This window comes from uncultured Campylobacter sp., assembly GCF_938017775.1.
Classification (GTDB): Bacteria; Campylobacterota; Campylobacteria; order Campylobacterales; family Campylobacteraceae; genus Campylobacter_B.
Map to the genome: position 1 here is coordinate 57,672 of NZ_CALIIU010000009.1, position 57,671 is coordinate 115,342.

At 47.7% G+C, this 57,671-nt stretch carries 54 protein-coding genes (2 of these 54 cut by a window edge); 45 read left to right on the forward strand and 9 right to left on the reverse strand.

The genetic code is table 11. The features are described from left to right. From Q0537_RS01545 to Q0537_RS01565, 5 genes are all read left to right on the forward strand, one after another. On the forward strand, window positions 1–798 hold the 3' portion of the coding sequence (locus Q0537_RS01545) for a beta-ketoacyl-ACP synthase II (RefSeq protein ID WP_299224513.1). It extends 420 nt beyond the left edge of the window; the window shows 798 of its 1,218 coding nt (coding positions 421–1,218); the start codon falls outside the window, past its left edge; the stop codon is at window positions 796–798. After that, window positions 798–1,736, forward strand: a complete 939-nt coding sequence (gene accA, locus Q0537_RS01550; protein WP_291938084.1) for an acetyl-CoA carboxylase carboxyl transferase subunit alpha — start codon at window positions 798–800, stop codon at window positions 1,734–1,736. Before Q0537_RS01545 ends, accA begins: the two co-directional genes overlap by 1 nt. Before the next feature lie 59 nt (window positions 1,737–1,795). Continuing rightward, window positions 1,796–3,142 carry a transcription termination factor Rho gene (rho, locus tag Q0537_RS01555; RefSeq protein ID WP_299224515.1) on the forward strand — a complete coding sequence of 449 codons (1,347 nt, stop codon included), beginning with the start codon at window positions 1,796–1,798 and terminating at the stop codon, window positions 3,140–3,142. 201 nt (window positions 3,143–3,343) lie between these two features. Next, window positions 3,344–5,365: an acyltransferase family protein gene (locus Q0537_RS01560; RefSeq protein ID WP_299224518.1), complete on the forward strand. Its 2,022-nt coding sequence runs from the start codon at window positions 3,344–3,346 to the stop codon at window positions 5,363–5,365. Between the two features lie 355 nt (window positions 5,366–5,720). Then, window positions 5,721–6,092, forward strand: coding sequence for a hypothetical protein (locus Q0537_RS01565; RefSeq protein WP_298024997.1), 372 nt, complete (start codon window positions 5,721–5,723; stop codon window positions 6,090–6,092). A 489-nt stretch (window positions 6,093–6,581) separates the two neighbouring features. On the opposite strand, the gene Q0537_RS01570 is transcribed toward Q0537_RS01565, so the two are convergent. Then, the gene (locus tag Q0537_RS01570; RefSeq protein ID WP_299224520.1) at window positions 6,582–7,925 is read right to left on the reverse strand and encodes a sodium-dependent transporter; all 1,344 of its coding nucleotides are present in this window, start codon (window positions 7,923–7,925) and stop codon (window positions 6,582–6,584) included. Window positions 7,926–8,227: 302 nt separating this feature from the next. Continuing rightward, window positions 8,228–9,577 carry a sodium-dependent transporter gene (locus Q0537_RS01575; protein ID WP_299224522.1) on the reverse strand — a complete coding sequence of 450 codons (1,350 nt, stop codon included), beginning with the start codon at window positions 9,575–9,577 and terminating at the stop codon, window positions 8,228–8,230. 121 nt (window positions 9,578–9,698) lie between these two features. Here Q0537_RS01575 and Q0537_RS01580 point away from each other — a divergent pair, with 121 nt between their 5' ends. The 10 genes from Q0537_RS01580 (at window position 9,699) to Q0537_RS01625 (ending at window position 17,657) form a co-directional block, all read left to right on the forward strand. Then, window positions 9,699–10,325: a nitroreductase family protein gene (locus Q0537_RS01580; RefSeq protein WP_299224524.1), complete on the forward strand. Its 627-nt coding sequence runs from the start codon at window positions 9,699–9,701 to the stop codon at window positions 10,323–10,325. Between the two features lie 126 nt (window positions 10,326–10,451). Continuing rightward, window positions 10,452–11,090, forward strand: coding sequence for an FAD-dependent thymidylate synthase (thyX, locus tag Q0537_RS01585; protein ID WP_299224526.1), 639 nt, complete (start codon window positions 10,452–10,454; stop codon window positions 11,088–11,090). Window positions 11,091–11,123: 33 nt separating this feature from the next. Then, window positions 11,124–11,870 (forward strand): hypothetical protein, encoded by a 747-nt coding sequence (locus tag Q0537_RS01590; protein ID WP_299224528.1) that lies wholly within the window; start codon window positions 11,124–11,126, stop codon window positions 11,868–11,870. 219 nt (window positions 11,871–12,089) lie between these two features. After that, window positions 12,090–12,686, forward strand: coding sequence for a DJ-1/PfpI family protein (locus tag Q0537_RS01595; RefSeq protein WP_299224530.1), 597 nt, complete (start codon window positions 12,090–12,092; stop codon window positions 12,684–12,686). A gap of 387 nt (window positions 12,687–13,073) precedes the next feature. After that, window positions 13,074–13,379, forward strand: coding sequence for a hypothetical protein (locus tag Q0537_RS01600; protein ID WP_299224532.1), 306 nt, complete (start codon window positions 13,074–13,076; stop codon window positions 13,377–13,379). A 171-nt stretch (window positions 13,380–13,550) separates the two neighbouring features. Then, window positions 13,551–13,769 (forward strand): hypothetical protein, encoded by a 219-nt coding sequence (locus Q0537_RS01605; protein ID WP_299224534.1) that lies wholly within the window; start codon window positions 13,551–13,553, stop codon window positions 13,767–13,769. 137 nt (window positions 13,770–13,906) lie between these two features. Then, window positions 13,907–14,602 carry a uracil-DNA glycosylase gene (ung, locus tag Q0537_RS01610; RefSeq protein WP_299224537.1) on the forward strand — a complete coding sequence of 232 codons (696 nt, stop codon included), beginning with the start codon at window positions 13,907–13,909 and terminating at the stop codon, window positions 14,600–14,602. A 174-nt stretch (window positions 14,603–14,776) separates the two neighbouring features. Continuing rightward, window positions 14,777–15,583: a transporter substrate-binding domain-containing protein gene (locus tag Q0537_RS01615; protein WP_297895088.1), complete on the forward strand. Its 807-nt coding sequence runs from the start codon at window positions 14,777–14,779 to the stop codon at window positions 15,581–15,583. 443 nt (window positions 15,584–16,026) lie between these two features. Beyond that, window positions 16,027–16,833: a transporter substrate-binding domain-containing protein gene (locus Q0537_RS01620; protein WP_297882300.1), complete on the forward strand. Its 807-nt coding sequence runs from the start codon at window positions 16,027–16,029 to the stop codon at window positions 16,831–16,833. Window positions 16,834–16,850: 17 nt separating this feature from the next. After that, complete coding sequence (locus tag Q0537_RS01625; RefSeq protein ID WP_299224540.1) at window positions 16,851–17,657, forward strand: transporter substrate-binding domain-containing protein; 807 nt, start codon at window positions 16,851–16,853, stop codon at window positions 17,655–17,657. A gap of 235 nt (window positions 17,658–17,892) precedes the next feature. Here the strand turns inward: Q0537_RS01625 and Q0537_RS01630 are convergent, their stop codons facing one another. From Q0537_RS01630 to radA, 3 genes are all read right to left on the reverse strand, one after another. Next, window positions 17,893–18,636 carry a hypothetical protein gene (locus Q0537_RS01630; protein ID WP_297880876.1) on the reverse strand — a complete coding sequence of 248 codons (744 nt, stop codon included), beginning with the start codon at window positions 18,634–18,636 and terminating at the stop codon, window positions 17,893–17,895. 98 nt (window positions 18,637–18,734) lie between these two features. After that, the gene (locus tag Q0537_RS01635; protein WP_299224542.1) at window positions 18,735–18,899 is read right to left on the reverse strand and encodes a hypothetical protein; all 165 of its coding nucleotides are present in this window, start codon (window positions 18,897–18,899) and stop codon (window positions 18,735–18,737) included. A 487-nt stretch (window positions 18,900–19,386) separates the two neighbouring features. Further along, window positions 19,387–20,736, reverse strand: coding sequence for a DNA repair protein RadA (gene radA / locus Q0537_RS01640; protein ID WP_299224544.1), 1,350 nt, complete (start codon window positions 20,734–20,736; stop codon window positions 19,387–19,389). A 210-nt stretch (window positions 20,737–20,946) separates the two neighbouring features. Here radA and brnQ point away from each other — a divergent pair, with 210 nt between their 5' ends. The 3 genes from brnQ (at window position 20,947) to Q0537_RS01655 (ending at window position 24,726) form a co-directional block, all read left to right on the forward strand. Continuing rightward, window positions 20,947–22,278, forward strand: a complete 1,332-nt coding sequence (brnQ, locus tag Q0537_RS01645) for a branched-chain amino acid transport system II carrier protein (protein WP_299224546.1) — start codon at window positions 20,947–20,949, stop codon at window positions 22,276–22,278. A gap of 192 nt (window positions 22,279–22,470) precedes the next feature. Next, entirely contained in the window at window positions 22,471–24,249 is a 1,779-nt protein-coding gene (locus Q0537_RS01650; protein ID WP_299224548.1) for a hypothetical protein, read from the forward strand. 24 nt (window positions 24,250–24,273) lie between these two features. Further along, a complete protein-coding gene (locus Q0537_RS01655) occupies window positions 24,274–24,726 on the forward strand; it encodes a hypothetical protein (protein WP_299224550.1) in 453 nt (150 codons plus the stop codon). 215 nt (window positions 24,727–24,941) lie between these two features. On the opposite strand, the gene ftsY is transcribed toward Q0537_RS01655, so the two are convergent. Next, complete coding sequence (ftsY, locus tag Q0537_RS01660) at window positions 24,942–25,805, reverse strand: signal recognition particle-docking protein FtsY (protein WP_299224552.1); 864 nt, start codon at window positions 25,803–25,805, stop codon at window positions 24,942–24,944. Beyond that, the gene (locus tag Q0537_RS01665) at window positions 25,805–26,386 is read right to left on the reverse strand and encodes a TlpA disulfide reductase family protein (protein ID WP_299224554.1); all 582 of its coding nucleotides are present in this window, start codon (window positions 26,384–26,386) and stop codon (window positions 25,805–25,807) included. Before Q0537_RS01665 ends, ftsY begins: the two co-directional genes overlap by 1 nt. Window positions 26,387–26,466: 80 nt before the next feature. Between Q0537_RS01665 and Q0537_RS01670 the strand changes: the two genes are divergently transcribed. From Q0537_RS01670 to Q0537_RS01695, 6 genes are all read left to right on the forward strand, one after another. Beyond that, complete coding sequence (locus Q0537_RS01670) at window positions 26,467–27,084, forward strand: 5-formyltetrahydrofolate cyclo-ligase (RefSeq protein WP_299224556.1); 618 nt, start codon at window positions 26,467–26,469, stop codon at window positions 27,082–27,084. Then, a complete protein-coding gene (gene rny / locus Q0537_RS01675; RefSeq protein ID WP_299224558.1) occupies window positions 27,017–28,570 on the forward strand; it encodes a ribonuclease Y in 1,554 nt (517 codons plus the stop codon). Before Q0537_RS01670 ends, rny begins: the two co-directional genes overlap by 68 nt. Before the next feature lie 10 nt (window positions 28,571–28,580). Beyond that, entirely contained in the window at window positions 28,581–29,162 is a 582-nt protein-coding gene (locus tag Q0537_RS01680) for a lipid-binding SYLF domain-containing protein (RefSeq protein ID WP_291938039.1), read from the forward strand. A gap of 480 nt (window positions 29,163–29,642) precedes the next feature. Then, window positions 29,643–30,206 (forward strand): DedA family protein, encoded by a 564-nt coding sequence (locus Q0537_RS01685; RefSeq protein ID WP_299224560.1) that lies wholly within the window; start codon window positions 29,643–29,645, stop codon window positions 30,204–30,206. 2 nt (window positions 30,207–30,208) lie between these two features. Then, window positions 30,209–30,940, forward strand: a complete 732-nt coding sequence (locus Q0537_RS01690; protein ID WP_299224562.1) for a ribonuclease domain-containing protein — start codon at window positions 30,209–30,211, stop codon at window positions 30,938–30,940. After that, complete coding sequence (locus Q0537_RS01695; protein WP_299224564.1) at window positions 30,937–31,218, forward strand: barstar family protein; 282 nt, start codon at window positions 30,937–30,939, stop codon at window positions 31,216–31,218. The genes Q0537_RS01690 and Q0537_RS01695 overlap by 4 nt, the downstream gene beginning before the upstream one ends. A 113-nt stretch (window positions 31,219–31,331) precedes the next feature. Here the strand turns inward: Q0537_RS01695 and Q0537_RS01700 are convergent, their stop codons facing one another. Beyond that, a complete protein-coding gene (locus Q0537_RS01700) occupies window positions 31,332–31,781 on the reverse strand; it encodes a hypothetical protein (protein ID WP_299224566.1) in 450 nt (149 codons plus the stop codon). 378 nt (window positions 31,782–32,159) lie between these two features. Then, window positions 32,160–32,537 carry a hypothetical protein gene (locus tag Q0537_RS01705; protein ID WP_297905289.1) on the reverse strand — a complete coding sequence of 126 codons (378 nt, stop codon included), beginning with the start codon at window positions 32,535–32,537 and terminating at the stop codon, window positions 32,160–32,162. 137 nt (window positions 32,538–32,674) lie between these two features. Between Q0537_RS01705 and gap the strand changes: the two genes are divergently transcribed. The 21 genes from gap to Q0537_RS01810 all read left to right on the forward strand — a co-directional run. Next, a complete protein-coding gene (gene gap / locus Q0537_RS01710; RefSeq protein WP_299224568.1) occupies window positions 32,675–33,679 on the forward strand; it encodes a type I glyceraldehyde-3-phosphate dehydrogenase in 1,005 nt (334 codons plus the stop codon). A gap of 1 nt (window position 33,680) precedes the next feature. Continuing rightward, complete coding sequence (locus tag Q0537_RS01715) at window positions 33,681–34,892, forward strand: phosphoglycerate kinase (RefSeq protein WP_177386771.1); 1,212 nt, start codon at window positions 33,681–33,683, stop codon at window positions 34,890–34,892. Further along, on the forward strand, window positions 34,889–35,584 hold the full coding sequence (locus Q0537_RS01720; RefSeq protein ID WP_299224570.1) for a triose-phosphate isomerase: 696 nt from the start codon (window positions 34,889–34,891) through the stop codon (window positions 35,582–35,584). Before Q0537_RS01715 ends, Q0537_RS01720 begins: the two co-directional genes overlap by 4 nt. Window positions 35,585–35,891: 307 nt before the next feature. Continuing rightward, window positions 35,892–36,698: an enoyl-ACP reductase FabI gene (fabI, locus tag Q0537_RS01725; RefSeq protein ID WP_299224573.1), complete on the forward strand. Its 807-nt coding sequence runs from the start codon at window positions 35,892–35,894 to the stop codon at window positions 36,696–36,698. 44 nt (window positions 36,699–36,742) lie between these two features. Further along, the gene (locus Q0537_RS01730) at window positions 36,743–37,087 is read left to right on the forward strand and encodes a hypothetical protein (protein WP_299224575.1); all 345 of its coding nucleotides are present in this window, start codon (window positions 36,743–36,745) and stop codon (window positions 37,085–37,087) included. A gap of 256 nt (window positions 37,088–37,343) precedes the next feature. Continuing rightward, window positions 37,344–38,708 (forward strand): 3'-5' exonuclease, encoded by a 1,365-nt coding sequence (locus tag Q0537_RS01735; protein ID WP_299224577.1) that lies wholly within the window; start codon window positions 37,344–37,346, stop codon window positions 38,706–38,708. Further along, the gene (locus tag Q0537_RS01740; protein WP_299224578.1) at window positions 38,698–39,552 is read left to right on the forward strand and encodes a DNA ligase; all 855 of its coding nucleotides are present in this window, start codon (window positions 38,698–38,700) and stop codon (window positions 39,550–39,552) included. Before Q0537_RS01735 ends, Q0537_RS01740 begins: the two co-directional genes overlap by 11 nt. A 52-nt stretch (window positions 39,553–39,604) precedes the next feature. Beyond that, the gene (gene galE / locus Q0537_RS01745; protein WP_299224581.1) at window positions 39,605–40,594 is read left to right on the forward strand and encodes a UDP-glucose 4-epimerase GalE; all 990 of its coding nucleotides are present in this window, start codon (window positions 39,605–39,607) and stop codon (window positions 40,592–40,594) included. Between the two features lie 81 nt (window positions 40,595–40,675). Beyond that, the gene (locus Q0537_RS01750; protein ID WP_299224583.1) at window positions 40,676–42,214 is read left to right on the forward strand and encodes an oligosaccharide flippase family protein; all 1,539 of its coding nucleotides are present in this window, start codon (window positions 40,676–40,678) and stop codon (window positions 42,212–42,214) included. Then, complete coding sequence (locus tag Q0537_RS01755; RefSeq protein ID WP_299224585.1) at window positions 42,211–43,833, forward strand: Coenzyme F420 hydrogenase/dehydrogenase, beta subunit C-terminal domain; 1,623 nt, start codon at window positions 42,211–42,213, stop codon at window positions 43,831–43,833. The genes Q0537_RS01750 and Q0537_RS01755 overlap by 4 nt, the downstream gene beginning before the upstream one ends. Beyond that, window positions 43,830–44,891, forward strand: coding sequence for a polysaccharide pyruvyl transferase family protein (locus Q0537_RS01760; RefSeq protein WP_299224587.1), 1,062 nt, complete (start codon window positions 43,830–43,832; stop codon window positions 44,889–44,891). Before Q0537_RS01755 ends, Q0537_RS01760 begins: the two co-directional genes overlap by 4 nt. Window position 44,892: 1 nt before the next feature. Continuing rightward, window positions 44,893–45,972 (forward strand): glycosyltransferase family 4 protein, encoded by a 1,080-nt coding sequence (locus Q0537_RS01765; protein WP_299224589.1) that lies wholly within the window; start codon window positions 44,893–44,895, stop codon window positions 45,970–45,972. Continuing rightward, window positions 45,972–47,237, forward strand: a complete 1,266-nt coding sequence (locus tag Q0537_RS01770; RefSeq protein ID WP_299224591.1) for a glycosyltransferase family 2 protein — start codon at window positions 45,972–45,974, stop codon at window positions 47,235–47,237. The genes Q0537_RS01765 and Q0537_RS01770 overlap by 1 nt, the downstream gene beginning before the upstream one ends. Further along, the gene (locus tag Q0537_RS01775; protein WP_299224593.1) at window positions 47,234–48,277 is read left to right on the forward strand and encodes a glycosyltransferase; all 1,044 of its coding nucleotides are present in this window, start codon (window positions 47,234–47,236) and stop codon (window positions 48,275–48,277) included. The genes Q0537_RS01770 and Q0537_RS01775 overlap by 4 nt, the downstream gene beginning before the upstream one ends. 247 nt (window positions 48,278–48,524) lie before the next feature. Then, window positions 48,525–49,643 (forward strand): glycosyltransferase, encoded by a 1,119-nt coding sequence (locus Q0537_RS01780; RefSeq protein ID WP_299224595.1) that lies wholly within the window; start codon window positions 48,525–48,527, stop codon window positions 49,641–49,643. 2 nt (window positions 49,644–49,645) lie between these two features. After that, complete coding sequence (locus Q0537_RS01785; protein WP_366811121.1) at window positions 49,646–52,426, forward strand: STT3 domain-containing protein; 2,781 nt, start codon at window positions 49,646–49,648, stop codon at window positions 52,424–52,426. A 73-nt stretch (window positions 52,427–52,499) separates the two neighbouring features. Then, window positions 52,500–53,627 carry a glycosyltransferase family 4 protein gene (locus Q0537_RS01790; RefSeq protein WP_299224597.1) on the forward strand — a complete coding sequence of 376 codons (1,128 nt, stop codon included), beginning with the start codon at window positions 52,500–52,502 and terminating at the stop codon, window positions 53,625–53,627. Next, complete coding sequence (pglC, locus tag Q0537_RS01795; RefSeq protein WP_299224599.1) at window positions 53,620–54,225, forward strand: undecaprenyl phosphate N,N'-diacetylbacillosamine 1-phosphate transferase; 606 nt, start codon at window positions 53,620–53,622, stop codon at window positions 54,223–54,225. The genes Q0537_RS01790 and pglC overlap by 8 nt, the downstream gene beginning before the upstream one ends. Continuing rightward, window positions 54,212–54,811: a UDP-N-acetylbacillosamine N-acetyltransferase gene (gene pglD / locus Q0537_RS01800; protein ID WP_299224601.1), complete on the forward strand. Its 600-nt coding sequence runs from the start codon at window positions 54,212–54,214 to the stop codon at window positions 54,809–54,811. The genes pglC and pglD overlap by 14 nt, the downstream gene beginning before the upstream one ends. Before the next feature lie 116 nt (window positions 54,812–54,927). Further along, complete coding sequence (gene pglE / locus Q0537_RS01805; protein ID WP_299224603.1) at window positions 54,928–56,025, forward strand: UDP-N-acetylbacillosamine transaminase; 1,098 nt, start codon at window positions 54,928–54,930, stop codon at window positions 56,023–56,025. Beyond that, window positions 56,025–57,671 carry the 5' portion of a nucleoside-diphosphate sugar epimerase/dehydratase gene (locus Q0537_RS01810; RefSeq protein ID WP_299224605.1) on the forward strand. 159 nt of this gene lie beyond the right edge of the window, so only the first 1,647 of its 1,806 coding nucleotides appear in the window; the start codon lies at window positions 56,025–56,027; its stop codon lies beyond the right edge, outside the window. The genes pglE and Q0537_RS01810 overlap by 1 nt, the downstream gene beginning before the upstream one ends.

Consider the following 57,671-nt stretch of genomic DNA (forward strand, 5'->3'; position numbering starts at 1 on the left):
GGCGGCTTTGTTTCTATATATTATAAATTAAAAGGTCCGAATTTATCCAGCGTTACGGCTTGTGCGGCTTCCGCACATGCGATTATGGACGCTGCGAGAGTTATTATGATCGGCGAAGCGAAAAAGATGCTTGCAGTGGGAGCCGAGGCTGCGGTTTGTCCCGTAGGTATCGGCGGATTTGCCGCGATGAAGGCGCTTTGCGCTAGAAATGACGATCCCGCGCACGCTTCGCGTCCGTTTGATGCAGAGCGAAACGGCTTTGTTATGGGCGAAGGTGCGGCGGCTTTGGTTTTAGAAGAGCTAGAAGACGCAAAAGCGCGCGGCGCTAAAATTTACGGCGAGCTCGTAGGGTTCGGCGCTAGCGGCGATGCTTATCATATCACTTCGCCTAGCCTAGACGGACCGATCCGCGCTATGAAAAAGGCCTATGAGATGGCGGGGCGCCCGAAGATTGATTATATCAACGCTCACGGAACATCGACTGCGATAAACGATAAAAACGAAACTGCGGCGTTAAAAGAGCTTTTCGGCGAGGGCAAAGTGCCTGCGGTCAGCTCCACCAAGGGCCAGCTAGGACACTGCCTGGGCGCTGCCGGGGCGGTAGAGGCTGCGATCAGCCTTTTGGCGATGCAAAACGGCATCATACCGCCTACGATAAATCAAATTTCAAAAGATCCAGATTGCGATTTGGACTATGTGCCAAACGTCGCTAGAAAAGCCAAACTCGATTGCGTCATGAGCAATAATTTTGGATTCGGCGGCACGAACGCATCGCTTATTTTCAAAAGAGTAGATTAATGGCTAGCTATCTGGACTTCGAAAAGTCTATAAAGCAGATCGACGAGGATATCACCGCTGCAAAAATTCGCGGCGATGAGGATGCGGTCGAAATCTTAAATAAGAACCTCGAAAAAGAAATTTCCAAAGTTTATAAAAATTTAAACGAATATCAAAGGCTTCAGCTTGCGCGCCACCCGGATCGCCCTTACGCGATCGATTATATTCGTGCGCTTTTGCAGGACGCCAGGGAGCTTCACGGCGACCGCGCCTTTAGAGACGATCCGTCGATCGTGTGCTATCTGGGCATTATGGGCAACCGCAAAATTGCCGTGATCGCAGAGCAGAAGGGCCGCGGCACCAAAAACAAGCTGAAGCGAAATTTCGGCATGCCCCATCCGGAGGGCTATCGCAAGGCTCTGCGCGTAGCGAAACTTGCCGAGAAATTTAACCTTCCGATTCTATTTTTGATCGACACTCCAGGCGCATATCCTGGACTTGGCGCCGAGGAGCGCGGCCAAAGCGAGGCTATCGCGCGAAATTTATATGAGCTCAGCGATCTTAAAACCCCTACGATCGCCGTCGTTATCGGCGAGGGCGGCAGCGGTGGAGCTTTAGCGATCGGCGTGGCCGATCGTTTGGCGATGCTTCAAAACTCAATTTTTTCGGTTATCTCTCCCGAGGGCTGTGCTGCGATTTTGTGGAACGATCCAAGCAAGAGCGAGGCGGCTACGAAGGCACTAAAAATCACCGCCGAGGAGCTAAAAGAGCTGGGCTTGATCGACGACGTGATAAAAGAGCCTAAAACGGGCGCCCACAGGGATAAGGACGGCGCGATAAAAGCGCTTGGAAACTACGTCTTAACCGAGCTGCACAAGCTAGACGATCTTAGTATAGACGAGCTCATCAGCAGAAGACAACAAAAAATTTTAAGGTTCGGTGCTTATAAAGAGAACTAAATTTTAAATTTCGCGACTTTTAAAACTAAATTTAATAACTTCACACTCTAAGAGGACAAATGGAAAATACAAATCAAAATTCCACCCAGACCGCCGTTTCAAATTCTAATCAAAACGGCAGAAAAACTTACGCTAAAACGCACGTTCCCGTCGAGGGCTACCAGATCGAGGAGCTCCGCTCGATGGATCTTGAAAATCTCATCGCCATAGCAGACGAGCTAGGCGTCGAAAACCCGCGCGAATTCCGCCGCCAAGCGCTCGTTTTTGAAATTTTACGTATGCAGACGAAGCAGGGCGGCTTCATACTTTTTACGGGGATTTTGGAGGTTACCGCCGAGGGTTACGGCTTTTTGCGCGGCATAGATTCAAATTTAAGCGACAGCGCCAATGATGCCTACGTGAGCCTAAGCCAGATCCGCAAATTCGCCCTGCGCGTCGGCGACATTGTCACGGGCCAGGTGCGCGAGCCGAAGGATCAGGAGAAGTACTATGCGCTTTTAAAGATCGAGGCGATCAATTACAAATCGATTCAAGAGGCTAGAGAGCGCCCGTTATTTGACAATCTCACGCCGCTTTTTCCGACAGAAAAGCTCAAGCTCGAATACGATCCAATGCGCCTTACCGGTCGCGTGCTTGATCTTTTCACCCCGATCGGAAAGGGGCAGCGCGGACTAATCACGGCGCCTCCGCGTAGCGGTAAAACGGAGCTTATGAAGGAGCTTGCCAACGGCATTACGCGCAACCACCCCGAGGTCGAGCTTTTGGTGCTGCTAGTCGACGAGCGTCCCGAGGAGGTGACCGATATGGAGCGTAGCGTACGCGGGGAGGTGTTTAGCTCAACCTTCGATCAGCCTGCATTTAACCACGTCCGCGTCGCCGAGCTCGTCATCGAAAAAGCAAAACGCGCCGTCGAAAACGGCAAGGACGTCGTCATCCTGCTCGATAGCATCACCCGCCTTGCGCGCGCTTACAACACCGTCACGCCTAGCAGCGGCAAAGTCCTAAGCGGCGGCGTGGACGCAAACGCCCTGCACAAGCCGAAGCGCTTCTTCGGTGCGGCGCGAAATATCGAAAACGGCGGCTCGCTTACCATCGTCGCTACCGCGCTCATCGAGACCGGCTCGCGAATGGACGACGTGATCTTCGAGGAGTTCAAAGGCACGGGCAACAGCGAGATCATCCTCGATCGCAATATCTCGGATCGCAGAATTTACCCCGCGATCAACATTACCAAATCGGGCACGCGCAAAGAGGAGCTTTTGCAAGGTAGCGAAAATCTACAAAAGATCTGGGCGCTGCGCTCGGCAATTTCTACAATGGACGATATCGAGGCGCTGAAATTTTTATACGCCAAGATGCTAAAAACCAAAGACAACACCGAGCTGCTATCTATAATGAACGGCTAAATTTTATTAAATTGATTCGTTATGAAATTTAATGCTTTATTATTCTTGCGTTAGGTTTTATGTAAACGACTTAGATTTTGATAAGAGATAGTCAAGGATTTTGGTTGTGGAGGAGGAATAGGTCAGCTCATTTTTTTGAGTACAACATACTCTCTATGAGCTTAAATCTATAAAAATTAAACAATATAAGTGAGTAATTCTATGAGTAATGATTTACAGCATCCAAAGTATAGACCAGATATAGACGGTTTAAGAGGAATAGCCGTTTTATCTGTTGTGGCTTTTCATGCTTTTCCAAATAAAATAAGTGGCGGTTTTATAGGTGTAGATATATTTTTTGTAATATCTGGATTTTTAATTTCTACGATTATTTTTAATAATTTAGAAAAAGGAACATTTAGTTTCTATGAATTTTATGCTAGACGTATTAAAAGAATTTATCCGGCACTTTTCGTCGTATTATTCGCATGTCTTATTTTCGGATGGTTTGCTTTATTGCCGGAGGAGTATAAGCAGCTTGGTAAGCATACGGCCGGCGGAGCAGGGTTTATTGCAAATTTCATATTATGGAGCGAAGCCGGATATTTCGATAACTCTGCTGAAACTAAACCGCTACTACACCTATGGAGCCTTGGCATAGAAGAACAATTCTATATAATTTGGCCTTTTTTATTATGGTTTTTATGGAAGAAAAAATTTAATTTGCTAACTATATCGGTTATTATTCTGTTAATTTCTTTTATTTTAAATCTAAAAGGTATAAAACAAGATTTAGTAGCTACATTTTATTCGCCGCAGACGCGTTTCTGGGAACTTTTGTCTGGTGCTGTTTTGGCATGGTTAAATATACATAAAAATAATACTATTAAAAATTTTAAATTAAGGATAGATCATTACTTTTCAAAAATTATATATAGAGAAGGCATTCCAAATGATGGCAGATCTTTGTCTAATGTATGTGCCTTTATAGGTATTTCCATACTTATATATGGATTTTTGCATATATCTAAGACTATGCCATTTCCGGGTAAATGGGCAATAATACCTATTCTAGGTTCTATTTTTATTATTATCGCAGGTTCTAATGGGGGGGGGGCTTATATCAGCCAAAAGATATTATCAAATAAAATTTTAGTTTGGTTTGGGCTTATTAGCTTTCCGTTATATTTATGGCATTGGCCGTTATTATCGTTTGCTAGAATTTTAGAAAGCGAAACTCCTAATAGAACCATAAGAATATCTTGTGTTTTCTTATCCGTTGTTTTGGCTTGGATTTTATATAAATTTATAGAAAGACCATTGCGCTTTAAAAATAATTTTAAATTTAAAATTCCTATATTATTCGCCATGATTGTCTTAATTGGGATTTCGGGGTATATTATTTATCTAAGAAACGGTAAAAATGTAAACTCAATTCCGATTACCCAGCCTGACTCTACTGAATTTTTACATGATAGCGCTCAGAATTGTAAAAAGTATTTTCCTGATTGGTCGAAGATAACCGATCACGAATGTATGATGCAAAAACCTTTTGGGAATAAGATTGCGATCATAGGCGATTCTCATGCCAATCATTTATATTTAGGTATTGCAGAGAAAACTAAAGACGGCGTTGCTTTATTTCCTGCAAGTTGTGCTGCACCATTTATAAATATTTCTAGTGGCACTAGTGATATTGATCCCAATATAGTTAGAGTTAGAAAAAACGCTTATCAACTTATAAATTCAGCATATAATTTTATATTTCAAGATCCAAATATCAAAACCGTAATATTAGGGCATAATCCTGATTGTTCCTATATAGATGCAAAAGATATGGAGAATTTACAAGAAAAAGATGTCGATAAAATATTGGAAGATGGCATTAGAAGAACGCTAGATTTATTATTAAAAAGTAAAAAAGAGGTTTTAATTTTATTAGATTCACCGCACTTGCCTTATGACCCTTCAAAGTGTGTCATAAGATCTATTAGAGCTATAGGTAGAAATAAGTGCGTTTTCCCAAAAGAATATTCGGGAGGCCAAAAAAAGTATAATAGTATAATAAAAAGGATTATAAAAGATTATCCATCAGTTAAAGTCTATGACCTTTTTGAACCATTTTGCGATGAAGATAGTTGCTATATCTCTAAAGATAATGTAATATTATATAATGATAGAGATCATTTAAGTTATGGAGGTTCTAGATTTGTCACTCCATTTATATTGAATAGATTGGAATAATAAAATTATAATACTATACCCTATATTGCTATCTATTTTAGCGCTTTTGAAGCGACCGATAGTATTTATTGCTATGTTTTTAAATTGCGAGTAAAATGCGGTATTCATTTTACATGGAGTTCAATCACGGCGTCGTAGTCCTGCCTATTTTGTCCGTAGCCTCATTTGGGCGATGTGCGCACTTCAGCTGCGACAAGATTAAAATTATGAATCCCACATCTAAGCTTGCTATTTACGTTTAAATTTTACTAGCCATGTTTTAAAATTTTAAAATAGCAGTTTAATCCATATTTTAAGGAGATTTAAATTGGGACGGCGTTATAATTTATCTATATTTTAATTAAAAGGAAAAACGATGAAATATCTGGTTTCAAAAAGCCTTTTTACTTTAGCCATGTCTTTTGCAGCCGCTTCCATCTTAGGTGGTTGTGGTTTTATAAAAAAGCCGATGACTAGTGAGGCGACACTCTTAGATCGCGCTGAAATGGCAACTGGTATAGATAAATCAAATCTAACGGTTGTGCCTGATTCGGTAAAAAGTGAGATCGACTCCGTGCACTATAAGGTCAGAAGCAAAAACGGTGATTTGTATCGTTGCTATTTTTCATCCGTTATAGTAGTTGATTCTGACGTGCTTTGCACGAAAATCGTCGGAGCAGCGGGTAGTACGGGAAGCGGCAAAGGCGGTAACTGCAACGCATTGCTTAAAAAAGCGGGCAAGTGCTAGCGTGCTAGGAACGGCTTAAACCGCGCGGCTTTAAAACGGAGTTCATTCGGTCTGAACGTGCGCTGCTAGCTGTTTAGGCCGCACCCGCAAAATTTTCATCGCTCCTGCAAAGCAAGCCCGCTGCTTCTACGGCACATTTTGGCGCTCGTTATGCTAGCGGGTAGTAAAATTTTAATGCTTTTAGGCTTTGCCGAGAGGATTGCGAAATTTTAACGCGTAAATTTTAAATCTAGAGCCGCGTTTGGACTCTTTTCGTTACGAAACGTGGCGTAAAATTTTACGCTTTAATTTTACTGCGCAAGATTTACCGCATGAAATTTCATTACGCAAAGTCCTTTGCTTCGGCGCTTCGCGGATCGCAGCACGCGATCTGGCCGAGTTTAGACGTCGCAAATTGTCTCGCGATCCCCACGCGCCGCTTCGCCGCGTAAATCTGCCGCGCGATTTATCGCGTGAAATTTCGCTCGCTCCTATCTATTCCGTTCGCTTTTATTTTCCGCCGAAAAACAGTAGATTTGCCATTATGATCACGATCGCGACGGGCGCTACGAAGCGCAGCGAAAAGTACCAAATTTTAAATCCAAGCTCGCCCATATCAGCGCCGAAAAGCCCGCGCAGGCGCTGCACGTCCATCACGAAGCCCACGAAGATCGCCGAGGTTAGCGCGCCGAGGGGCAGCATGACGTTTGAGCTTACGAAGTCCAAGCAGTCAAAAAAGCTCGCGTCGAAAAGCTTAAGCTTGCTCGCATAATCCGCATGCATCGATAGTAGCGAGCATGCGCCTAGCACCGCTATGACGCACCCCGATATGCAGACTGCGCGCAGGCGCGAAATTTTAAACCTGCCGATGAGATAGAAGACGAAGGGCTCGATCATCGAAACCGCGCTCGTGATCCCCGCGAAAAAGAGCGAGACGAAAAACGCGACTTCAAGCACCTGCCCCGCTAGCCCCATTTTTGCAAACATCGTAGTGAGCGAGACGAACACGAGCCCCGCACCCTGCGCGGGATCGGCGCGAAATTCGAAGATGAAGGTAAATACGATGAGCCCCATCATCAGCCCGATCGCGATGTTGATAAATACGATGTTTACCGAGCTTCGCACGAGCCGCACCCCTTCGCTAAGCGATGCTGCGTATGCCGCGATACAGCCCACGCCCACGCACAGGGTAAAGAGCGCGAGCCCGAGCGCGGAGAGGACGGAGTTAACAGTGATTTTGCTGAAGTCGGGATAGAAAAGAAATTTCGCCGCTGCGCCGAAGCCCTGCATCGTGCACGCATACGCAAGCATCGCGAGCAGCAGCACGAAAAGCAGCGGCATCATCACGACGTTTAGCCGCTCGATACCGCTTTTGATGCCGCGCGCGACGACGGAGAGCGTCAGCACGAGCGCAAGCGCGTAAAAGCCGAGGCTCGTGGCTAGCGAATGCGAGATGAGATCGTCAAAGACGGCGCCCGCTTCCTCGGCAGTTGCGGGCAGCGGAGAAAAGCCCAAAAATATGTAGCGGATCACCCAGCCGAGGATGACGAGGTAAAAGGACAGCACCAGCATGCCGCCCGCGATGAAAACGCCTCCCGCGCGCCATTTGCGTCCGCCGCGCGGCGCCAGCGTCTCGTATGCGCTCGGCAGATCCCGCCCGCTTAGCCTGCCTAGCGCCATCTCGGCTAAAAATATGCTAAAGCCCACTCCCAGCGTGAGCGCGAGATACAAAAGCACGAAGGCGCTGCCGCCGTTTTGACCCACGAGGGTGGGGAATTTCCATGCGTTGCCAAGCCCCACCGCGCCGCCTGCGACGGCAAGTATGAAGCCGATTTTGCTAAATTTATCGTTCATTTTCTCTCCGATGATTTTTAAATTTTAAAGCCGCGGAATTTTAAAATTTCGCAGCGTGATCAGACGCGGCTGCGCTACGGCGTCTTTGCCGCGCGCACCGATCGCCATGCAGGTTGCCGCGGTCGCGCCGAAGGCTGATTGTCGCTACATACTTTGACCTTCCTCTATCTAAACATAAAATTTTAAACTATCGCTGCAAGGCTAACGGATCGCCGCAAGTTCGCTATGAAATTTGGCGCGTTGCTTTTGGACTGCTTTAGCGCCAAATTTTAAATCCATGTTATCCACCTGCTTTACAAAATTTAAAAATTTAAAATTTTTAGCTGATTGAGCGCTATCACTACGATCGCGACTGGCGCCACGAAGCGCAGCAGCACAAAATACCACAGCTTAAAGCCCATTCGTCCCATATATGGGCGCAGTAGAATTTCGACGGCTCGTTTTTTGATCACGAATCCTACGAAAATCGCCACAATTATGCCGCTAAGAGGCATTAAGATATTCGAGGTTAGGTAATCAAGCACGTCAAAAAAGCTCTTGCCACCTAGGCTAAAATACTCGCTCGTACCCCCGTAATAACCCAAAATGCAGCATATCCCTAAAACATACGTCACGGCAAAAACTAAAAGCGAAGCGCGCTTGCGGCTTAGCTTGCGGGAGTTTACGAGATAATAAATCGCAGGCTCCAGCATCGAAATTGCAGAAGTAATCGCCGCAAATAATAGCGAGGTGAAAAATAAAAAGGCTAGGATGTTTCCGATCGCACCGAGCTTTGAAAAAAGCACTACCAGCGAGACAAACACTAGCCCAGGACCTTGCGCTTTGGGATCGCCGCCGAATTCAAAGATGAAGGTAAAGACGATAAGTCCCATCATCACGCCGATTAGGACATTAATGCAGACGATATTTATGCTTGAGGTTAGGATATTGGTGCGCGTAGGCAGGCTCGCGGCATAGGTCATAATCGTAGTAACGCCAAGCGAAAGCGTAAAAAATGCAAGTCCTAGCGCCGAAAGAACGCTATCTTTATTAAGCTTGGAAAAATCTGGCACTAGCAAGAATTTTGCGCTACGTCCGAATCCATCGAAACTCGCGGCGTAAATTAGCATCAAAACCAGCAAAATAAATAGCGCGGGCATCATCCAGACATTAAGTCGCTCGATGCCGCTTTTGACACCTTTAGATACGATGAAAAAGCAAAACGCCGACGCTATGGTAAAGCACACCGCCACGCTTAAAAAGTCGCTACCTAAAAGTGCGTTAAACGCTGCGCCGCTTTCATCTATACTTTTTGGCAGATAAAAAGCGCTTGAGACCACGTATTTTAGGATCCAACCCATTACGACGCTGTAAAAAGCATAGATCAAAAGCGCACTAATCATAAAAAATCCCGTGTATTTCCATGCGCCTTTGTATGAGGGTGCGAGCTTTTCAAATGCGCGCACTGGATCACTTTCGCTTAGCCTGCCGATGACGATCTCGGCTAAAAAAATCACGAAGCTAACCAAAAGCGTCAGCAAAAGATATAGCAAGATAAATGCGCTGCCGCCGTTGGTGCCTACTAAAGTGGGGAATTTCCACGCATTACCGAGCCCTACGGCGCTGCCCGCGACCGCGAGAATGAAGCCGATTTTGCTAAATTTATCATTCATATTATGCCTTGTAGCGGAATTTAAAAGGGCAATATTAGCAAAATCTAGCTTAACTCGCCAAGCTAGCCGAGTGGAATTTAGGCAAACCCGCTATAATGCCGCGAATTTTAAAGGAGATAAAATGAAATCGATAAAAGAAGCGATGCTCTCTCGCCACAGCTGCCGTAAATTTTGCAGCGACAAGCTAAATAGCGAGCTCGTGCGCGAGATACTTGATCTTGCGCGCTTAAGTCCCAGCTCATGCGGATTAGAGCCTTGGAGGATGATGATAATCTCGGATCCTTGCGAGCTAAAAGAGCTTTCTGTAGCCTGCAACAGCCAGCCACAAGTAGCCGAGTGCTCGCACGCCGTGATTTTAATCGCGCGTAACGATCTGCGCGTGGGCGAGGAGTATTTAGAGCGCACCGTTCGCCGTCGCGCAAACACTCCGCAAAAATATGAAGCTGCGATGAATTATTTCCGCGCGAAATTTGCGGACTTAGACGACGAAGCGCTGATGAACTACGCGACCAAGCAGCTTTATATCTTAGCGGCAAATATCGCTAATATTGCCGAGGGCTTTGACGTGCGCTCGTGTATAATGACCGGCTTTGACGCCGCGGCTTTGGAAAAATTTTGCGCTTTAGAGACAAAATTTCGTCCTGCAATCGTCGTGGCTTTGGGACGTGGTGAGCCTAGCAAATACCCGCACACGCGCTACGAGCTGGATGAAATTTTAATCTCTCGCGGCGGCAGCGAAAAAAGATAAAATGAAGCATTTCTGCTTGCAAAGCTTAGGCGCGAGCTTTGTTTATTAAAAGCGTCGTTTTGCGAAATTTTATCGGTTTAAAAGTGCGATAGCGTTAAAATGCGTTTAAAATTTCAAAGGATAAACATGCAAGTCAAACTTCTAAATTTCACTCCGCTTTGGGTCTGCTCAAATGCGATACGCACCTGCTGGCAGAGCTTTGCGCGCGGTGATTGCGGCGGCGCCAAAGACCTAGCGCTAATCGACCGCGTCGGCAACCAGCTCAAGCACTCAAGCACGCTCGAACACCTCTACTACAATTTCTATATCAGCGGCATCTCTCGCGCGCTGCTTCAGGAGCTGGCGCGCCACCGCCTAGCAAGCCTTAGCGTAAAATCCACTCGCTACACTCTCAAAGAATTGCGCGGCGAGAATAGCTTCGCGCAAGGGGATTTCGAAAACGCCGCGCGATACATCGTGCTTACGGGCAATGAAGCGGTCGATAACGCAAGTATCGCGGCTCTTGAAAATCTGCGCGTAATCTTACAAAGCCCAATCAGCCTTGATATCGCAAAATACTGCCTGCCCGAGTGCTACAAGAGCGAGCTTAGCTGGAGCATAAACGCGCGCAGCTTGCAAAATTTCCTCGCTCTGCGCTCTAGCAAAGCAGCGCTTTGGGAGATCCGCGAGCTTGCAGATAAAATTTATCACGCGCTGCCGCAGGAGCATAAATTTATATTCCAAAGCTGCATGGCGAGCGAGGAGAAGATGTCTGGCGAGGAGTAGAGCGGAGTAAAATTCTGATATAAGAGGGCTGCGATGATAAAACTTACGCAGATGAGAGCGGCTTTTGAAAAGGAGGAGCCGGACGCGCTTTATCTTAGCTACCTGGGATGGGTACAAACCCTGATTCCGTTTTGGAGGCAGGCCGCTGCGAGGATCGCGGAGCTAAGCGGCGCGGCGGATGAAAAAAGAGACAAGCATCTACGCTCAATCGACAATTCTTTGCAGCTTTTGCAAGCTTGGCGGTTTAAAAAGATAAAATACGTGCAAGCAAGAAGAAAAGAGATCGATAGCGCCATAAGTTTTATTCGAAACGGCGCCTTAACGCAGCAGGCTTGCAGATATGCCTTTGCGCCCGTTTGTAGAAATTTAGCGAGCATTTTGCGCAGCTTTTTATATGTTTCAACTTTTGGCTATTCGGACGAGCAGCTTCCGACCGTATTTGCTCAAAAAATTTACGGCATTGCGCTGTGTCATACTTTATTTCCCTTTGATACGGGCGATTTTGTGTATTATCTGCCGCGCGAAAAATCCATCCACACCGACGACCCCGCCGATTTGGATAACTGGCATTTGATGATGGAGATAGCGGGCGGCGATTTAGGGATTTCTGCGTCGATTGAGCGGCTAAACGAACGCGCGTATGAAATTTGGACGAATTACAAAACGCCGTTTGAATGGAAATACGACGAGGGGATTTGGAATTTAGAATTTGAGAATGTTTCAAAAAGGCTGCATTATGCAGGCTTGCGGGCTTTTTCTAATTTGAATAAAGCGGAATAAAAGGCGCGCAAAATTTTAACTGTTTCTGAAATTTTATTCGTAGGCGGTAAAATTTCTGCTGCCCGACAGAATGAAATTTTAAAATTTTAGCCGAGCGGGCATTCGGTCGCTAAATTTAAACGGGCGTTTTAAACAGACGCTCGTTGCGGCTGCAGCGCTGAAAATTTTAACGGCGGCAAACCGAAAGCTTGGGCGAGCGATAAATTTAAAGGACGGATTATGAAAAATCTAGCGCTTGTGATGTTTAGCGGACAGACGCATCTCGATTTTGTGGGATTTTACGATTGTATGTTAAGGCTCAAAGCCGTCCGCCCGCAGCTTGAGATGAGGTTTTGCTCGCGCGAGCGGCAGGTTTCGGACAGCGGCGGCCTTACGATCGATGCGGGCGAGATCACGACGGATCTAGGCGGCTTTGATGCGGTTTTTGTGCCCGGCGGTATGGCGACGCGCCGCCTTAAAGATGATGCGGGCTTCATCTCGTGGCTCGCAACCGCGCGCGATGCGAAGTATAAGTTTAGCGTTTGCACCGGTTCGCTGCTTCTGGGCGCGGCGGGGTTTTTGCGCGGTAGGCGCGCGACTACGCATCCGTTTTGCTACGATCTGCTGGCGCCTTACTGCGCGGACGTGGTGCATGAGCAGCTCGTGCACGATAGCCTGCCCGCAGGAGGCGAGATCATCACTGCTGGCGGCGTGAGTAGCTCCATCGAGCTTGGACTTTGCGTGATCGAGAAATTCGCAGGCGGCTCTGCGCAAGAGGCTGCCGCTGCTGCGATGGATTATCCGTATTACGGCCTTAAAAGCAAGCTCGTGCGATGAAATTTTAAAGACCCGCTAAGATCGGCGGTGCGGTTTATAAATACCGCAGTAAATTTTAAAATAGAGAGGAGGTAAATCTTAATGCAAGCAGTAAAGATATTAAAAACATTGTGGAAAGTCATCAAGATTGTCATACTCGCAGCATTGATATTACCGTTTGCGGCATTGATATTGTTTGTTTTATTTATAGCTTTTCTATTTTCACCCCTTAATACGGGGTTTTCGTATATAGAAAATCAAGATTTGATTAAATTTAAATCTTTAACAAATGCGAATGGAGAAACTTTATTAATTTATCGTAAAAAAAGACCTTCCTTATCATGCAGCGAAAAAATACAGACTTGCATCTGTTACACGCATTTTATAAAGGCGGATAAGCCTTTTATTTTGACGCAACAAAAAATGCTGCAAGAGGGTTACGAGTTTGTTTCCAAGTCCGATTGCATAGCTGAAACTACAAATTTGCACGAATTTAAACTATCGTGGGCGATGCCGTCATATCATTATGCAGGTGATAAGGAATATCTGATCTATGGCTCGATCGAAAATTTAAACCTAACGGCGCTAATTAACGATAAAAGGCGAATATGGCACAAAAAAGAGCACAAATGGGGACAGCCGGACGATTATGACCACGAGGTTATTTTTTATCCGAAACTTAATATAGTTCAAATAAATAAAATGGGGTATTAATAGCGTGCGCTAAATTTACTTACAGCCGATTGATATTGTCGTTGAAAAATAAATTTAAAAGCTTTGGGATAAAATTTAAAAATTTAGACTTTGGTCTTGCGGACATTTATCAAAGTAGATAAAATAACGATATAGTGGGTTTTACATAAAATAGGAGATCACAAAGACAGAATGAAACCGGCTCAAATTTTATCGCTGCTTTCGCATATATCTTTTGTAGCGGCGATCATTTATAGGTTGAAATTTAGAGATAATAACCCGTGGGAGTTCGCAATCGCGCTTTTTGCCTACGCGATTTTGTTTGCTTTTTGCCGCGAGAGCCTGCTTAACGACAATAAAAAGACGATCGCCATGCTGCTATTTATGGCGCTTTTGATCGTGATCGTGTAGTGGCGCCTATAAATCGGCGGGATCGGTTGGCGGCGCGGGAGATCCGCCTTTGATTGCAGCGGCGCGTGCGAGCGAGACTATTTTTAAAATTTATTGTAAAATTAGAACGTTAATTTATTAAAATTTAAAGGGTCGGTATGCAGATAAATTTAGACGACGTGAAGATCGAGAGCGGCTGGAAAGAGGCGCTTAGAGAGGAATTTTTAAGCGAGTATTTTGCGAAGATCAAAGAAAATCTGCTCGCCGCAAAGGCGCGCGAGATCGTCTATCCGCCGGGAAATTTGATCTTTAATGCCTTCAATCTAACTCCGTTTGAGCGGGTGCGCGCGGTGATTTTGGGACAGGATCCCTACCACGGCGCGCATCAGGCGATGGGGCTTAGCTTTTCGGTGCCACGCGGCGTGCGAATTCCGCCCAGCCTCGTAAATATCTATAAAGAGATTAAAAGCGATCTGGGTATCAGCGAGCCTGAAAGCGGCGATCTGAGCTACTGGGCGAAGCAGGGCGTGCTGCTTCTTAATGCGAGCCTTAGCGTGGGCGCGAACCGCGCGAACTCGCACAGCGGCTTTGGCTGGCAAATTTTTACCGACGCCGTGATTAAAATTTTAAGCGCGAGGCGGCAAAATTTGGTCTTTATGCTGTGGGGAAATTTCGCCAAAGCAAAATCGGCCCTGATTAATGCGCAGAGGCATCTCATTTTAACCGCCGCGCATCCCAGTCCGCTTGCAGGAGGGGCGTTTTTTGGCTGCAGGCATTTTAGCAGATGCAACGAATATCTGCGCGCGCACGGCATGGGAGAGATCGATTGGGATCTAAATCACGGCGCAAATTAAATGTATTTTAAATGAAATTTGCGTAAAATGCGCCGCAAAATTTCAAAGGTAAAGAAATTTTAAAAAATGTCGAAAGGAGAAGTGAGCGAATAATATACGACCGGCTTAAGAGGGCTTGCCGAAGCGACGCAGATGCGTGGCTAGGCTATAATCATTGTAAATTAGAGGAACCATATGAAAAAGATAATTTTGGGAATTTTATTGCTATTTACAAGTAGTGTAGTGGCAAATACCCTATCAGAGATTAGGCAATCGGGCAGTGTGCGCGTAGGCGTATTTGAGGCGCAACCGCCTTTTAGTAAATTTGAAGACGGCAAATTTCAAGGATTTGAGGTGACCCTAGCCGAGGCGCTATCAAAAGATATATTCGGTGGCAAGGCGGGCAAGGTGGAATTCGTACCCGTAAAGGCTAGTGAGCGTTTAAAAGTGTTGGAAGAGAATAAAGTAGATATGGTGCTTGCGACCTTTACGATCACAAATGAGCGTAAGCAGGTGGTCGATTTTACGACGCCGTATTTCGCAGTAAATATCGGCGTGCTAACCCGTAAGGGCGATAAGATCAAAACGATGTCTGATTTACACGGTAAGCCGATCATCGCAGAAAGCGGTACGACTAGCGAGGCATATTTTAAAAAAGAGGGTTTTGAAATCATAAATTGTGCTACCGCACACGAATGCTATAAAATTCTAAAAGAGGGTAAGGGTGCGGGCTTTGCACACGATAATTTATTAGTTCTTGCTTATGCAGTCGTAGATAGCGATACTGAAGTAAATATTAAGAATTTAGGCGTTTCGGATTTCTTGGGTATCGCGGTTTCTAAGGGCAATAAGGATCTGCTCGAGTTCTTAAACGGCGAGTTAATTAAGCTTAGCAAAGACGGCTTTATGAAAAAGACCTATGATGAGGCGATCGAGCCGTATTACAAGGGCACTGCGGAGAAAAAATATTTCTTGCTGGATGACCTTTATAGCTTATTTTAGGCGGGCATAGCGATACAGCTCGCCTGTGTTTGTTTTCGTAAGCATAGCTGTGTGCTCTCGCTAGGTAAAATTTAAAAGGCTCGCATAGCCTTGCTATTTTGTCCGACTTTGCGAGCTTGGGTTTGGATTGCAAATTCCACTAACGCACCGTTGCAGAATTTATAAAATTCCATAGAATTTCGCAGCGGCGTGCTATTTTTTTTACGCGGCGCTAATAGACGCACAGAATTTTATAGCGAAGCGCTAAAATTTAATGAAAGCAGGCGGAGCTTGATGCAAGGCAGCAAAATTTAAAAAGCCTCTATCATTATGCTTAGAAATTTTAGTTGCGAAATTTTATCGCTAAGCTCGTAATTTAGGGAATAATTTCAGTTTTGGTAAAATGAAATTTTAAGAAAATTTACATTACAATTACGAAAAATTTAAAATTCAAGGAGGAAATTATGAAAAAGTCATTTTTTCTTATTCTATTGTCGGCGATCTTTGTTTTTGCGAATTCCTTAAGCGAGATCAAGCAAAGTAAGGTTATCAGAGTGGGCGTTTATGAAAACGAGCCGCCTTTTAGCAAGTCGAGCGAGAAAGGCTTTGAAGGTTTCGAAGTCGAGCTTGCCAACGCGCTAGCTGGTAAAATTTTCGGCAACAGCGGCGGTCGTATCGAGCTCATACCGGTAACGAACGAAGTGCGCTTTCCGATGCTGCAAAACAATCAGGCAGATATGATAATCGCGGCTGCAAGTATCACTGAAGAGCGTAAGGGAAGCGTGGATTTCTCGATGCCGTATTTTACGGTGAATTTGGGAATTTTAACGAAAAAAGACTCAAATATTCACAAAATAGGCGATTTGATGGGTAAAAAGATCGGCGTCATCCGCAAGACCACCGGCGAGGCGTATATCAAAAAGGACGGCGGTTATAATGTTTCTTATTGCAACGATTCGGTCGATTGCTACAGGAGATTAAAAAGTGGCGAGATTGACGGATATTGTAACAACAACCTTTTTGTAATGGTCTATCCGATCGTAGATCCTGCGGTCGAGGTCAATATAAAAAATTTAGGCGAGAACGTATTCTTGGGCGTCGCAGTACAAAAGGGCAACGCAGAGCTGCTAGAAGCGATCAATAAAGGCTTGATTGCGCTTAGCAAAGAGGGCTTTTTCAAAAAGGCTTACGAGGACACTTTCGAATCCTTCTATAAAGGCACCGTCGATAAAAAATATTTCCTACTCGACGATCTTTACAGCTTTTTTTAATAAAAAAGGAATTTGAAATGAAAAAATCACTGTTTTTAATTCTTTTATCTTGCATCTTTGCGCTTGCGAATTCTTTAAGTCAAATAAAGCAGAGTAAAGTCATTCGTATCGCCGTTTATGAAAATGAACCTCCGTTTAGTAGGGTCACGGATAACGGCTTTGAGGGCTTTGACGTGGAGCTTGCTAATGCAATCGGAGGCAAAATTTTAGGCGATACCGGCGGCAGGATCGAGCTCGTACCGGTATCGGCGCAAGCGCGCTTTCCGTCCATTCAAAATAATCAGGCAGATATGCTTATCGCGGCTGCAAGCGTTACTGAGGAGAGAAAGAAAAATTATGAGTTTTCGATGCCCTATCTTTCGGTAAATTCCGGAGTTTTAACCAGAAAAAGCGACAATATCCAAAAAATGAGCGATCTGCGAGGTAAGAAAGTAGGCGTCATCCGCGGCTCGACGGGCGAAGCGTTTATGCAAAAGGACGGCGGCTACAATCTAGTGTATTGCAAAAATTCCTCCGATTGCTACAAACGGTTAAAGAGCGGCGAAATCGATGGCGCGTGCGACGATAATCTATTTGTGATGGTCTATCCGGTCGCAGATCCTAGCGTCGAGGTTAATATCAAAAGTCTTGGCAAGAACGTATTTTTAGGCATCGCGATGCAAAAAGGCAACGCAGATCTCGCAGAAGCCGTCAATCAAGCGCTTATCTCGCTTAGTAAAGAGGGCTTTTTCAAAAAGGCGTATAACGATACTTTTGAGCCTTTCTACAAAGGCACCGTCGATAAAAAATACTTCCTTTTAGACGACATATACAGCTTCTTTTAAAATTTTAAATTTTGATTGCGGGGTCGGAATTTGAAGCTTTGCGGCTTTAAATTCTAACCCGCGCATAATCGGCGTGTCATTAAAATTCCATCTCAAAATTTTGTCCTAAAATCTCATTTCAAATTTTATTAGTCCCGCCGCCGCGCCTAAGCCAGCGTGCACACGGCGGTCGCAATCTTTAGTATTTGCGAGCATTTAAGGCGCGCGAAATTAGATTGAATTAAACTTTAAATTTTTACTTCGAGCCCTTGGAATTTTTTAAATCCTCTACGCGCTCCTGCTGAGCCTGCACGAACGCGCCGTATCTGATAAAAAGATAATCTTTGATCTCAAAAATCATCAACGTAAAAATCGAAGGCAGCGTGAAAAATCTAATCGTCATAAACACCAGATCAAGCGCGTTTAGCTCGTCGCTGCCCGCGCGATACCCTCCCGCGCCCGCGGTTAAAATTCCGTGAAGCGTCTCGTAGTTGTAAAGGATGAAAATCGTCACGAAAAGTGTGGAGAGCTTCGATACGATCTTATTCATGATCTGCGCCACGTCCTCATCGGCGATCACCGACATCGCAAACCACACGATGGTGAAAAACAGCGGAAAGACGATGTTGAAATTTAGCGAGTTATCAAGCTTTTGTGCACCCGTAACCGCGATGATCGCAAACACCGCCGCAAAGGGGATCACAAATAGCGCGAAGGTCATCGCTGATTTTATCGCCTTAAAAAAGCCATACGCAAGCAGAGGCGAGCCCAAAGCAAGCAAAAAGATCGTCAGTGCGTAGTTGGCTTTGGCAAAATCGTATAGGTTAAACAGCGCAAATACCGATGCTGCGGCAAGTAGCGGCACGCTGAGCTTAAAGAGCGCCCCATATTTGGCGTAAGCGCGCGATACGACGGCATCGAGCCTGCTAAATTTAATGTTTAAGCTTTGCGCTCTGATGAAAAACAAAATGACGAATTTGACGATTACGTTTGGGCTCATACGCACCTTTCCGTTTAAATTTATGAAATTTTATCCGCGCTAAATTTGCGAAATTTTATCTGCAGAACCTGTCCGTAGAATTAGGCTTTGCCGACGGCTTATGCGGTCTGCGTTAAAATTTCATCGCGCTCTCGCTGCGTTGCTATCTTGCCACCTCTCGGGCTCTGTCTTTTGGCTATGTGAGGCGGACCTGCGCGCTTTGGCTTGCATAGCGTCTTGCTAGCAAGCCTTTTCGGGTTGCGACGTGCTACGGCGGCGCCCATTCGGCTCGGCGCGCGATACTTTGCTTGCGGTATCCGCGTCGCGTCCGCGCATGAGAGCTTGGCGCCGCTAAAATTTTACCGGCTCTTAGCTCTATGCGATACGTTCTGTGCGCCGCGATAGAATTTTGTGCGACGCAAAGAGCTGTCGCGCTTGGCTTTGCGCCGCAATGCGGCAAAATTTTAAAATTTGCGCCGCAAAGCGCCTATCTTGCTTACTAGGATGCGGCGCGAATGATTAAATTTTAACCGCACCGTTGCCGAGCCGTTTTAAATCTCAAATGAAATTTTGAGCCGCTACGATACGTGAAATTCCAAAAATCGCGCCTTAGCGATCAAGCTCATTTGCGCTTGCTTGTGAGCCATGCAAAAAGTAGCGCACTTGCGCCCCTCGCCGCGCCCATGCAAAAGCAACGCGCCCCTTGCCGCTCAAAGTCCATTTTTGCCCATTCTAGCCCTCTGTTAAACCGAAACTAAGAAGTGCGCGCCCTCACATCCAATCTAAAATTTGCGTGATCTCCGTAGCGTGAAAAATTTTAAGTCCCTGCGCATTTTGCGGCTTCATCGGGACGATCGCGTTTTTAAATTTCTGCATCGCGGCTTCTTTCAGGCGCGCATCGAGGTTGAAGATCTCTCTGATCTCGCCGTTTAGGCTCACCTCGCCGATGAAGACGCTCTCTTTGCTGATCGGGCGGTTTTTGAAGCTGCTTACGATCGCCGCGATGACGGCTAGATCGCACGCCGTTTCGGTGATCTTTACGCCGCCGCTTACGTTTACGAAGACGTCGTATCCACCAAGCCCGATCTCAAGCTTGCGATCAAGCAGCGCCAGAAGCATATCGAGGCGGTTTTTATCAAAGCCTGTGGCGCTGCGCTTCGGGTAGCCGCTCTCGCACACGAGCGCTTGGATCTCCACGACGAGCGCGCGCGTACCCTCCATCGTGATCGTGATCGCCGAGCCGCTTACCGCCTTGCCGCGGGTGAAAAATTTACTCGCGACATCCTTGGCGCTGACGAGCCCATGCGGCCCCATCTCGAAAATCCCAACCTCGCTCGTAGCCCCAAAGCGGTTTTTAAAACCGCGCAAAATTCTAAGCTGCTTGCTCGCATCGCCCTCGAAATACAGCACCACGTCCACCATATGCTCTAGTATGCGCGGGCCCGCGATCGAGCCTTCTTTGGTGATGTGGCCGATGATGAAGATCGAAATACCGCACGCTTTGGCAAGTCGCATCAGCTCAAACGTGATCTCGCGCACCTGCGTGATAGAGCCCGGCGCAGAGGGGGCTTTGTCGCTAAAAAGCGTCTGGATGCTATCGATGACGATAAACTTATAATCCCTACGCTCCACCTCTTCAAGCACGGCGCTCAGATTGATCTCGGTGAGCAAAAACAGCTGCTCGCTTATCGCGCCAAGCCGCTGCGCGCGCATTTTGATCTGGCTGGCGCTCTCTTCGCCGCTTACGTAAAGCACGGCGCGGCCGCCGCTTGCTAAATTTGCCGCGATCTTAAGCAGCAGCGTGGATTTTCCGATACCGGGGCTGCCGCCGATTAGCACGAGCGAGCCCTCCACGACGCCGCCTCCGAGGACTAAATTTAGCTCGCTATCTTTGGTGTCAATGCGCGAAATTTGCTCAATTTCTATCTCGCTGATCGCTTTGGCGCTTGCGGATGAGGCGCGGGCAAGCTCGCCCTCGATCTCTTTTAGCGCTTTGATCTGGGCGGGCTTGAGCTCGACGAAGCTATCGAATGCACCGCAGCCGGGGCATCTGCCGAGCCATCTGCTTTGCTGATTGCCGCAGTGCTGACACTCAAAAATCATGGTTTTAATTTTCGCCATTTTTATCCTCGCTCATTTTGTCTAAATTTAGCCTTGAATTTCGCGAAATTATACTTAAAATTTTTAAAATTTTAACCGCCCCGCGCGCTGCGTGTCCGCCAAAAAATCGTAAAAAAGCTAATTTTTAGCTAAATTTCGGCTAAATTTAAATATGTTTTAAACATTTGTAACTACAATATAAGTTTCAAATCCAGCAAGGAAGGTTTTAAGATGAAGGGCAAGCTTAGTAGAAGCCAGTTTTTGACGATATCGCTTACGCTATTTGCGATGTTTTTCGGTGCGGGAAATTTTATTTTTCCGCCGGGTCTTGGCAGGGAGTCGGGGCAGAATTTTTATATCGCGATAATGTTTTTTTGCGCTACGGCGGTGCTTCTGCCGGTGCTCGGCGTCGCAGGCATTGCGCGCGCAAAGGGGCTTCAGAGCCTGGTGCGCCGCATAGATCCGGTGTTTGCGATCGTTTTTACCGCGCTTTTATATCTTACGATCGGGCCGCTTTTTGCGATACCGCGCGCGGCGAATATGCCTTTTGACATCGCGATTAAGCCTTTTATTGCGGAAGAGCGCCTTCAAATTTGGCTATTTGTTTATTCTGCGGCATATTTTGCGCTAAACTATTACATCTGTATGAACCCTTCAAAGCTCGTCGATCTACTAGGAAAATACCTTACGCCGATACTTTTGGCGCTTATTTTGTTACTTTTCGGCGCGGGATTTTTGTTTCCTATCGGAAGCTTCGTAGCTCCTAGCGGAGAGTATGTCGATCATGCCGCAGCAAAGGGCTTCGTAGAGGGCTATCAGACGATGGATGCGCTTGCATCGTTGGCATTTGGAATCATCGTAATTAACGCTATTAAAGCAACCGGCGTTAGCGACGAGAAGCACCTCGTCACCTCTACCATAAAAGCGGGAATGATGTCGGGCGTCATACTGATGACGATATATTTCATGCTGGGCTATCTGGGTGCGACCTCCGCAGAACTTTTCAAAGATGCGCCGAATATCAACGGAGCGGAGCTTCTTTCGCGAGTAAGCGATCATTATTTCGGAAGAATTGGCGTCGTGATCCTAGGCAGTGCGTTTTTCCTAGCCTGCATCACCACGACGCTGGGCCTTATAAGCTCGGCTAGCGAATACTTCGAGGAGCTTACGAAAGGCAAGATCAAATATAAAACCTGGGCGATCGCTTGGTGCGTGATCGGCTTTGGAGTCGCAAATTTCGGCCTTACGACCATCATCAAAGGCTCCATCCCCGTGCTCGTCGCCATCTATCCGATCTCGATCATGCTGATAATCCTCTCGCTGATTAATCCGTGGATTGATTCGAGCAAGTTGATTTACCGCGCCTGCGTCTATGTTTGCGTCGTCGAGGGCGTCATAAACGGACTTGATATTTTGGGGATTTCGGTGCCGCTTGTGACGTCGTTTGTGAAGATGATGCCGTTTTACGACTCGATGCTCGGCTGGATCGTGCCTAGCACCTTGACCTTCGCCGTGACCTACGTGCTGCATCTGATCTTTGAAAAAAGAGACGATAGTTTTTAAATTTAAGAGCTATTTTAAAATTTAGCCGGGCTCTACGGGGCTCGGCGTACTTCTAAATTTTAATTCGTCGCCGAATTTAATCTCTCATATTTTTCCATAGAATTTCGACATACAAAATAAACCGCCTTCAAAATTTAACCTAAATTTACGCTAAAATTATCAAAATAAAATTTCAAAAGTAAGGATGGCAAGATGGGTAAGCGGGACGAAGCGCTAGGCTTGGTGCGAGATTTTGAACGCGACGGCTTTAGTATGCCTAATTTATACGAGCGGTTTTGGCGGCTACAAGGTGATGCGGCGGCGTATTTTGCGCTAGCAGACGGCCTGCTGCGCGGGCGGGGGGACGGCCGCACGCTGCTAAAGGACGCTCTGGGCTATGTAGGCAAGGAGGATTTTAAAGCTCTGATCGCCACTGCGGTTGAAATTTTGCGCGAAGAAGCAGCAGGGTGGCGCAAAACGAAGCAGGACGAAAGCGCGGCACAGATGGGAGAGAATGCGCGCTCGGCGCGGGCGGACGAAAGCACAGGCAAAAGTGTACGGCAACGCGGCAGAGATGAAAAGAGCGCGCGCTGGAAAAACGCCGAAGAGGTCATCGTCATGGCAAGTCTCGAGTTCGCGCCGTTTTTGCACCAGTATCTGGGCGAGCTTTTTAAATTGCAGCCGAACGAGAGCACGTATTACGCGGAGTATCCGTGGCGCGGGCTTAGTTACGAGAGCTCGCAAATCTGGCGTGAGAAGCTTGCGGATCCGCAGACGAGCGAAGATGAGCGGCAAAAAATTTTTAGCTGCCTGCTGCAAACCCGCGAGCCGCGAAACGTAAAATTTGCCTGCGAGTTCGCGCTTGCAGAGGATTTTTTCGATCGCCCGTGCGATTTGCTCGAATATATAGGCTACTGGCTGGAGGCCGTGGGATTTACTTTTGAGCGATCTAAATTTGACGCAGACGGTGCGGCTCAAATGGCAGCAAATGAAATTGTAAAAATGGATGCGGACGAATGCGGCGGCGCCAAACAAACCCAACCTAGCGAGCGCGATCTATCGCAGATGTCAAACGAGCCGGGCGGCGCTACTTCAGCGTTGCTGCAAGCGGATGAGTGCGATCTATCGCGCAAAAATTTAGATGAAGCGCGCGATGCGGCAAGTGCCGTTAAATTTAACGCTGGCGAGTTAAAATCGGCAGCGAGCCAAAATTTTAAAGCGTGCGCAGCTGAACACGATTCTAAATTTAACTCAAATGAGCCAGCCGCCGATAAATCACAAAAAGCGCCGAACGATGAAATTTGCTTTGGCGGTGAGAAATTCAGGCTCAAAAGATACTGCGGCCAGCGCGCGTATCACATAATCTTTCCGCGCGGCTATTTCGGCGCGCCCTACGCGCCGCATCTGGCGAAGCACCATCCGACCTGGCGGTTTGAGGGCGGCGAGACAGGATATAAGCTCGGCGGGGTTTTGGACGAGGCGAACGGCGATGCGCAAAATCCGCTATTTCATCTTATCACGCTTGATCCGCTGCCCCGTGACTTGCCCGTGCGCTCGCTGCCGCGCCTAGTCCTCGCCGCGCACATCAGAGAGATAAATGAAGGCGAGATAGTCTTTTACGAGCACGACGCGCAGGGTATGCCGCGACGTATCGGCGAAAGGACGCAGGTCGAATACGTGCAGGACGAGCCGATAAAGAAGTGCGAGGTCGCGCTGGCGCCTACGCCCGCGCGCTGGACGGCTCAGGACTGGGGGATGTCAAACAGCAGGCAAAACCTCGCGCGCATCGGCGGCGAGTCATCATGGATACAGGGCGCCTTGGTGCCGACGTGCCCGATATGCGGCGAAAAGATGGAGTTTTTGATGCAGCTTGACAGCGAGCTTCCAAGCTGCGAGCAAGGCGGCGAGGTATATTTCGGCAGCGGCGGGATTTTATATGTGTTTTGGTGCGAGCGGACGCGGGTGAGCGCGTTTTTTATGCAGTGCACGTGAGTAAATTTTAAGAAAGACGCGCAAATGGACAGACGGATGATCACGGCGAAAATAAAAAGAAGGAGCAATGTTTGGCATTTTGACGATTATTTTAAGTCGCTTCGCGAGAATGAAAACGAAATAGCAAAGCCTATCAGGCAGTTCGTCTCGGATCCGAAAAGGTATCTGTTCAGTACGAAAGAAACCCTTCACGACGCCGTTTTGACTGAATTTAAATTCGCTATTTTAAAAAACGAAGATAGACTAGCGATGAAATTTTTATCGCCCTACCGAGATAGAAATTTTAAATTTGTTTTCAAAAACGTCCTAGCCGTCCACTTCAAAACGGATGATAAGAGCTTTAAAAATAACGATCTGATAGTTCATCAATTTTCGCTAAAGCGGGAAGGCGTTTGCGAGTATGATTTTATCTTTGCGAGCGGGCAGAGGATAGCCGTGAAATTTAAGCGGCTTGAAATCATTGAAGAATTCTTGTAAGCACGCCGCGTTGCGGGCGGAGGGATTTTACGTATTTTGGTGCGAGCGGACGCGGGTGAGCGGGTTTTTTATGCAGTGCACGTGAGTAAAAATTTTGTAAAATTATAAAACGAAAATCGTAAAATTCTAAGATAATCGAGCGGCAAAATTTGCCGAGCATTTCGGCGCGTAAAATTTAAGCTTGTTCGGCGAGAATATGTAAATTTGCGCAGAGCCTAAGCGTAAATTCCCTCCACAAGCGTTTCTACGAACTCATCCGAGTTAAATTCCGCCAAATCCTCCATCCGCTCGCCCACGCCGACGAAAAGTATCGGCAGCCGTAGCTCGCGCGCTATGGCGAAAAGTGCGCCGCCTTTGGGCGTGCCGTCGAGCTTCGTGATGATGATGCCGTCGAGCCTTACGATCTCGTTGAACGCCCTGGCTTGCGCGACGCTGTGATTGCCCTGAGTGGCGTCGAGCACGATGATCTTGCGGTGCGGTGCGCCGCTTTTTGCGCGGTCGCATATTCGCACGATCTTTTCTAGCTCCGCGGCTAAATTTTTCTGGTTTTGCAGGCGCCCTGCGGTGTCGATCAGGACGCGATCGATGTTTTTGGCACTTGCCGAACTAACGGTGTCAAACGCCACGGCTGCGGGATCGTGCCCTTGCGCGGTCGCCACGATCGGTAGATTTAGGATCTGCGCCCATTTGCGCAGCTGCTCGACCGCGCCCGCGCGAAAGGTATCGCATGCGCCTAAAATTACACTTTGGCCGCTATTTTTATATAAATTTGCAAGCTTTGCGGTTGTTGTAGTTTTGCCCGCGCCGTTTACGCCGATGATGAGCTCTACGAAGGGCTTCTCATCTGCAGCTTTAGCGATCTCGTAATCGAAATAGCTCTTCAAAACGCCCTTGAGATCATCTTTGGCGACTAGCTTTTTTGCGGGAAGTTTTTCTAAAATTTCTTCCACGAGCTCGTAGCCTACGTCGGATTCAAGCAGCATCTCTTCTAGGATTTCTTTTGAAATTTTATCTTCGCTTTTCGCGCCTCGCATCGCGTCTATGGTCTTGCTAAGCCCTTTTTTAAAAAATTCGAACATCAGAAAATTTTCTCCAATTCGGTCATTAAAATTTCTTCCGGCATCAGCCCGAAATATTGCGCGCTAAACTCGCCCTTTTCGTCGTATATCGTCATATACGGCACTTCGTTTATGCCGCCTAGCGCCTTTGTAAAAAAGTCCGTTCCTTCGCCGTAAGCGATCGCGTAATTTACTTCGTGCGCGCTTGCGTAGGCCTTAGCGTCGTCTAGGCTCGCATCACCGATCATCACGCCGATGATATCAAGCTTGCCGGAGTAGGCTTGTTTGGCGGCATTTAGTGCGCTTACCTGCACGGCGCAGGCGTCGCACCACGGCGTAAAAAACGCAAATAGCGTCACGGTGGAGTTGTTATCGATATGAAAGCCTTGCTTTGTCTTTTGCATATTTAAAATTTTTCCGTTACTTAGCTGAAGTGTAAAAGGAGCGGTATAATCGACCTGGATTACGGCTTCGGTTTCGGACTGCGGCTGCGTGGTATTGGCTTCGGTCGGGGTATCGCTTGATTTTTTATCCTCATCATCGCTGCAACCTGCAAGAAAGAAAAAAGCCGTAAAAAGCGCTAGAAAAAAACGAAATTTCATAATAAACCTTAAAATTTAATCGCAAGATTATACAAAAACTAGCTAAAATAAGCGTTAAAATTTTATAAAAGGCTTAAGCTATGCAAAAGAATGAATTTAGAGCAATTTGCAAATCGCGTCTAAAATCTCATACCGCGCGTGCGGCTAGATGCGAGCATTACGTGCTTTTAAGGCGCATAGAGGGACTGGTAAAATTTTTAAAAGCGCGCAAAATTTTGATATTTTTGCCGATGAGCTACGAGCCGAACGTTTTGATTTTAAGAAAAAAGCTATCAAAAAGCTGCGAATTTTACGTTCCGTTTATGGTGGATATTAGCTTAAAAATGGTAAGATTGCGCCAGCCTTTTAAAATTTCGCGCTTTGGGTTGCGGCAGACGCTTCCGCAAAACGGGTATTTTAAAAAGGTCGATCTAGCCGTGGTTCCAGCTATCGGAGTGGATGGCGCAATGGCTAGAATAGGACATGGGAAAGGATTTTACGATATGTTTTTTTCAGGTCTGAAGCTTAAGCCCGCAATCGCGTTCGTGAGTATAAAAGACTGCTTTTGCAGCGAAATTTTATCGCTTGATCACGACGTAAAGGGCGATTTTTACATAACTCCGAGCCAAAATTACCTAAAAAGAGGAAAGTATGATAGAGATTTTAATCGCCTTGTGCGCTCTTGCGGTGGGCGCTGGCATAGGATACTTAGTAGCTAGAAAGATCAATAACGCCAATTACGATTTCTTCGTCGAACAAGCCAAAGCTAAAGCTAAAGCGATAGAATTTGAAGCCGAGGGCATCTTGCGAAATTCTAAAATTTCGGTGCAGGAAGCTGAGTTTGAAGCGAAGAAAAAATACGAAGATAAAGCAAGCAAACTGCAGAAAGAATTTAACGTTAAATTTGACGAGCTCGGTAAAAAGGAGCACGCGCTTCTAACCGAGCAAGAGATTTTAAAAGACAGCAAAAAAGAGCTCGAAAGTGCCAAAAAAGAGGCGAAATTCCTTTACGAAGAGGGCTCAAATTTAAAGAAAAGCTATGAAGAGAAGCTAGCCGAAGCGCTTAAGGTTTTGGAGCGCGTGGCGGGCTTTACGCAGGATGAAGCGCGCGCGCAGGTGCTTAAAAAGGTCGAGGAGCAAAGCCGCACCGACATCGCTCACATCGTGCGAAAATATGAAGAGGAAGCCAAAAAAGAGGCGCGAAAAAAGGCGAATTATATTTTGGCGCAGGCTACGTCGCGCTTCGCGGGCGAGTTTGCCGCTGAGCGACTTATCAACGTCGTAAATATCAAAAATGACGAGCTTAAAGGCCGCATCATCGGCAAAGAGGGGCGCAACATAAAGGCGCTTGAGATGACTCTTGGCGTGGACATCATCATCGACGATACCCCAAATGCGATCATCGTAAGCTCGCACAATCTCTACCGCCGCGCCATCGCCGTTCGCGTCATCGAAACTCTTATCGAGGACGGCAGAATTCAACCTGCTCGTATCGAGGACATCTACAAAAAAGTAAGTGATGAATTTGAAGCTAACATCGCCGAAGAGGGCGAAAATATCGTAATGGATCTAGGCCTTAGTAAAATTCACCCCGAAATTTTAAAACTCATCGGTAAGCTTAAATTTCGCGCTAGCTACGGACAGAACGCCCTTGCGCACAGCCTTGAGGTCGCGCATCTTGCGGGCATCATCGCCGCAGAAACGGGCGGAGATCAAAAGCTAGCCAAGCGAGCGGGCCTACTTCACGACATCGGCAAGGCGCTAACTCACGAATATGAGGGCTCGCACGTAGATCTGGGCGCCGAGGTTTGCCGCCGCTACAAAGAGCATCCAGTAGTGATAAACGCTATCTACGCCCACCACGGCCACGAGGAGGCCACCAGCGTAGAAAGCGCCGCAGTCTGTGCCGCAGACGCGCTAAGTGCCGCGCGCCCGGGCGCCAGACGAGAGGTGCTAGAAAGCTATCTAAAGCGCGTTAGCGACATCGAAGCGATCGCGATGAGTAAAACTGGCGTCAAACAGGCCTATGCGATCAACGCAGGTCGCGAGATCCGCGTCATCGCAAACGCCAAGCTTATGAACGACGACGAGGCGGTTTTGGTCGCCAAAGAGATCGCTTCGGAGATCCAAGATAAGGTTCAATTCCCAGGCGAGATCAAAGTTAACGTCATACGCGAGCTTCGCGCGGTCGAGATAGCCAAATAAGGAGTATGAAATGAAAAAATTTATAATCGCTTTATTTTTGCTTTTTAGCGCGGCATTTGCCGAGGATGAGCTCATCATTGATAGCGCCAGCGCTTATTCGTCGGTGATGCGCACGAATGCGCAATACAAATACCTAGCGCAGCAAGCCCGCGCGATAGTGATATTTCCGAGCGTTAAGAAGCTAGGCTTCATCATAGGCGGAATGTATGGCGAGGGGATCATCATCTATAATAATGACGGCGCGCACAGCGTTAGCGGCGCTGAGATCAGCAGCGCCAGCGTAGGACTTCAGATCGGCTATGAGGATAATTATCTAGTTATTTTCGTAATGCATGACGATGTAATCCAAAAAATGCGAAATTCCCAAATCACGCTCTCAGGCGATGCGACGGCAGTTGCAGGTAACTACAGCGCCGATTCTGGCTCTTTAGACGTGCTAAATCAAGATATGTACGTCTTTACGAATAAAGGCGGGCTGTTTGCGGGCGTGAGCCTAGGCGGCTCGGTGCTGGAGACCAAAAATGACCGCGCTTTTGATCCAAATACCGAGGGCTATGCGCTTTTGATGCGAGTAATTGGCGCAGATGAGTAAAATTTAGCTAAAGATGCCAAGGCGCATAGCTTAGCGAAAAATTTTGCTTTATGGGCGTTTTATTAGCAGCTTGGAATTTTGCTCGCGTGATTTCTGCAGAATAATAGACTTAGGTGCGTAATTTTATTGCAATTCGCGGGGTGGGAGGCATTTGAGGATATCGCGTAAATCCTGTGTAATTCGCAAGTTACTTTGAATTCTAAAGAAGTCGAAATTTTGTCGTTAAATTTATAGTCGCAAAATTTTACCGTTAAATTTTGCGGAAATTTTGCTTGATGTCTAGAAATTTTATTTTAGAATTTTGCTTAATATTTTGCGGCAAAATTTTATATTTCGTGACAGCCGCGCAGAATTTTAAATTTAATGTCGCAGCAAAATCAAGTGGCGTCGTGGGATGTTGGAGTGAAGTTTTCGCGCCGAATTTTAAAGCTGCTTTAGTCAAAATTTATAGAATTTTATACGATCTAATGAAAGGATTTGATGGAATCGATGTTTGCAAACCTCCATACGTGGGGGTATCTGATACTGTTTTTATATTCGCTGGGTGGAGGATTTTTGGCGCTTGCGGCAGCGGGCGTGCTAAGCTCGGCCGGCGAGCTCAATATCGTCTTATGCATCGTAATCGCCTGCATATCGAACTTCATAGGCGATTCGGGGCTGTTTTTAGTAAGCCGTTACAATAAAAAAGAGATCATGCCCTATCTGCGCAAACAGCGCCGCAATCTTGCTCTGGCGCAAATTTTATTTCGCAAATACGGCGACCGCATAATTTTAATCAAAAAATTCATCTACGGCCTCAAAACTCTTGTGCCGATCGCGATCGGCATCACAAAATATTCGTTTTTGAAATTTAGCGTCATCAACGCCGTAAGCTCGCTCATTTGGGCGCTCGTGGTGGGGTTACTGAGCTACTACGCGGGTGATTTCGTGCGCGAGCTCTATGTGCATATCAAGGACGCGCCGTGGATCGCTCCGCTGGTTCTAGGCGCGATAGTAGCGGCGATCGTGCTCTATTTTCGCTTCGCCACGCGTAAAAGAGGCTAGCGGTGGCAAAAAAGCTGATCCCGCTCGCAATTTTCGCAGCGCTTCTTTTGGCGCTAAATTTTATCTCCAATTCGCGCGGCTCCGCGGCTAAAGATGAGCGGGTTTTTACCTCCAAAACCCTAGATGTCGCCTCTCGTAAAAGCGGCGCGCAAGATATCAAAAGCGGCACCGATCGCAAAATTTCAAGCTCACAAAATCCTGCAAGCAGCGCCGGCGCAAAAGATGAGAGCGGTGCAAGAAGCGCAGACGGCGGAGCAGACCTAGGAGATTTAAAATCTCATCCGCGAGAAAACGAGCCCGCCGCCGCAAATCCTAAAGATGAGGCGGACGTCCACAGGCGACGCAGCGCAGATTATGAAGCTTCAAACTCGCAAAATCCCGCCGCAAATTCTAAAAATCAGCTCGCGGATGAGCCCTGCGTAAGCAGGGAGTGCGTGAGCGCTCATATCCGCCGTACGGGCACTTTGCCGCAAAATTTTATCACGAAAAAGCAGGCCGATGAGCTTGGCTGGCAGGGCGGTGATCTGTGGCGATACGCGCGCGGCAAGAGCATAGGTGGCGATCGTTTCGGCAATTTCGAGCGCAGATTGCCTGATAAAAAGGGGCGGATTTGGCGCGAATGCGACATCGAGTATCGCGGCGGCCCGCGCGGCGCGAAGCGGCTGATATTTTCAAACGACGGGCTGATCTTCTACACCGCCGATCATTACGAAAGTTTCGAGCGCGTGCAATGAGTTTAAATTTTAAAACATGCCGCGCCGCAAAGATCATCATCGACGGCGCAAAGATTAGGCGCAAAGATCAAATTTTCGCGCTGTTTGCCGCAGCGCTAAATTTCGAGCCCGAATACGTTGCAAATTTAGACGCGCTCTATGACGCGCTGGGCGAGCGGGGTGGACAGGTCTTCGTCGTCATTAAAAGGGGCGGAATTTTAAAACTAAGGCTGGGCAAATTTTATGATATTTTGCTGGATGTTTTGCGCAGCGGCGAGGCGAAAATTTTAATCTTATGAGCTTGCGAGGCAGCCATTCCGCTTTAAAGCTAAATTTTGCCAAGGAAAAGGTAAGTTTGTTTCGGCGCAGTTTCGAGCGTGCCGTTAAAATTTCCTAAATTTAGATCTAAATTTTAGAGCTTATTAAAAGAGGCGATTTTAGAAATTTCGCTTACAAAGCTCACGCGGTCAAATTTAAACTCAAGCCCATATCGCCAATCTTTGCGGCGCGGGTTCGTAAAGTCGCTAAATCTGATCGTATCTGCTTCAAATTTAGCCTTAAGCGCGAGGTACCAGCAGCCCCAGATCCCGCACGGACAGCCTAGTAGCACGACGCTTCGCTCGTCGCTAGCCGCAAGCTGTCCGTTAGGCAAGAGCGCATCCAAAAAGAGCTTTTTAAAATCAATTAGGCTCAAATAGGCGTAGTCTCCCGCGACGCTAGCTTGCCCGTCCTTTGCGGCAAAGCTTTGCTCGCGCCGCCTAATTAGCTCGAGCAGAGGCTCACCTTTTATCGCAACGACGACTTCGGTAAAGCTCTGGCCGTCCACCTCGTAATCGTTTATGTAAAATTTAATGCTATCCATGCAGTAATCTCGCTAAATTATATGTTTGCGCCGTATTTGCACCGACCTATTAAAATTTCGGCGCAGTTTAGCGAATTTGAAGTGAAATTCGGTTTAAAACTAAAAATTCGTAGGTAGAGCGCAAATTAAATGGAGATTTTTAAAATTTGAGGATTTCGGGCTTGCGGAGCTTATTTTTTAACGCACGCGAGCTCAAATTTACAAAAAAAGCTCAATTTGCGTGGACGAAAGAAGCGAAAATAAAAGGTTAAATATTATTGCAGATCAAAGAGATCGAAACGAGGGTTAAATTTTGCTATGGATAAAGAAGTCGAAATTAGAAATGAGGGGTTAAATTTAATTCGCTTTTTAGGGCGCTTAAATTTAACCCCGCCGCGGCTACATCATTTCGCCGCTTTTGTGCTCGTGCTCGGTGTAGGTTACCGGAATATCCTTCTTGCCTTTTCCCGGTGTATACACTCCCTCTCCGCGTTTGAAAAGAAGCTCGATACCTTCGTCGTTCGTAAGCATTATGCCGCTTGCGGAAGCCGCGCGTTTAAGATTATGCTTCTTACCCTTTTCATCGGTTAACACGCCTGTTGCGAACATATCGTTCGAGCTAAGGCTGATGCGCTTATCTCCGGTCTCTCCTAGCAGAAATACGATCGTGTGCGCTACAGACTCTTGCTTTTGCTGCGGAGCCGTATCGGCCTTAGGTTGGTTGCATCCGCTTAAAATCGCGATTGCCGCTAATGACGAGAATACAATTCGTCTCATTTTTTCTCCTTTAAAAAAAGTTCGCGAATTATATAGCCAAAAAGTAAATCCTAGATTTCGCGACTTTTTATTTAATCAAAGATTAACCCAAATTTAGTAAAATTCCAGCTGAAAACATCCCAAATAAGGAGAACCTTATGGCAGTAAAAATCGCAATTAACGGCTTTGGAAGGATCGGTAGGTGCGCGGCTAGAATTGCGCTAAGCAGGGACGATGTAGAGCTTGTGGCGATCAACGATACCGCTAAGCGCGAGCTTACGAGATACCTGCTTCAATACGACACGGTTCACGGCGAATTTCATAAAAAAGTAGAAATTCTAAGCGACGAATGCATAGCCGTAGACGGCAAAAAGATCCGCGTCTATTCCACCAGAGAGCCTGCGGAGCTTGATTTTGCGGGCGATGGTGCAGAAGCTGTGCTTGAATGTACTGGTGCGTTTTTAACGAGCGAAAAATGCAAGCCGTTCATAGATAACGGTATCGGCGTAGTCGTAATGAGCGCACCTGCCAAGGACGATACGCCTACTTTCGTAATCGGCGTTAATGAGGGCGCTTATGCAGGACAGCGCGTCATCTCAAATGCTAGCTGCACCACTAACGGTCTAGCTCCGATTGCAAAAATTCTAGACGATGAGCTTGGTATCGAAAAGGGTCTGATGACGACAATTCATGCTTATACGCATGGACAGAGTCTAGTCGATGTAAAAGCCAAGGACTTTCGCCGTTCACGCGCTGCGGCTCTTAATATCGCTCCGACCACGACGGGTGCGGCAAAAGCGATTAGTAAGGTACTTCCGCAGCTAAGCGGTAAGATGCACGGACAATCGGTGCGCGTGCCAGTGGCTAACGTTTCGATGGTTGATCTAACGGTGCTAACGCGTAAACAAACGAGTGCTGAGGAGCTAAATGAAATTTTCCGCCGCTATGCTGCTAAAGAGATGAAAGGAATTTTGCTCGTAGACGACGATAGCCGTGTCAGCAGCGATTTTTGTACTTCAGAATACTCCAGTATCGTAGCTAGCGACTGCACGCAGGTAATTGACAGCAATCTGATAAAAGTGATGAGCTGGTATGACAACGAGTGGGGATATAGTGAGCGCCTCATCGATTTAGCCCTATATGCGGCAAAAAGAAGGAAATAAGATGGGCGAAATTCTTTCGATTAAAGATTTGAAATTTAAAGACGGCGCGCGCGTTTTTATCAGGTGCGATTTTAACGTGCCGATGGATGAGTTTTGCAATATTACGGACGATCGTCGCATTCGTTCGTCTATCCCTACGATTAAATATTGCTTAGACGAGGGCTGCGCGGTAATTTTAGCCAGTCATTTAGGGCGCCCGAAAAACGGATACGAAGAAAGACTTAGCCTAAAGCCTGTGGTAAAGAGACTATCTAGGCTTTTGGAGCGCGAGATAAAATTTGTCTCCGACGTCGCGGGCGAGGAGGCAGGCGCTGCGGTAAATTCGCTTAAAAAGGGCGAAGTGCTTCTACTAGATAATCTGCGCTTCGAAAAGGGCGAGAGCAAAAACGACGAAGCACTAGCTAAGAGGCTCGCAAGCTACGCGGAATTTTATATCAACGATGCTTTTGGCGTATGCCACCGCGCGCATGCTTCGGTAGAGGCGATTACGAAATTCTACGATGAGGCGCATAAGGCGGCGGGATTTTTATTGCTAAAAGAGATAAAATTTGCCAAAGACCTTATTAAAGATCCTGCGCGTCCTTTTGTAGCCGTAACTGGTGGCAGCAAAGTAAGCGGCAAGCTTCAGGCGCTTAAAAATTTACTTCCTAAAGTCGATAAGCTCATCATCGGAGGCGGCATGGCGTTTACGTTTTTAAAAGCCGTCGGATATGACATCGGCAAATCTTTGCTCGAAGAGGATCTAATCGAGGAAGCAAAAAATATTCTCCGCAATGCTCGCGAGCTTGGGGTTAAAATTTATATCCCCGTCGATGCCGTCGCAGCTCCGCAATGCTCGCAAGATGCCGTTACAAAAAAGGTTACCGTTCAAGAAATTCCAAGCGATTGGATGGGGCTAGATATCGGACCTGCAACCGTAGCGCTTTTTAAAGAAGCCCTAGACGATGCACAAACGATCTGGTGGAACGGACCGATGGGGGTTTTTGAGATCGATAAATTCGCTCGCGGCAGCCTGCATATATCGCACGCGATCGCAGATAGCGACGCCACGACCGTAGTGGGCGGCGGCGATACTGCAGATGTCGTCGAACGCGCGGGCAACGCCGATGATATGACTTTTATTTCTACCGGAGGCGGTGCGAGCTTAGAACTCATCGAAGGCAAGGAGCTGCCGGGCGTGCGAGTGCTTACTGCTAAAACGGAGCTGCGATGATACTAGCGGCGAATCTTAAATGCAACCATACCCGCGCTAGCTTTGAGCGATACGCCAAAGCTTTAGATGAAAGCTTAGCGGGCGGAATTTCGCGCGAGAATGAAATTTTGGTTTTCCCTCCTGCTAGCGCATTTTGCGCGAAGGTAAAAAATTTCACCCAAGGCGCGCAAAATTTCTATCCTGCCGCGCACGGCAGCTTTACGGGCGAGATCGGCGGCGATATGCTGGCGGAATTTGACGTCAAAACCGTTCTTATCGGTCACAGCGAGCGGCGCGCCATTTTGGGCGAGAGCGCGGAGCTGATAAGAGAGAAATTCAGTTTTGCCGCAGCGCAGGGCTGGCGCATCGTTTTTTGCGTCGGCGAGGACGAGGCGGCATTCGCGCAAGATCGCAGCGAGGAGTTTGTAGCGACACAGCTTGAGGGTATCGATCTGAAATATCCGAGCTTAGTACTAGCCTACGAGCCCGTCTGGGCGATCGGCACGGGCAGAAGCGCGCAGCGTGAGCAGATCGAAAGAATGCTGAAGCTCTTGCGCACCAAAAGCTCAGCACCTCTACTTTACGGAGGCAGCGTGAATGCTGAAAATATCGCAAAAATTTGCGCGATAAAAGGTTGCGATGGGGTGCTAGTGGGTACGGCGAGCTGGGACGCTTCTGGTTTCTTGGAGCTTATTAGCGCATCATCTCGCTGACGTCTTTAAATGATTTCGTAAATTTCGCCCTGCGACAGGCTACATGCCTAGTCTTGGGACGAAATTTACTTCAAAACATTTAAATCCGCCTAGCGATATTTCCGCTTGTCGATTTATGTTTAGAATTTGACGTTTTGTTAAATTTGAATTGCAAAATTTTTAAGTCAAATTGCGAAAGATTTTGAGATGGATTTGAATGTTGTTGCAGATTTTGCGACCAAGACTAGGCATGTAGCCTGTCGCAGGGAGCAAAATCAAAACTCATTCAAAGGCGCTTAAAAGCCAAGCAAAATAGAAAGGAGAAATAATGATTTTAAAAGGCAAAAAAGGCCTCATCGTCGGCGTCGCTAACGCCAAATCCATCGCTTACGGCATCGCCGAAGCTTGTCACGCCCAGGGTGCGCAAATGGCGTTTACTTACCTGAACGACGCGCTAAAAAAACGCGTAGAGCCGATCGCGGAGGAGTTTGGGAGCAAATTCGTCTATGAGCTTGACGTAAACAACCCAGCTCACTTGGACGGTCTTGCGGATCGCATCAAAACAGACCTTGGCGAGATTGATTTCGTCGTGCATGCGGTGGCCTATGCGCCGAAAGAAGCATTAGAAGGCGAGTTCGTCAACACGAGCAAAGAAGCCTTTGATATTGCGATGGGCACGAGCGTGTATTCGCTACTAAGCCTCACGCGCGCGGTGCTACCGGTGCTAAAAGAGGGCGGCTCGGTGCTCACGCTAACCTACCTCGGAGGACCTAAATTCGTGCCTCACTACAACGTAATGGGTGTCGCAAAAGCAGCTCTTGAAAGCTCCGTGCGCTATCTCGCTCACGATCTTGGCGCGCGCGGTATCCGCGTAAACGCTATCAGCGCTGGCCCGATCAAAACGCTTGCCGCAAGCGGAATAGGAGATTTTAGGATGATTTTACGCTACAACGAGATCAACGCGCCGCTAAAACGCAACGTCACGACGCAAGACGTCGGCAAAAGCGCGATGTATCTACTCAGCGACCTTGCTAGCGGCGTGACAGGCGAAGTTCACTACGTCGACTGCGGCTACAACATCATGGGCATGGGCGACGTGGCGACCGACGCCGATGGTAAGACGATCCTTGTGTAGGATGCGGCTAAGGCCGAATAAGCGGCGTGCAAAAAGGGCAAAATTTGACGCGCACAGTTTTTTACGACGATAGTCATAGACGGATAGCCGAGGGCGGCGTAGAAGGCATCGCCGCCGTTTTGCGAGGTGATGACGAGGCCGAGAAAGCCTCGCTTTTGTTGTGTCTAGATTATTACCTTGATCCATATTATGGCTGCACGCTGGCGCATGAGAGTAAAATTTTCATCCTTTTACAGGAGCTGCTTTTAACCGAGCGCTCGCAAGCTATCAGAGACGACATTTTGCAGCTTCTGAGCGATTACTGCGGCGATTTTAGCGTGCTGCGAAGCAGGATTTCCGAGGCGTCCGGCGAGCTTTTGCCGGGTATCAAGCGCTTGATCGAAGGATAAATTTAACGATCGGCACGCTTTTGCGCGCGGTAATTGCGTCGCGGCGAGCGGTAGCGAAATTGGCCGCGCCTCCGCATACACCCCTTTTTGCCACGAAAATGCGGCAGCGTAAAATTTTAAGATTGAAAGCGGCGATGAGAACCTTGGATGAGCGAGGAGATCGATTAGCGCGCGTACATAAAAACGGCATGGAGATAGAGGATTATTTAAGAGCCGTTTTTGAAAAAAGCGGTAAAAACCGCCAGAAAGGAGCTTAATGAAAAAGGATTATATCTGCGTATTCGACTGCGAGACGATCCCAGACGTAGCGGCGCTGGTGCGGGTGCTGGATGAGGACGCGATCGCGGACTGCTTCGAGCCTTTCGATAAAAAAAGCTTCGCAAAGCTTCTTGACGCGCAGCTCTCGCAAAAGATCGGCGGCGAGAAGCAAAGCCCGTCTTTAAATTTTGCTGTAAATTCGGCGGAGCAGAATTCTAAAATTGTAAATTCCGAGCAAAATTCCGCGTTTCAAAATTTTACGCAGCAAGACGCTGTGCTTCAAAGCTTTGCGAGCGAAAATTCCGCTGAAAACCCCGCGCAGGGAAATTTTACGAGCGAAAATTCTATGTCGCAAAATACGGCGCCCAAAAATTCCGCGTCGCTAAATTTAACCTACGACGATACCGCGCCTCAAAGCTCCGCAACACAGGGCGCCGCGACGGAAAATTCTACGCCCCGAAGCCCTGCGCCTCAGAATTTTGCAGTGGAAAGCTCTACGCCTCAAAGCTCCGCATCCCAAAGCTCAAAGAGCGAAAATCTCGCTTTAAATTCCGCGCAAGATCTCGCGTTAAACGCGCTAAATTTTAAAATTTACGGCGAGCAGCCGATCTTTAACGCGGATAAAAGCAAAATTTTAAACCACAAATTGCTCTCGCTTAGGGCGATGGAGATTTTCAAAGAAAAAACCGGCAGCGAATTCCTGCCCGTCTGCTTCCACCGCGTCGTTAGTATTAGCGCCGTGATGGCGGACGGATTCGGCAGATTTTTGCGCGTCTCGACGCTTGATGGCGAGAACGAGCGCGATAAAATCGCAAAATTCCTAGCCTTCATCGAGGATTTTAATCCGCGGCTCGTGAGCTTCAACGGGCGCGGGTTCGATCTGCCGATGATTATGGCGCGCGCGATGCGCTATGATCTAAGCGCCGCGGCGTATTTTGAGACGAACGATCGCGATAACAACAAGAGCAAATGGGAGAACTACCGCAGCCGCTACGACGGGCGGTTCCATCTGGATCTGCTCGATCACATCAGTGATTTTGGCGCCGTTCGCGGGCTCAAGCTCGATCATATCTGCGCCAGCGTGGGCCTTCCCGGCAAATACGACGTGCACGGCGATCAGGTCCTACAGCTGTATTACGGCGGCGAGCAGGCCAAGATCGACGAGTACTGCAGATCCGATGTGCTCAACACCTACTGGCTGTTTTTAAAATACGAGCTTTTGCGCGGCAAGATCACCAAGGACGATTATCTAAATTATATCGCGGTGATGGGCGAATTTTTGCAAAAAGAGTGCGCGGGCATGAGCTATACGCCCGTTTTTTGCAACTTTATAGAAAGGGAGCTAGCGGCATATGCGAAGTGAAATTTTTAAAATTTTAAAAGGCGCGGTTTTGGGTGCGCTATTTTTGGCCTGCGGCGCGGTCGCGGATGAGGCTAAATTTAAACCGATGCTGCTTAAAGAGTACGTTCCCGGCATGAATATCACCGGCTGGGTGATCAGCGAGAAGCTAGACGGCGTGCGCGCGATCTGGGACGGCAAAAATCTGCGCTCCAGACGCGGTAAGATCATAAACGCTCCCGAGGGCTGGAGCGCGGGCTTTCCGCCGTTTTTCGTGGACGGCGAGCTATACACGGCGCGCGGGGAGTTTGAGCAGCTCGTCTCGATCGTCTCTTCTAGCGTGCCAGATGAGCGCTGGAGCAGGGTGAAATTTTACGCGTTTGACCTGCCGAAGGAGCAGAAAAACCTTAGCGCGAAGATGGAAATTTTAAGAAATTTTATCGGCTCAAGCGGCGCGCAAAATTTACTCATCGTGCAGCAAACCCCTGTAAGCACGCACGCCGACGTGCAGGCGTATTTCGATCGCGTCATCGCCTCTGGCGGCGAAGGCGTCGTGCTGCGCGATCCAAACGCGCTTTATGAAAGCGGCCGCAGCGATAAAATTTTAAAATACAAAAAGACGCACGATAGCGAGTGCAAGGTCGTAAAAATCAACCCGGGCTACGGCAAAAATGAGGGCAAGATGGGCTCGCTTAGCTGCGTGGATCTACGTAGCGGAGCGAAATTTAAAGTAGGCACGGGCTTTAGCGACGAAATGCGGGCAAATCCGCCTAAAGTAGGCACTATCATCACCTATCAATACCAAAACCTAACCCGCGAGAAAAAGCCGCGCTTCCCCGTATTTTTGCGCGTGCGACCAGCGATTTAATCTAAGGGGCTATAATCGCGTATTTTGATAAATTTGATCCGAAGGAGAATAGATGAAAATTTTAATCACAGGCGGCGCGGGATACATCGGTAGCCACGTTGCAAAGGCGCTTTTAGAAGCAAACCGCCACGACGTCGTCATACTGGATAATCTTTGCAAAGGCTCGATGCGAGCGATCGAGGCACTTCGCAAGATAGGCGAGTTTGAGTTCGTGCAAGAGAGCCTAGAAAACACCCCTGCAATCGAGAAGCTTTTTAAACGCGAGAAATTCGACGCGATCATTCACTTTGCGGCGTTTATCGAGGTTTTTGAAAGCACGCAAAATCCGCTAAAATACTATCTAAACAACACCGCCAACGCGATGAATTTGATCGCGCTTGCGAACAAATACGGCGTGAAAGACTTTATCTTTAGCTCCACGGCAGCGACCTACGGCGAGCCGGACACCCCGCAAGTAAGCGAGGAAACTCCGCAAAATCCGATCAATCCGTACGGCAGAAGCAAGCTGATGGTCGAGTGGGTGCTAAAAGACACGGCAGCGGCAAATCCAAATTTTAAATATGGAATTTTGCGCTACTTCAACGTTGCAGGTGCGGCTAGCGACGGCACGATCGGGCAAAACTACCCGAACGCGACGCATCTAATTAAGGTAGCAACCCAAACTATCGTCGGCAAGCGCGATAAGATGAGCATTTTCGGCGATGATTACGACACCAAGGACGGCACCTGCATACGCGACTACATCCACGTAGAAGACCTCGCAAGCGCGCATCTGGCGGTACTTGATTATCTGCAAAGCGGTGATAGCGCGGTCTTTAACGTAGGCTACGGCACGGGCTTTAGCGTAAAAGAGGTCGTCAATGAAGCCAAAAAAGTAAGCGGCGTGGATTTTAAAGTAGAGATCGCTCCGCGCAGAGCGGGCGATCCTGCCTGCCTCATCTCAAATGCGGATAAAATTCGCACCAAAACTTCGTGGCATCCCGAGCACGAGAGCCTGGATGAGATCATCCTAAGCGCGCTTAATTGGGAAAAGAAGCTCTAGGTTCTAGCGTGAAAGTGCGATTTGAAATTTTAAAATTTTACTCCGCCGCGTTTAATAGCGGCGAGCAAAAGGAAGCCTTGTTTGCTTAAAATTCTAAACGCCCCCGAAGCCGCGCAGCGCAAGCTCGGCGTCGTGCTATCGTATGTGAATATCTTTGTTTCTACGATACTTACTTTGGTTTATACGCCGTTTTTTCTGCGGGCGCTGGGGCAGAGCGAGTTTGGGCTGTATTCTTTAGCTAGCAGCGTTATTGGCTATTTAGCGATTTTGGATTTAGGCTTTGGTAACGCCGTGACGGTCTATACCGCCAAATACGTCTCAAGCGGCGAAGTGGAGCGCATGCATAAGCTGCACGGCACGATTTTTAGCGTGTATTTGGTAATGAGCGCGGTGATCGTGCTTGCAGGAGCTGCGCTGCTGGCCAATCTGCACGCGATTTTTAGCGCTAAGCTAAGTACTAGTGAGATGGGCGAAATTCGCATTATGCTAATGCTACTAACTGCAAATTTAGCGATTAGTTTTCCTTTTAGCATCTATTCGTCGATCCTTACGGCGCATGAGAATTTCGTATTTATCAAGCTAATTGGGATCTTTCGTACGATCGCTCTGCCGCTAGCTGCGGTGCCTGCGCTACTTTTGGGATATAAGGCTATCGCGATCGTAATCATCGCTACGGCGGTAAATTTAATCTGCGTCGCGGCAGATTTCATCTATTGCAAAAGCAAAGTCTCGCCCGTGATAAGCGTGCGAAATTTCGACGCCCCCACGCTTAAGCAAATTTTTGGCTACTCGTTTTTTATATTTTTAGGCATCGTAGTCGATCAAGTAAACTGGAATGTCGATAATTTTATCTTAGGCGCGGTCGCAGGCGCTACAGCGGTCTCCACGTATGCCGTAGCAAGCACGATAAATGCCACTTTCGTCACGCTTTCACTCACCATTAGCGGTGTGATGCTTCCTAAAATCGCCAAAATGGTCTCTGCCAACTCCACCGATTCCGAGCTTAGCGCGGAATTTATCAAAATAGGCAGGCTGCAATTTTACGTGATATTTTTTATCGCGTCGCTTTTGGTGATTTTTGGACGGGAGTTTATCGTGCTATGGGCTGGCGCAAATTATGAAATTTCATACGCAATCGCGCTTATTTTGGTGCTTCCAGTAAGCGTGCCGTTGATTCAAAATTTAGGCCTAGCCGTGCTTCAGGCAAAAAACAAAGTCAAATTTCGCTCAATCGCCGCGTTTTGTGTCACGCTCGTAAATATCGCTATTTCTATTCCGCTAGCTAAGGCTTACGGTGGCGTGGGCGCTGCGTGCGGCACGGCTTTTGCGATCACCTTGCTAAATATCTGCGTGATGAATATCTACTATGCTCGTGTAATCGGACTTGACATCGCTAAATTTTGGCGAAATATCGGCGCGATGGTAGTAAAATTTGCTCCTGCAATCGCAGTAAGCCTAGCGATAAATTATGCACTAGGCTTGCATGGAGTGAGCTTTTTGCTAATTTGCGGCGGGCTTTATTCGGCTATGTTTGTGCTAAGCGCATATTTTTGGGCGATGAATGACTACGAACGCGCGATTTTTGGCGGCATTGCGGCTAAGATAAGGAGGCGGGCTTGAGCTTCAATGTAATTAGCGAAGTGGTTACGAAAGACCGCTGTATCGGCTGCGGCGTCTGCGCAAGCAGCTGCCCTTTTAGCGTGCTAAAAATGCGGCTTGGAGGCAATGGATTTTACGCGCCCGAGGAGGGCGAAGGGTGTCGCGACAAATGCGATATCTGCCTAAAAGTCTGCCCGTTTTACGAAAAAGACATGCTCGAAAACGAGCTAAATTCTAAATCATACGCAGAGCTGAAAAGCTTTAGCCCTGATTTTGGCAGGTTTTTAGCCACTTACAAATTCTACAAAAAAGATGAAGTGCAGCGCCTAAGCAGTGCAAGCGGCGGTGCGGGAGATTATATTTTTCGCGAGCTTTTTGCGCGCGGGCTCATAGATTACGCGATTTGCGCTGTGCCTGCGGACGAGGGGGATTTTATAGCCCAAAATTCCAAGCGTGATTTTTCTGCCTGCAATAATTTAGCGCAGCCGCAGAATTTGCAAAATTCCGCAACCAAAAATTCCGAGCAGAATTCCGTAATGGTAAATTTAACGCAGAATTTGGCGGACGATGATTCTATAAATTTTACGAGTGCGCAAAATTCCTTTTGCGAAAATTTTACACAGAATTCCGCGCAGAATTTTACAAATGAAAATTTCGCACAGAATTCTAAAGCTTCTTGTGAAAATTCCGTATCAACGCAGAATTTTGCTTGCGAGAATTCCAAAAACGCGCGAAATTATGCGGGCGAAAATTCCGTGCCGCTATTTAAATTTAGCGTGATAAAAAATGCTGATGAGCTTACTCGCGCGCGCTCGTCCGCTTACTATCCGCTCACGCTTGAAGCAGTGCTAAAGGAGATGTCGCGCCGTGAGGGTAGATACGCGATTAGCGCGCTGCCGTGTTTTGCCAAGGCCTTAAGGCTTGCTGCGAGTAAAAATCCGCGCCTTAAATCCCGCATAAGCTTTATTATTGGGCTGGTTTGCGGACAGGGCAAGGGTGCTGGTTTTACGCATAAGCTGGCAGATCTTGCGTTTAAAGAGCATAAGCAGCTCGCGGCGGTTAATTACAGATATAAAATCGCGGGCAAAAGCGCGATGAGCTTTGGCTTTAAATTTCGTGCTGCAGACGGCAGTGAGGCGATAGACGATCGCAGTAGTAGCGCCTTTGCATACTGGAGTTCGCGCGCTTTTACCCCACTTGCGTGCAACGCCTGCACCGACGTTTTTGCCAAATGCGCCGACATCGTGCTGATGGATGCGTGGCTGCAAAGCGAAATGAGCGAGTGGCGCGGCACATCGCTCGTAATTACGCGCGCAGCTCAGATCGACGCGCTGTTTTCGCAGCCTACGAAGCAGGCACGCGAGGCGATTTTTTGCGAGCGGATATCCGCAGCGGAGGTGCAGCGCTCGCAGAAAAGCCAGGTGGAGTGCAAAAACGAAATTTTCTACGGCGCGAAAAATCCGCTTAGGCGTTACATCTTGCGCCAGAAGCTTCAGATCCAGCGCTATAGCGCTACGCATTTTGATTGCGATGATTTCATCGCTGCTAGGCTTAAAAAAATCGCCGCTGCGAATAAAGTGCTAGCGCTTTTGGCGCTACCAAAGATCGCGGCATATAAAATTTATAGGAAGTTTGCATGAAGATCGGGATTTTTACCCTGCCGCTAGTAAATAATTACGGCGGAATTTTACAAGCTTACGCGCTAAGCCGCGTGCTAGTGGGGCTAGGGCATGAGCCACGTCTCATAAACTTGCGCCTGCAAAGAAGTAAACTATCGATTGCGTATATTAAATTTTTAGTGGCATGCGCACTTAAAAAGGAACTTTGCGGCGCGAAATTTAATCCCTCTTACGAGCGCGATACTAGCGAGTTTGTATCGGAAAATATTCCTTTAACCGCGCCTGTTTGCACACTTGCGGATTTAAAGGCGCTGTGCGAGAAAGAACGCTTTGAAGCGGTGATTTTAGGAAGCGATCAGGTTTTTCGCCCTAGCTATTTTGCGGATTTTGCAGATTGCTTTAGCCTTGGATTTTTGCCGGCTAACTGCACGCGGATCGCCTATGCTGCAAGCTTCGGCGGAGATAGGCTCTGTGGGCTTAAAAATCCCGCAGATTTAAAAGCTCACGCTGCAAATTTGGCTAAATTTAAAGCTATTTCTGTGCGCGAGCGCGACGGCGTAAAGCTTGCGCGCGAATGCTTTGGTATAAATGCGCATTGGGTGCTAGATCCTACGCTTTTGGCTAACAAAGAGATTTACGATAAATTTTTAAGCCATGCGCCAAAGCGCAAGGGCTTTGCCTATATCCTAGATCCATCGCCTCGCTCAGAAGCGGCGATAGAGCTATTAAAGAAGCAAAGCGGACTAGAGATAGATGAGGTGAACGACCGCGGCAACCGCATCGGCATAAAAGCGTGGCTAAGCGCTATTATGGACGCGGAGTTCGTGCTAACCGATTCATTTCACGGCTGCGTATTTTCTATAATCTTTAATAAGCCGTTTTTTGTGCTCGTTAACGCTAGTCGCGGCGCGTCGCGCTTTAGCTCGCTTTTGGGCTTATTCGGGCTTGAAAATAGAGCTTTGCAAGATCCCAAAGACATGCGCTTGGACGCGACTATCGATTGGGATGGCGTAAATGAGGCATTGCGCCGTAAAAGAGAGGACTCGATGAAATTTTTAAAAACAAGTTTAGGCTCATAAAATGAAAATAGCCATGGTAATTTCTGCTTTAGGCAAGGGCGGTGCCGAGCGCGTGCTAAGCGTGCTGGCAAATTTTTTCTGCCGTGAGAATGAAGTCTGCGTGATAAAATTTGACGCAGATGAGCCATTTTACGCGCTAGATCCTAAGATCGAGCTTCTTAGCTTGAATTTGGGAGTGGGCGATTTGGGAGTATTTGGCAATATAAAAAAGCGCTACGATAAAATTTTAGCCTTGCACAGGCTTCTAAAAAGTCGTAAATTTGACGTAGTAATCTCGTTTTTAGATAATACCAATGTCCTTACGCTTATCGCAAACCTCGGAGTTGGGCAGAAAATCATCGTCTCCGAGCACACCAATCATCGTTTTTTAAAAAGTCCGATCTGGCGAGCGCTCAAGCGGATCTTTTATCCGAGGGCTGCAGGTCTTAGTGTGCTTAGTAAATTCGATCTGGATCATTACACATATGTGCAAAATCGCATGATTATGCCTAATCCGATGTTTGAGATTAGCCATGTTAAAGATGCTCGCCCGCCTAAAGAAAATATCATCCTAGCAGCCGGCCGGCTCAATGTCTATAAGGGCTTTGATGTCCTTCTTAAGGCGCTTGCGCTTATAGATTTCAATCTTTTAAAAGAGTGGAAGGTGGTGATCGCAGGCGACGGAGAGGAGCGAAAGAGCCTTGAAAGCCTAGCTGCGAAGCTGCGCTTAAATGTGCAGTTCATCGGCTTTGTGCGCGATATCGAGAGCCTTTACGAGCGTGCTAAAATCGTAGTCGTAACCTCCAAGATGGAGGGCTTTTGCAATATTTTGATGGAGAGTATATTTTTCGGCACCGCCAGAATTTCTACGGATTGCATCGCAGGTCCTAGCGAGCTTATAAGCGACGGCGTAGATGGGTTTTTGTGCCCTGTAGGCGATAGCGCGAGCATCGCAAAAAAGCTTGAAATTCTAATGAGCGACGAGAAGCTACGCGAGCGGCTCGTGCAAAACGCCTCTAAGCGCGAAGAGAGCTTTAAAATTGAAACGATCGGGCGACGCTGGCTGGATTTCATAGCCGCTACGATAAAAAGAGAGGAATAATGAGCGAAAATCCCCTAATCTCGGTCATCATCCCCGTTTATAATGTCAAAGAATTCCTGCGCGCTTGCGTGGAGCGCATCACGGCGCAGACCTATACTAACTTAGAAATTTTGCTCGTAGATGATGGATCAAATGACGGCAGCGAGGCGATTTGCGACGAATACGTCACGCGTGATCCCCGTGTGTGCGTGCTGCATAAACCAAACGGCGGGCAGGCTAGCGCGCGAAACGCTGCTTTAGATGTCGCTCGCGGGGAGTTTATCAGCTTCGTAGATAGCGACGATTTGATAAGCTTTGATTTGATTGAGACGCTTTTTCGCCTGACGCAGAAATTTTGCACCAAAATAGCTATGTGCGGCTACACAGCATTTAGCGACGAGAGCGAAATAAATAATTTCAAGGCGGCTTTGAATTCTAAAGAAAATCAAAATTCTAAAGAGATTAGCGATCCGGGAGGAGCTGCAAATTTAAATACCTGCGCAGGCGAATACAAAATATCGCCGCAAGAGCTTTTTAGACGCAGCTGTACGCAGGATCCGTATTTTAGCACTGCAGTTTGGCGCGCGCTGTTTGCTCGCGAAATTTTCACTGCTTTGCGCTTTCCTATGGGGCAGATCTATGAGGATGTGGCGATATTTTTTGATATTTTTAACGCTTCCATTACGGCGTGCACGGATGAAATTTTATATTTTTATCGCGTAAGGGCGGGCTCTACCGTAAACTCATTCGCGCGCAGGCATCTTGCGGTCATCGCTGCGGTGCGCCGCTATACTGAGGCGATCGCTGCGAATTATCCGAGCTTGGCGCGTGAGGCTAATTTCACTCGCTGCGAGTCCGCGCTGAATACGGCGTTTTTAATTATCAAATCGAGCTTTGACGCTGCAGGCTTGGATGGAGATGCAACTTCTCCTTCTGAGGCTAATACGTGCGGTTTGACAAACGAGGCAGATTTGCATGACGCTGGTAGTTTATCTTGCGCATGCGGTAAAAATTCCGCATTTAAAAATTCCGCCAAGCAAAATTATATGCGGAATTCTAAGCAAAATTCTGCGTCGCAAAGAAAGACCGCAGATCCCCGCTCGCCTTTAAACGCCGCAGAAGCTGCAGATCAGATCCGCTCACTGCACGCTTTGGTGCGCGAGCGGCTGGATTTTAGATTTTTCGCGGCGCATGCAAGCCACACGCAGACACTGATGATGGTCTTGTTTTACGCTAGCCCCGCGCTTTTGCGGCTATTTTATAAAATTTATCGGAAGCTAAAATGAAAATTTTATTCGTCATCGCGGCTCTTAGAAACGGCGGCGCCGAGCGCGTGCTGCAGGTTTTGGCGAATTATTTTGCGCGCGCAAACGACGTTACGATCGCGATTTTGGAAAACGACGAGGGCAGGTATAAATTTAGCGAAAAGATAAAATTTTTGCATCTGGATGTTTATAAAAACGGCGGCAGGTTCGATAAATACAGAATTTTGCGCAAGTGTTTCAAGCGAGAGCAGCCGAGCGTCATCATCAGCTTTATGGACTGGACGAACGTAGCGTGCGCGATCGCAAGTTTCGGGCTAGGCATCCCGCTCATCGCGACCGAGCACAACGCGCACGATTATCTGCCAAGCGGGCTTTTTAGCCGCGTGCGCGATCTGTGCTATAAAAAAGTGGACGCGCTTACGGTGCTTACGCGCTCGGACTTTGAGTACTATTCGCGATTTGTCAAAAACTGCTTCGTCGTGCATAACCCCTTTTTCGGCGAGATTTGCGATACCAATAGCGCTAAGCGAAATGTGATCTTAAGCGTCGGCAGGCTTGAGCCCGTCAAGGGGTATGAAATTTACTTCGACGCGCTAAGCAGGATCGATAAAAGCCTGCTTGCGAAGTGGGAAATTTTAATCGCGGGCGACGGCTCGCTGCGCGAAAGCTTGCGCGAGCTGGCGGCGCGGCTTGGACTTGAAGTGCGATTTTTAGGGCATAAGCAGGACGTGAGCGAACTGTATAAAGAAGCCAAAATTTTTGTGCTCAGTTCGCTTAATGAAGGGCTTTCAAACGTGCTGATTGAGTCTGCATTTTACGGCTGCGCACGGCTTAGCAGCGACACGGCGGGCGCAAAAGAGCTCATAAAGAATGGCTTTAGCGGCATTTTGTTTAAATGCGGCGATGCGAATGAACTTGCGAGCAAGCTTGAAAATTTAATGCGTGATGAGGCGCTGCGAGACGCTCTCGTGCAAAATACAAATGAAAATTTAGACGAGTTTTCGCAAGAGCGCATAGTTGAGCTTTGGCAGGGCTTGATAGATCGGTTTGCGCGCAAATAGCAGCCGCTTATCGATGCTCTGCGGCGCGCAGGGATTAAATTTAAACTTCGGTGTGCTAAGATAGGCTCTTGCGCCAAGCGTAGTAGCGCGTTTAAATTTACAAAGCGCATCGCGCGATGAAATTTTGCCCGCTTGGAGGTAGCGCAAAATGCGCTAAATTTAAACAGATTGCGCGGCGCATGCTCGCATAAAAAGGCGCGAGCAAAGCTTAAATTTATAGCGCGGCAGAAATTTAAAAGGTAAAGGGATGAAGAAATTAAGCGTTTTTATCTATTCGATGGGAGGCGGCGGCGCCGAGCGCGTTGTAAGTAACCTCTTAGGCGAGCTTACGGCGCGCTACGAAGTGCATCTAGTGCTGATGAATGAGAGGATTTTTTATGAAATTCCAAGCGGCGTGCAGATTCATTTCATCGAAAAATCAGCCCCTTTTGAAAACGGACTGCTGAAGCTCGCAAAGCTGCCGTTTTTGGCGCTGCGATACAAAAAACTATGCGAGCGCCTAGGTATCGACATCCACTTCGTTTGGATGAACCGCCCGTGTTACGTGGCGGCGCTGGCGCGAGTTTACGGACTGGGCGGAACGATGATTTTTAACGAATGCTCGACGCCGTCGGTGCTGTATAAAGAGCCGAGCTTCAAATCCAAAATTTCAAAATTTTTGCTGCGCAAGCTCTATCCGAAGGCCGATTTTATCTTTCCAAACTCGCTTGGAAATCTGCGCGATCTGGCGGATAATTTCGGAATCGACGAGCGCAAGATGAGCGTGCTATACAACGCGATCGATCTTGATGAGATCGGGCGCAAGGCAGAGGAACAGGTCGCGCAGGAGCGGCCCTTTTTCCTAAGCGTCGGCAGGCTCGATGCGGGCAAAAACCACGCGCTTTTGATCCGCGCGTATGCGAATTTAAAAAATAACGACAAAGACCTACTGATCTTGGGCGACGGCGTGCTACGAGCCGAGCTTGAGGCTCTGATAGAGGAGCTAGGCTTAAGCGGTCGCGTGAAGCTTTTGGGCTTTGACGCAAACCCGTATAAATATATGGCCAGATGCTACACGTTTGTCTTCGTAAGCCTTTTTGAGGGGTTTTCAAACGCGCTCATCGAAGCGCTTGCATGCGGCAAGCTCGTGATTTCAAGCGATCATCAAAGCGGCGCGCGCGAACTTATGGGGCAGAGCGAATGGGGCGTGCTGGTGGGCGTGAACGATCTAGAAAGCACCCAAGCGGCGATGCAAAAAGCGCTGGATGATGAAAATTATGTAAAATTTTATGAGAAAAAGGCTAAAATTAGAGCCTCGTTTTTCGATAAAAAACGGATAGCAAGCGAGCTGATCGCAAAAATAGAACAAATCGACGAAGGAAAATAGGCGTGGGTGAAGAAAAAAAGGCTTTTAGCGTCAGAGAGATCGACGAAGGATCGTCCGATCAAAAAGGCGCGCAATCAATGGGTGCCGACAAAGCTGCCTTAAGCGAAAATTTCGCTAGTGAGGGAAATTTTGACGCAGAGTATTCCGCAGATGGCGGAGAGAATTTTAGCGGCGAAAATGCCGAGCTTGAGGGTAGCGAGGATGCTGTGCCTCAGAGCGATAAAAATTCCGCGCTTGATGCAAAAAATTCTGCGAGCAAAAATTCCGCGCACGCCGGCGTTAAGAATTTAAGTGACGATCAAGTGCGCGCTGCTTCTGCAAAAATGCGAGCACAAAAAAAATCCAAAAAGGCTAAAAAATCAAGCGGACGAAATTCTACCTCGGTAAATTCTGAAAATTCCGCAGGCGCAAATTCTGCAAACTCAAATTTAAAGGGCACTGCGAATTCCACGAGCAAAAATTCTACAAATAAAAATTCCGCTGGCGTTGCGAACTCTACAAATAAAAATTCCGCAAAAGCCGCTAATTTGGCTAAATTTAAAAATGCGAATTCTGCAAGTGCTTTAAATTCTACAAACGGCATAAATTCTGATAATTCTAAAAGCTTTACAGCAGAAAATTCCCAAAATTCTAAAAATCAGTCAGCTGGCGTGCTCCCTGCCAGGCGTAGAATTTTTGGCTTCATAAAAAATTATGAGTTTTCCAAGCATATTTTGCTGATGATTGTGTTCGCATTTGTCTTTAGCGTGGCGTTTCGCATGTGGTGGGTGCATTGGGCGAGCGGCTTTCCGAATTACTTTTTTTGGGACGGCGAGTTGATGATAAACACCAACGACGGCTATGCCTTTGCAGAGGGCGCGCGCGACCGACTCGCTGGCTTTCATCAGCCCAACGATCTTAGCTACTTTAGCGCGCCGCTTTCGATCGTGACGGCGTTTTTGGCTGAAATTTTGCCCTTTAAAATCGAGACGATCTTCGTTTATCTACCGGCTTTGTTTAGCTCGCTCATCGTAGTGCCGATCTTGCTTATCTCAAGCGAGTTTCGCTGCATGCGCGCGGGTTTCATCGGCGCGCTTGTCGCGAGCGTGGCGAATAGCTACTACAACCGCACTATGGCGGGGGATTACGACACCGATATGCTAAATATCGTGCTTGCGATGTGCATTTTGTGGGCGCTTATCCGTATCTGCACGCGCGGCTCGCGCAGCACGCTGTTTTGGCTGGGTGCGTTTACGATATTTTATATGTGGTGGTATCCCTCAAGCTTCTCGCTAAATTCCATGATGCTCGCCATGTTTTTCGCCTATACGCTGATTTTTAAGCGAAAAAGTAGAGTAAATTACGAAGCGATGATCATCTTTTTGATCGCGCTTTGCTCCACGCCTTTGGTAGCTAAAATTTTAATCTCGCTTACGCTATTTTGGCTCTTTGCATTTAAAGGAAAGCTATTAAATTTTAAAATTTTAGCGATTATCGGCGCACTTGCCGTAGTCTTTTTCGTCGCAAACGGGGGCCTTAGCCCGATCATCTTTCAGGCGAAATTTTATATCTTCCGCTCCTTTGCGGACAACGCCGATACGGCATTTCATTTTTTCAACGTCAATCAAACAATCCAAGAATCAGGCATCGTGCCAACTAAGATCTTTATGGAGCGCATCAGCTCGCACGTCGCGGTTTTCGTGATCGCAGCGATCGGATACGTAGTGCTTTGCTTTAGGCATAAGGAATTTTTGCTCTCGATCCCACTTCTGCTTTTGGGCTTTGCGGCAAACAAAGCGGGCCTTAGATTTACGATCTACGCTGTGGGCGTGATGGGGCTGAGCTTCGGATATATTTTGTATTTTTGCGTAAAGCGCTTGGATCTGCCAAAGATCGCTGCACGCGCGATACTGCTTATTTTAACGGCGCTTGCGATCTATCCAGCGTGGCAGCACATCGTCTCGTACAAGGTCGATACGGTCTTTTATCAAAGTGAGGTACGGGTGCTAGATGAGCTCAAAGATAAGGCGCAGCGCGAGGATTACGCACTTTCGTGGTGGGATTACGGTTACGGCATACGCTATTACAGCGATGTAAAAACCCTCATCGACGGCGGTAAACACCTAGGCAACGATAATTTCCCCGTTAGTTTCGCACTTTTTAAAGATCAGATGAGCTCCGCAAATATGGCGCGCCTGGATGTCGAATACACCGAGCGCGGATATAGCGAAAAAATTCCAAACAAGCTAAAGCAAATTTTAAAAGACTATAACGCGACTGATGTAAATGATTTTATCTTAAGCTTGGGACTGGCTGATTTTAAGCCGCCGAAGCCTACGCGCGACATCTACTACATCCTGCCCGATCGCATGATGAATATCTTCCCCGTCGTCACGCAGTTTTCAAACATCGATATCACCGACGGCAAGCAGCTAAATGAGCTGTTTTTTATAACGAGCGATAGGTTCGTTCAGGATCAAAGCGGCGTGCATATGGACAACGGCTTTTCGATCTCACCGAGCCTTTTAAATTTAGAGTATAGCGGCAGAAAATTTGCGATCAATACCTTTTACGAAACGAGCTACGACGCGAATGGCAAGCTTGCGGTAAAAGAGTTTAATATGGACAGCAGCGCGCAATTTTACGTGATTTTCATGCGCGATTACGGGAGATTTTTGCTGCTAGATAAGACGATGCTAAACTCAAGCTACATTCAGCTTTTTGTATTTGAAAGATATAGGCCCGAGCTATTCGAGCCTGTGATCTTAAGCCCTGCTGTGAAAGTTTATAAATTAAAGCGCTAGATAAAATTTTGCCGCAATCTAAGGAGAAATTTATGAAATTTAATCTCGCAACGCCAAGCAAGGAATGCAGCATATGGCTCGCATAGGGTTTTTAAGCCATGCCGATATGAGCTTACATTTCTTTCGCCGCCCGATAATGCAGGCTTTAAAAGAGCGCGGGCACGAGGTTTTCGCAATCGCTCCTCGTGGCGCTTATACGCAGGATTTAGCGCGCGATTTTAATGCCGTAACCTACGATCTTGATCGAGCGAGCCTAAATCCGCTTACCGTATTTAGCAACACCAAAGCCCTTGCGCGTGAGTTAAAGAGGTTAAATTTGGACCTGCTGCAAACAGCTGCGCACAAATCAAACGTGTTTGGTACGCTAGCGGCTCGTGAGGCAGGTATAAAATATGTGATAAACTTAGTCGAGGGGCTGGGTAGCTTTTATATCGACGATGATATTAAAACAAGGCTCGTACGAGCGGTATTGGAGAAGCTTTATAAATTTTCATTTTCGCAGGCGGATGCTTGCGTATTTGTAAACGATGCCGATCCCGATTACATGCTATCTCGCGGGCTTATTACAAAGCAAAAGGTCATAAGGATTAAAAGTGTAGGCGTAAATGCTGAAAGGTTCAACCCCCAAATCGTTAGTGCAGCGGATCTGGGCTGGGATTTGCACGGCAAAAAGATCGTACTGATGATAGCTCGCGCGATGTGGCATAAGGGCGTGAGAGAATTCTACGAAGCAGCAGAAATTTTAAAAGATCGATTGGATGCAAAATTTGTCTTCGTAGGCGAGGGCTTTGCGGGCAATAAAAGCACCGCCGATCCTACGTTTTTGCGAAGCGGCGCGGTGCATTATCTGGGTGCCAGAAATGATGTGCCGGAGCTTTTGAAGGCTAGTTACCTACTGGCACTTCCTAGCTACAAGGAGGGCTTTCCGCGCACGGTTTTAGAGGCGATGAGCATGGCGCGAGCCTGCGTGGTAAGCGACTGTAGCGGCTGCGTAGAGGCGGTACAAGATGGCATCAACGGCTTAATTTGCCGCACTCGCGACGCGGGTGATTTTGCGCGAAAGATCGAAATTTTATTAGACGATACCGCGCTTTGCGAAAGGCTGGGACGAAATGGGCGCGAGATGGTGCTTGCAAATTACGACGAAAAGATCGTCACGGAAAAATATTTAGAGGTTTATAGGAAATTTATCGATGTATAAGAGCTTTTTAAAACGCGCGCTTGATTTTACGGCGGCTTTGATTTTGATTATTTTGGTTTCGCCCGTGATGGCGCTTACGTGGTTCTTGATCCGCAAACACATTAGCAAAAGCACGATTTTTACGCAATCTCGCCCGGGGTTTGATGAGCAAATTTTTAAAATTTACAAATTTAAAACGATGAGCGACGAGCGCGGCGCGGACGGCGGGCTTCTGCCCGACGAAGAGCGGCTGAACGATTACGGCAAAAAGATCCGTGCGCTAAGCCTGGATGAGCTGCCGCAGCTTTTCAACGTTCTAAAGGGCGATATGAGCTTCATCGGGCCGCGCCCTTTACTGATCGAATACTTGCCGCTTTATTCGCCGCAGCAGCGCTTGCGACACAGCGTGCGCCCGGGCATCACGGGGCTTGCGCAGGTAAACGGTCGCAACGCGATCAGCTGGGAGAAAAAATTTGAGTTCGATACGTATTACGCGCAGAATTTAAGCTTCGCGCTCGATCTTAAGATCGCGCTTTTGACGATTAAAAAGGTACTTGCGAAAGAGGGCGTGAATAAAGAGGGTATGGCGACGACGGAGAAATTTAATGGGCACAACTAAAATTTACGTTTACGGCGCAAGCGGACACGGGCTGGTGGTTGCGGACGTCGCGCTAGCCGCGCGCGGGGCTAAATTTAGCGAGGTCGTTTTTTTAGACGACGCGGCGGGGCTGAAATTTAGCGAGGATCTGCCGAAGCATCCCGTAATAATCGCAATCGGCGATAATAAAACCCGCGCAAAGATCCAAGAGAGAGTAGCGTGCGCGGGTTTTGAGATAGCGACGCTAATTCATCAAAGCGCCATCGTTAGCCCAAGCGCCACTATCGACGAGGGCGCGGTCGTAATGCCCGGCGCCGTGATAAACGCTCAAGCTAAAATCGGTCGCGGCGCGATAATCAATTCAGGCGTCGTAATCGAGCATGAGTGCGAGATCGGCGAGTTCGCGCACATTAGCCCTAATGCGGCGCTTGCGGGCGGCGTGAAAGTGGGGGCGTTTTCGCACATCGGTATCGGTGCCAGCGTCATTCAGAGGCTAAGTATCGGGCAGCGCTGCATCATCGGCGCGGGCGCTGCAGTGGTGCGCGATATAGCTAGCGACAGCGTAGCCGTAGGCGTGCCTGCTCGCGTGATTAAAAAAAATAGCTGAATTTAAAATTTATAGCATTAAAAGTGATAAAATCCGAGCATTTAAATTTTAATGCCGAAAGCTAAATTTAGCCCTGCATCGCGCGAGGTTAAATTTTAAATCAAGGAAGGATAGAGATGGCAAGAGTATTTTTAAGCCCGCCGAATATGGGTGGTGATGAGCTTGAGTATATAAAAAAGGTATTTGAGAGCAACTATATAGCGCCTTTGGGTGAATATGTCAATCGATTTGAGGACGCAGTGAAGTCCTATACTGGCACGCGCGGCGCGCTGGCGCTAAACGCAGGCACGGCGGCACTTCATCTAGCGCTTCGTTGCAGTGGCGTAAAGGACGGCGACGTGGTGCTCGGCTCCACGTTTACCTTCATGGCGTCGCTAAATCCGATATTTTACGAGCGCTGCGTGCCGGTGCTGATAGACAGCGACGAGAGTTGGAATTTAAGCCCGAAGCTGCTTAAAGAAGCGATCAAAAAATCGCCGAAAAAGCCAAAGGTGCTCGTCGTTACGCATCTTTACGGACAGGCTGCGAAGATGGATGAGATATGCAAAATTTGCGCTAATGAAAATATCGATCTCATCGAGGATGCCGCAGAGGCGCTGGGCGGATTTTATAAGGGTAAAGCACTTGGTGGTATCGGAAAATGCGGCGCGCTAAGCTTTAATGGCAATAAAATCATCACCACTTCTGGCGGCGGAATGCTGATCTCAAACGATGAGGAGCTAGTGGCTAAGGCTAGATTTTTAAGCACCCAGGCGCGCGAGCCGCTGCTTCACTATGAACACAAGGACTACGGCTATAACTACCGCTTAAGCAACGTCTTAGGAGCTATCGGCGTAGGCCAGATGGAGGTCTTGCCGCAGCGTGTAAAGAGAAAACGCGAAATTTTTAAAATTTATGAGGATCTGTTTAGAGGCACCGATGTGGAGTTTATGCCCGAAGTAGAAGGCGGCGAGGGCAACAGATGGCTTACGACGCTTCTATTTAAGAAAAAGAATGCCCATCTAAAGGTAATCGACGCCCTAAATAAAGCCGACATCGAATCTCGTCCGCTTTGGAAGCCGATGCATCTGCAAAGCATCTTCGCAGGCGCGCTTAGCGTCACGGACGGCACGAGCGAGGATATGTTCAGTCGCGGCATCTGCCTTCCTAGTGGCACCGATATGAGTGACGAGACGATCGAGCGCGTCGTAAAAATCGTAAAAGAAAACATCTGATGCTGTTAAAACCCACTAAATTTAGCCGCTTCGCGTTTTTTTTGCTAGGAGATATTTTTATCTCGATCCTCTCCGTTTACATCGCGTTTTTGCTGCGATTTAGCGGAGATATACCGAACGAATTTTATAAAGGCGCGCTGCTTAGCGCCTCGAGCCTTACTGCGATTAAAATTTTCTACTTTTGGTTTTTGCGGATCTATTTAGTTCCGTGGAGATTTTTCGGGCTATATGAAGCGAGGAAGCTCTTCTATGCGCACGTGATGGCAGCGCTTACCTTTTTAATCCTGTTTTTTCTAGCGAGTAAAATTTTTAACCCCTTCCCGCGCTCGGTCATCATCATCGATGCGGCGATCTCGTTTATTTTAATCGGTGGGATTAGAATTTCAAAGAGGATGTTTCTAAGCGAGAAGAAAAATATCACGAATAACGAGCCTTGTATCGTCGTAGGCGCTACGAGCAAGACCTTTCACGTCCTAAAGGGTATGCGGCAAAAATATATTAATTACTATCCGGTGGGCGTCGTAGATGGGCGGCCTGAGCTAGTAGGAACGTATTGCGAAAACTACGTCGTCAGAGCCAAGGGCGAAATTCCGCAGATGATCAAAGATAGCGGCGCTAAAACCGCGATCATCGCGCTGGCGCTGTATCCGGACGAGCTAAAGCAGCTCTACGACGAGCTTTTTGCATACGGGCTAAAGGATATCAAGCTCTTTTCGCTTTTGGAGGATGAGAGCAAAAAGATCCGCGATGTATCGATCGAAGATCTGCTCGCGCGCAAGCCCAAAGACCTCGACACCAAAGCGATCGAAAATTTTATCAAAGACAAGATCGTGCTGGTAACGGGCGCGGGCGGCACGATAGGAAGCGAAATTTGTAAGCAATGCTTGAAATTTGGCGCAAAGCGTCTTATCATGGTCGAACACAGCGAGTTTAACCTCTACTCAATTAACGAAGCCACCGGCGCGGATGCGCGCAACGAGTTAAAGATGATAAACGTCGTTTATCGCCATGAGCTGGAGGAGGTTTTTGCAGAATTTCATCCCGAAGTAGTCGTGCACGCAGCGGCGTATAAGCACGTGCCGCTATGCGAATTTAATCCGCATCTAGCGGTCAAGAACAATGTCATCGGCACAAAAAACGTAATCGATCTGTCCAAAAAATACGGCGCGAAAAAGGTCGTTTTGATCTCGACTGATAAGGCGGTGCGACCGACGAACATTATGGGCACTACGAAGCGTATCTGCGAGCTTTACGCGCTAAATTCCAACGATGCGGCAAGCGATACGCAGATCGTCGCGGTGCGCTTCGGAAACGTGCTCGGCTCAAGCGGCAGCGTTATCCCTAAATTTAAACGCCAGATCGAAGCGAACGAGCCGCTTACCGTTACGCACCCCGAAATTACGAGATATTTTATGCTCGTTAGCGAGGCGTGCCAGCTGGTGCTTCAAGCGGCCTCCATCGCGCAGGGTGGCGAACTTTTCGTGCTGGATATGGGCGAGCCCGTAAAGATCGCCGATCTTGCCAAGCGAATGCTGCAGCTTGCCGGCAAGGAGGAGCTTGGCATTAAATTTGTCGGTCTGCGTCCCGGCGAGAAGCTTTACGAGGAGCTTTTGATCGACGAAAACGACAAGAGCACGAAGTACCAA

What these genes read in the sequence shown, in the direction of transcription:
- Q0537_RS01700 (WP_299224566.1), bottom strand. Translation starts at nt 31,781, where the DNA reads ATGGATAGCATTAAATTTTACATAAACGATTACGAGGTGGACGGCCAG.
- Q0537_RS01670 (WP_299224556.1), top strand. Translation starts at nt 26,467, where the DNA reads ATGCAAAAGAATGAATTTAGAGCAATTTGCAAATCGCGTCTAAAATCT.
- Q0537_RS01620 (WP_297882300.1), top strand. Translation starts at nt 16,027, where the DNA reads ATGAAAAAGTCATTTTTTCTTATTCTATTGTCGGCGATCTTTGTTTTT.
- rho (WP_299224515.1), top strand. Translation starts at nt 1,796, where the DNA reads ATGGAAAATACAAATCAAAATTCCACCCAGACCGCCGTTTCAAATTCT.
- Q0537_RS01590 (WP_299224528.1), top strand. Translation starts at nt 11,124, where the DNA reads ATGATAAAACTTACGCAGATGAGAGCGGCTTTTGAAAAGGAGGAGCCG.
- thyX (WP_299224526.1), top strand. Translation starts at nt 10,452, where the DNA reads ATGCAAGTCAAACTTCTAAATTTCACTCCGCTTTGGGTCTGCTCAAAT.
- Q0537_RS01790 (WP_299224597.1), top strand. Translation starts at nt 52,500, where the DNA reads ATGGCTCGCATAGGGTTTTTAAGCCATGCCGATATGAGCTTACATTTC.
- Q0537_RS01570 (WP_299224520.1), bottom strand. Translation starts at nt 7,925, where the DNA reads ATGAACGATAAATTTAGCAAAATCGGCTTCATACTTGCCGTCGCAGGC.
- Q0537_RS01635 (WP_299224542.1), bottom strand. Translation starts at nt 18,899, where the DNA reads ATGGGCGCCGCCGTAGCACGTCGCAACCCGAAAAGGCTTGCTAGCAAG.
- Q0537_RS01775 (WP_299224593.1), top strand. Translation starts at nt 47,234, where the DNA reads ATGAAAATTTTATTCGTCATCGCGGCTCTTAGAAACGGCGGCGCCGAG.
- pglD (WP_299224601.1), top strand. Translation starts at nt 54,212, where the DNA reads ATGGGCACAACTAAAATTTACGTTTACGGCGCAAGCGGACACGGGCTG.
- Q0537_RS01650 (WP_299224548.1), top strand. Translation starts at nt 22,471, where the DNA reads ATGGGTAAGCGGGACGAAGCGCTAGGCTTGGTGCGAGATTTTGAACGC.
- Q0537_RS01575 (WP_299224522.1), bottom strand. Translation starts at nt 9,577, where the DNA reads ATGAATGATAAATTTAGCAAAATCGGCTTCATTCTCGCGGTCGCGGGC.
- accA (WP_291938084.1), top strand. Translation starts at nt 798, where the DNA reads ATGGCTAGCTATCTGGACTTCGAAAAGTCTATAAAGCAGATCGACGAG.
- Q0537_RS01665 (WP_299224554.1), bottom strand. Translation starts at nt 26,386, where the DNA reads ATGAAATTTCGTTTTTTTCTAGCGCTTTTTACGGCTTTTTTCTTTCTT.
- Q0537_RS01630 (WP_297880876.1), bottom strand. Translation starts at nt 18,636, where the DNA reads ATGAGCCCAAACGTAATCGTCAAATTCGTCATTTTGTTTTTCATCAGA.
- fabI (WP_299224573.1), top strand. Translation starts at nt 35,892, where the DNA reads ATGATTTTAAAAGGCAAAAAAGGCCTCATCGTCGGCGTCGCTAACGCC.
- Q0537_RS01765 (WP_299224589.1), top strand. Translation starts at nt 44,893, where the DNA reads ATGAAAATAGCCATGGTAATTTCTGCTTTAGGCAAGGGCGGTGCCGAG.
- Q0537_RS01740 (WP_299224578.1), top strand. Translation starts at nt 38,698, where the DNA reads ATGCGAAGTGAAATTTTTAAAATTTTAAAAGGCGCGGTTTTGGGTGCG.
- Q0537_RS01735 (WP_299224577.1), top strand. Translation starts at nt 37,344, where the DNA reads ATGAAAAAGGATTATATCTGCGTATTCGACTGCGAGACGATCCCAGAC.
- ung (WP_299224537.1), top strand. Translation starts at nt 13,907, where the DNA reads ATGCAGATAAATTTAGACGACGTGAAGATCGAGAGCGGCTGGAAAGAG.
- Q0537_RS01560 (WP_299224518.1), top strand. Translation starts at nt 3,344, where the DNA reads ATGAGTAATGATTTACAGCATCCAAAGTATAGACCAGATATAGACGGT.
- Q0537_RS01615 (WP_297895088.1), top strand. Translation starts at nt 14,777, where the DNA reads ATGAAAAAGATAATTTTGGGAATTTTATTGCTATTTACAAGTAGTGTA.
- Q0537_RS01780 (WP_299224595.1), top strand. Translation starts at nt 48,525, where the DNA reads ATGAAGAAATTAAGCGTTTTTATCTATTCGATGGGAGGCGGCGGCGCC.
- Q0537_RS01770 (WP_299224591.1), top strand. Translation starts at nt 45,972, where the DNA reads ATGAGCGAAAATCCCCTAATCTCGGTCATCATCCCCGTTTATAATGTC.
- Q0537_RS01715 (WP_177386771.1), top strand. Translation starts at nt 33,681, where the DNA reads ATGGGCGAAATTCTTTCGATTAAAGATTTGAAATTTAAAGACGGCGCG.
- Q0537_RS01625 (WP_299224540.1), top strand. Translation starts at nt 16,851, where the DNA reads ATGAAAAAATCACTGTTTTTAATTCTTTTATCTTGCATCTTTGCGCTT.
- Q0537_RS01720 (WP_299224570.1), top strand. Translation starts at nt 34,889, where the DNA reads ATGATACTAGCGGCGAATCTTAAATGCAACCATACCCGCGCTAGCTTT.
- pglC (WP_299224599.1), top strand. Translation starts at nt 53,620, where the DNA reads ATGTATAAGAGCTTTTTAAAACGCGCGCTTGATTTTACGGCGGCTTTG.
- Q0537_RS01655 (WP_299224550.1), top strand. Translation starts at nt 24,274, where the DNA reads ATGGACAGACGGATGATCACGGCGAAAATAAAAAGAAGGAGCAATGTT.
- galE (WP_299224581.1), top strand. Translation starts at nt 39,605, where the DNA reads ATGAAAATTTTAATCACAGGCGGCGCGGGATACATCGGTAGCCACGTT.
- Q0537_RS01605 (WP_299224534.1), top strand. Translation starts at nt 13,551, where the DNA reads ATGAAACCGGCTCAAATTTTATCGCTGCTTTCGCATATATCTTTTGTA.
- pglE (WP_299224603.1), top strand. Translation starts at nt 54,928, where the DNA reads ATGGCAAGAGTATTTTTAAGCCCGCCGAATATGGGTGGTGATGAGCTT.
- brnQ (WP_299224546.1), top strand. Translation starts at nt 20,947, where the DNA reads ATGAAGGGCAAGCTTAGTAGAAGCCAGTTTTTGACGATATCGCTTACG.
- Q0537_RS01705 (WP_297905289.1), bottom strand. Translation starts at nt 32,537, where the DNA reads ATGAGACGAATTGTATTCTCGTCATTAGCGGCAATCGCGATTTTAAGC.
- Q0537_RS01695 (WP_299224564.1), top strand. Translation starts at nt 30,937, where the DNA reads ATGAGTTTAAATTTTAAAACATGCCGCGCCGCAAAGATCATCATCGAC.
- ftsY (WP_299224552.1), bottom strand. Translation starts at nt 25,805, where the DNA reads ATGTTCGAATTTTTTAAAAAAGGGCTTAGCAAGACCATAGACGCGATG.
- radA (WP_299224544.1), bottom strand. Translation starts at nt 20,736, where the DNA reads ATGGCGAAAATTAAAACCATGATTTTTGAGTGTCAGCACTGCGGCAAT.
- rny (WP_299224558.1), top strand. Translation starts at nt 27,017, where the DNA reads ATGATAGAGATTTTAATCGCCTTGTGCGCTCTTGCGGTGGGCGCTGGC.
- gap (WP_299224568.1), top strand. Translation starts at nt 32,675, where the DNA reads ATGGCAGTAAAAATCGCAATTAACGGCTTTGGAAGGATCGGTAGGTGC.
- Q0537_RS01680 (WP_291938039.1), top strand. Translation starts at nt 28,581, where the DNA reads ATGAAAAAATTTATAATCGCTTTATTTTTGCTTTTTAGCGCGGCATTT.
- Q0537_RS01565 (WP_298024997.1), top strand. Translation starts at nt 5,721, where the DNA reads ATGAAATATCTGGTTTCAAAAAGCCTTTTTACTTTAGCCATGTCTTTT.
- Q0537_RS01580 (WP_299224524.1), top strand. Translation starts at nt 9,699, where the DNA reads ATGAAATCGATAAAAGAAGCGATGCTCTCTCGCCACAGCTGCCGTAAA.
- Q0537_RS01685 (WP_299224560.1), top strand. Translation starts at nt 29,643, where the DNA reads ATGGAATCGATGTTTGCAAACCTCCATACGTGGGGGTATCTGATACTG.
- Q0537_RS01760 (WP_299224587.1), top strand. Translation starts at nt 43,830, where the DNA reads ATGAAGATCGGGATTTTTACCCTGCCGCTAGTAAATAATTACGGCGGA.
- Q0537_RS01595 (WP_299224530.1), top strand. Translation starts at nt 12,090, where the DNA reads ATGAAAAATCTAGCGCTTGTGATGTTTAGCGGACAGACGCATCTCGAT.